The sequence below is a fragment of the Streptomyces sp. NPDC058683 genome (assembly GCF_042716195.1).
Taxonomy (GTDB): Bacteria; Actinomycetota; Actinomycetes; order Streptomycetales; family Streptomycetaceae; genus Streptomyces.
The window spans coordinates 1-47,616 of record NZ_JBHXSK010000075.1 but is presented as its reverse complement, the minus strand read 5'-3'; the positions used below and the strand labels follow the sequence as shown (position 1 = coordinate 47,616).

Sequence of the window (47,616 nt, the reverse complement as noted above, 5' to 3'; positions counted from 1 at the left end):
CGTCCGGCCCCGGTTCAGGCGGGGCCGGAAGTCCGGAGCAGATGGACAGGGCGCGAAGCGCCCAAGTCCAGGGGCGCGGGCCGTATCGATGTGCGGCTCCGCCGAGTGGGCGCGACCAGCCCCCACCCACCCGCAGCCGACGACGGCGTACTACGCCTTCGCCAACTCCTCCCGCTGCTCGGGAACCTCGGGCACGCCCGGCTCCCCGTCGTCCAGCAGCGTCTTCTCGTCGAACGGCAGCTCACCCGCGAGCACCTGCTGCACGCGACCCTTGTCGATCTCCTTGGTCCACGTGCCGATCAGCACCGTGGCGACCGCGTTGCCGGCGAAGTTCGTCAGCGCGCGGGCCTCGCTCATGAACCGGTCGATGCCGACGATCAGACCGACGCCGTCCACCAGCGCGGGCTTGTGCGACTGCAGACCACCGGCCAGCGTGGCCAGACCGGCGCCGCTGACGCCCGCCGCGCCCTTCGAGGCCAGCAGCAGGAAGAGCAGCAGCGGGATCTGCTCACCGATCGACATCGGCGTACCGAGGGCGTCGGCGATGTACAGCGACGCCATGGTCATGTAGATCATCGTGCCGTCGAGGTTGAAGGAGTACCCCGTCGGAACGGTGATACCGACGACCGGCTTGCTGATCCCCAGGTGCTCCATCTTCGCGATGAGCCGCGGCAGCGCGGACTCGGAGGAGGAGGTCGACAGGATCAGCAGGAACTCGCGGGCGAGGTACTTGAACAGGCTGAGGATGTTCAGCCCGGTGACGACCCGGAGCATCGTGCCCAGCACCACGAAGACGAACAGCACGCAGGTGATGTAGAAGCCGAGCATCAGCACGGCGAGGCTCTTGAGCGCGTCGAGCCCGGCGGACCCGACGACGGCCGCGATGGCACCGAACGCACCGATCGGCGCGGCCCACATGATCATGCCCAGGATGCGGAAGACGAGCCGCTGGATGTGCTCGATGCCGCGCAGCACCGGCTGCCCGGCCGACCCCATGGCCTGCAGGGCGAACCCGGCGAGCAGCGCGATGAGCAGCGTCTGCAGCACCTGGCCCTCGGTGAAGGCGGAGACGAACGTGGTCGGAATGACCGACAGCACGAAGTCGACGCCGCCGAGCGCCTCGGAGTCCACCTGAGCGTGTCCGGAGGCCTTGAGGGCGTTGGTGATGTGCAGCCCGTCACCGGGGTGCAGGATGTTGCCGACGACCAGGCCGATGGTGAGCGCGACCAGCGACATCACCAGGAAGTAGCCGAGCGCGATACCGCCCACGGCACCGACCTTGGCGGCTTTTCGTACGGACCCGATCCCGAGCACGATCGTGCAGAAGATGATCGGCGAGATCATCATCTTGATCAGGTTGACGAACCCGGTACCGAGGGGCTTGAGCTCGACGCCGGCGTCGGGCCAGATGAGCCCCACGGCGATACCGAGCCCGACCGCGACGATCACGGCGATGTACAGGTAATGGGTACGGTCCCGCTTCGCTGCGGGTGCGGCAGGTGCCGTACTGGGGGTGCTTGCGGCGGCCACGGCTGCCCTCCTTGACGTCTTCGTCGGTATCACCGGCGTGCGGCTCACGTCCGGGGGATATGGGGGTTGCCGTGACTATCTCCTGGTCTGTGAGCCCGGTCACCCTTCCGTTCATTTCGTTCACGCTTCACCCGAGAGGCACACTGCTGCCATGCGCCTCCCGTCCGTCCCCCGTCCCCGCAGCCTGGCCGGCCAGCTGTTCGCCATGCAGGCGGTGCTGATAGCGGTGCTGGTCGCCGGGTACGCGCTGTTCACCTACGTGAGCGACCGCCACCAGGCGGAGGAGGCGGCGACCCGGCAGGCGGCTGCGGTGGCACGGTCGGTGGCGGACGCGCCCTCGGTGCGTTCGGCGATCCACACGTCCGATCCGAGCGCCCTGCTGCAGCCGTACGCCCTCCAGGTCATGCGGGACACCGAGGTCGACTTCATCACGATCATGACCCCGGACGGCATCCGCTGGACCCACCCCGACAAGAACGAGATCGGCAGGCACTACCTGGGCCACATCGAGGCGGCCCAGCACGGCCACACCTACAGCGAGACGTACAAGGGCACCCTCGGCGCGTCGGTGCGCACGGTGACGCCGGTCATGGAGAACGGCCGCGTGATCGGCCTGGTGAGCGCCGGCATCAAGGTGGAGGCGATCAGCAAGCGGGTCCAGGAGCAGGTCACGGCCCTGCTGGGGACCGCGGCCGGCGCACTGCTGCTGGGCGCGCTCGGCACCTACGTCGTCAACGCGCGCCTGCGCCGGCACACGCACGGCATGAACGCGGCCGAGCTGAGCCGGATGCACGACTACCACCAGGCGGCGCTGCACGCGGTCCGCGAGGGCCTGCTGATGCTGGACGGCCAGTTCCGGGTGGCGCTGATCAACGACGGCGGCCGGGAGCTGCTGGGGGTGGGCCCGGAGGGGGAGGTCGTGGGCCGCTCGGTGGCGGACCTGGGCCTGCCGGCACCGCTGACCGGCGCACTGCTGGCCTCGGAGCCCCGGGTGGACGAGGTGCATCTGACGGCGGACCGGGTGCTGGTGGTGAACACCTCGCCGGTGTCGGGCGGTGAGCACCGCGGCACGGTGGTCACCCTCCGGGACGTCACCGAACTCCAGGCCCTGACGGGCGAGCTGGACTCGGAGCGGGGCTTCACGCAGGCGCTGCGCTCCCAGGCGCACGAGGCGGCGAACCGACTGCACACGGTCGTCTCCCTCATCGAGCTGGGGAGGGCTTCGGAGGCGGTGGACTTCGCGACGGCCGAGCTCGAACTGGCGCAGGCGCTGACCGACCAGGTGGTGGCGGCGGTCAGCGAGCCGGTCCTCGCCGCGCTGCTGCTGGGCAAGACGGCCCAGGCGAACGAGCGGGGCGTGGAGCTGGTGGTCTCGGACGAGAGCCGGCTGGATGACGGTTTGCTACCGGAGAGCTTGTCGGCACGCGATCTGGTCACCGTCCTCGGCAACCTGATCGACAACGCGGTGGACGCGGCCCAGGGGACGGTCCGGGCGCGCGTGACAGTGACCGCCTTCGCGGAGGATGCCGAGCTGGTGATGAGGGTGGCGGACACGGGTACGGGGGTGGACCCCGCGCATGCGGAGCTGGTCTTCCAGCGCGGCTTCTCGACGAAGCCGGCGGGACCGGGCGGCCGGGGGCTGGGGCTGGCCCTGGTCCGGCAGGCGGTGACACGGCTGGAGGGCACGCTGACCGTGACGGAGGCGCCGGAGGGCGGGGCGGTGTTCGAGGTGCGGTTGCCGTTGCGGGCGTCGCTGACGGAGGGCGGGGCCCGATGACCGGGGAGCCGATCAGAGTCCTGGTCGTCGAGGACGATCCGGTGGCCGCGGACGCGCATGTCATGTACGTGGGCCGGGTGCCGGGGTTCGTGGCGGTGGGGAAGGCGCACACCGGGGCGGAGGCGCGCCGGATCCTCGACCGCACACCGGTGGACCTGCTCCTCCTGGACCTGCACCTGCCCGACGTGCACGGCTTGCAGTTCGCGCGGTCGCTTCGCGCGGCCGGACATCAGGCGGACGTCATAGCGGTGACCTCGGCACGGGACCTGGCGGTGGTGCGGGAGGGGGTCTCACTGGGTGTCGTCCAGTACGTGCTGAAGCCGTTCACCTTCGCGACGCTGCGCGACCGGCTGACCCGGTACGCGGAGTTCCGGGCGGCGGTGGGCGAGGCGAGCGGCCAGGACGAGGTGGACCGGGCGCTGGGTGCGTTGCGGGCACCGTCGCCCGCGGCGCTGCCGAAGGGGCTGAGCGCGCCGACGCTGGAGCGGGTGACGGTCGCGTTGCGGGAGTCGGAGGAGGGGCTGACCGCGGCGGCACTGGCGGAGAGCGTGGGGATCTCCCGGATCACGGCACGGCGGTATCTGGAGCACCTGGTGGAGGCGGGGACGGCGGGGCGGAGTCCGCTGTACGGGCAGGTGGGGAGGCCGGAGCTGGTTTATCGGTGGGGGCGGCGGTGAGGTGAGGGCTCTCCAGGGCGGCGGCTTGAGTGCGGGATCGGGTGGCTTCGATGAGGGAGTTGGCGCGGGTGTAGGCGTCGGCGGCCTGGAGATAGAGAGCGCGGGCTTCGGAAGGGCGGTGGGCACGCTCGTGGGTGAAGGCCAGGTTTTGCAGGGTCTGTCCTCCCCGGAACCAGTCCTCGAACTCCAGGTAGGCATCCAGGGCCGTGCTGAATGCCTGGATCGCCTCCTCTGCCCGACCTGCCTGTCCCAGGGCGATGCCGAGGTTGTTCCACGCCGTGGCCTCGCGATGGCGGTCCCCGGCAGTCTGGAACAGAGCACGGGCACGGATGTGAGCATCCACCGCCTCCTCCGCCCGGCCCGCCTCACGCAGAGCGAGCCCAAGGTTGTTCCACGCCATGGCCTCGCGATGGGGGTCCCCGGCAGTGTGGCGGTCTCCGGGAGTCTGGAACAGAGCACGGGCACGGATGTGAGCATCCACCGCCTCATCCGCCCGGCCCGCCTCACGCAGAGCGAGTCCAAGATTGTTCCACGCCATGGCCTCGCGGCGGTGATCCGTGGCGGCCTGGTAGAGATCGCGGGCACGGGAATGGGCATCGACCGAATCTTCCGCCCGTCCCGCCTCTCCCAAGGCGTTACCAAGGTTTGTCCATGCGGCGGCCTCGTGGGGGCGATCCCCCGCGCGGTGAGCGGCGTCGCGCGCGGCACGGCACACAGTGATCCAGTCGTCGATATACCGCCGCCAGCTGAGATATTCCGCCAGGCGCTCGGCCAGCCCCGCTGCCAAACCCGCCAACCGCTCTTCCCACGCCCACAACACCGTTGCCACGAGCCCTGTCCGCTCCCCGTCCAGCCACGCCAAAGCCTGCCCCCGGTCCGAGAAGCGCTCGGGCATCTCTCTTCCCGGCAGCCACCGCAACCGCTGATCGGCCTCCTCCGCCACCTGGCAGTAGAACCGCAGCAGCCGCTCCCGCGCCGCCTCACTCTCCTCCCGAAGGCTTTCGCAGCCCGCCACCATGCCCACCCCGAACACCCGCACCAGGTCGTGCAATCGCCACCACCCACGCCCGTGCCCCCGCTCGACGAGGTGTGCACGGGCGAGCGCTCTCAAATCCCGCAGCGGAGGAGCACCGGCCCCCATCAGCGTGGCGGCAATCTCATCACTCACCTCAGCCCCCGGCGCAAGAGCAAGCAGGCGCAGCAGTCGGGCCTGCTCAGGCGGCAGACGCCGGTACGACAGCTCGAAGGCCGCACGCACGCTGCGCTCCCCGTCATCCAGGTGAACCAGCCGATCACGCGAAACCGCAAGCTCGCCGACGAGTTCCGCGACCGGCATACCCGGGTCCTCCGCCAGCAGCGCGGCCGCGATCTGGAGCGCCAGCGGCAGATGTCCGCACAGATCGGCGAGTTGTCCGGCGGCCTCGGCGTCGTCCGCCACCCGACTGTCCTCCGGATCGGCGATCCTCAGGGCCAGGTCGAGAACGCGCCGTGCCTCCTCAGGCGTGAGCTGATCCAACGGCACCAGCCGCGCCCCCAGTTGGGGCAACCGGTCGCGTGACGTCACCAGCACGCGATGCCGCCCCTCCCCCGGCAGCAACGGCCGTACCTGATCCGGCGACGAGGCATTGTCCGCCAGCACCAGCACCGCCCCTCGCTGGGCCAGCACCGACCGATAGAGAACCGCCCGGTCATCGGCCGTGGCCGGAATGTGCTCCGGCTCCACCCCGAGCGCCCGCAGCAACGACTGCAGGGCTTGATCGGCGCTGACCGGCTGCTCGTCGTACCCATGCAGGTCGAGGAAGAGCACCCCGCCCGGGAACCACCCCTTCCCACAGGCCAGATGCGCGGTCTCGACGGCGAGCGCCGTCTTGCCGATTCCCCCGAGCCCCGACACGGCGGTGACGAGGACCGCGGCGGAATCGTCGAGCGCGCGCAGCAGCTCGGCCGTCTCCTCCTCCCGCCCCGTGAACCCGCCGGGCCGCGGCGGCAGCGAGGCCAACGCCTCCGGCGCCGCCGCGCCCTGCTGGATCACGACCTGGACCCCGACCACCTCACGCAGAAAGACCCCACCACGGAAGTCGGAGTGATCACCCCCGTACCAGTCAGCAGCGCTGCCAGGCGCATACCGCTCCATGGCAGCCGCAACCGCACCCGCGACCATCGGATCGCCGCCGAGCAGCTCCGCGACCCGGTCACCCCAGTCCCGTAACGCCTCCGGCCGCCCCGAACCGTCCGCCGCCTCGGCCAGCGCCTGCCCGGCGCCCCCTCCCGCGCCCTCGGCCAGGGCCGCCAGCAAAGCCGATAAAGCCGCTCTCATGCGCCGTTCCGTCCCCCGATGCCCCCTGCGTGGGCATCAACGGTACGGCGTCAGCCCGCAGTCCGTACTGCTCTCGCCGGCCTCATGTAGAGCAGGACCTGTACCCCGAGCCCCACCACCGCGAGCGCCTCCACCACCGACAGCCCGACCAGCAACCCACCGCCGTCCCCGCCGGCCCAGAACACCACCAGCGCGGCCAGCGGCACCGCGCAGAACGCCGTCAGATCGATCACGGCCTGGATCGTCTTACGGGTCCGCCGCCGGACGTCGGTCCGGTGGTACGCCTCCCAGCCAAAGGTCGCGAACTCCCCCTCGGCCGGAGTCAGTTGGGCGAGCCGGGGCCCCAACTCGTCCCGCACGTAGTACCCGATCGCCGAGATCTTCTCGTCGTTGACCAGGTACGTCCACCCGAGCACCACACACACCGGCGGCAGCGCCAGCAGCATCGACGCCTGCTTGGCCTGCGCGGCCGCGGCGATGACGGCGGCCACGACCGCGAGCGTCACGTACAGCAGATTGTCCCGGAACCCGATCCGCGCCTTCTGCTCGTCTTTGATCGTCTGGTACTCGGCGAGCAGCAACTGCCCGACGGTGACACCTTGCTCCGGCATACGGCTCTCCCCACCCGACGCGCCGACTCACGCCGGACGACCATACCCGCGCCGATCTGGTCTGATTACGGCAGTCGCCAACAGGCCTGTAGGTCGGGCAGCTTGGCGCTACCGTTGACAAATGCCCGCGAAGCGACCGCGTCCCACCGCCGCAGCCGTCATCCTCACCGCTCTGCCGGAGGAGTACGACGCTGTGCGCGCCCATCTCGTCGATGCCGAGGAGATCGTCCACCCCAAGAACGGCACCCGGGCCGAACTCGGCCGGCTCGCGGACACCGCCTGGACCGTGGCGCTCGCCGAACTGGGCGTGGGTGCCCTGACCGCCGCCTCGCTCACCACACAGATCGTCGACTGGCTCGACCCCGAGGCGGTGCTCTTCGTCGGCGTCGCGGGCGGGCTGAAGGACGACATCGAGATCGGTGACGTGGTGGTCGGGACGAAGGTGTACGCCATCCACGGCGGCAAGCAGACCCCGGAGGGCTTCCAGGCGCGCCCCGAGATGTGGGTCGGCTCGCACCGGCTGGTGCAGGCGGCGCGCTCCGCGCTGCGGGACATGCCGGACGTACGAGGGCACCGCAAGCCGATCGCCGTCGGCGATGTCGTCCTGGCCGACGACAGATCGGCCTTCGCCGCCCACATCCGCCACCACTACAACGACGCCTGCGCGATCGAGATGGAGGGCTCCGGTGCCGCGCACGCGGCCCACCTGAACGGCCAGTTGGACACCCTGGTGATCCGGGGCATCAGCGACCTCGCCAACGCCGAGAAGCACACGGCCGACGCCTCGGGCTCGCAGACGCTCGCCGCCGAAAGGGCCGCGTCGGTGGCGGTGGGGGTCCTGCGCAAGCACCAGCCCCGGGAGTCCTCCGACTCCGAGGAGGATCCCCAAGAACGGTACGGGGGCGACCACATCGACTTCAGGGGCGGCACCTTCCACGGTCCCGTCATCGGCAAGCAGACCGGACGGTAGCGGCAAGGGCACGGCGCACGGCCCGGTTCCCCACGCGACGGCCACCCTGCCGCCACGCCCGCTGGGCTTCACCGGCAGGTCAGCGGAATTGGACCGACTGCTCCCTCACCTGGACCCGGACAAGGCCGACAGGAACGCCCTGCCACTCCTCATCTTCGCCGTCACCGGCATGGGAGGCATCGGCAAGACCGCGCTGGCCGTGGAGGCGGCACACCGAGCGCGCTCGGAGGGCTGGTTCCCGGGCGGGACCCTCTTCGTGGACCTGCGCGGCTACGACGACGACCCGGTGACAGCCGATCAGGCGGTGCTGGCCCTCCTCGACGCGCTCGGCGTTCGAGGCCAGGATCTGCCGCCGGCCACGGAACGCCAGTACGACGCGTACCGGGCTCTTCTCGCCGGGCGCAAGGACCGGGTGCTGCTGATCCTGGACAACGCCTCGGACCCGTCCCAGTACCTGCCGCTACTGCCGGGCACGGACCACCATCGCGTTCTGATCACATCCCGGGACCGCCCAGACGCCCTACCGGTACGCCTGATCGACCTGGAGGCCCTCGCCCCGGACGACTCCGTCGCCCTGGTCACTCGCGCCCTGCACGATACCGATGAACGCGACGAACGGCCCGGCCGCGAACCGGATGCGGTGCGCGAACTGGCCGACCTCTGCGGTCACTTGCCCCTGGCCCTTCAAATCGGGGCCGCGATGCTGCGCCGACGTCGGCACCGGAGCATCGCCTCGCTGGTCGCCGAGATCAAGGAGACCGGGGACCCGACCACAGTCCTCGACAACGGCAGTCGCGGTACGGATCAGTACGGCCGTTCACTGGCCCTCCGGCCTGTGCTGGAGACCTCGTATCGCCGACTGCCGCCTGATCAGGCTCGGTTGCTGCGGCTGCTCGCCCTCGCACCGGGTGCGGAGACCGGCACGGAGGCGGTGGCCGCACTGGCCCACCTCGATGAGGGGACCGTGCTGTCCTTGCTGGAGGACTTGACCGCCACACATCTCGTCACGCCGGTCCGAGATGGCGAGGGGGCGGCTTCGATGGTGCGGTGGCGGTTGCATGACTTGGTGCGGGCGTATGGGGTGGATGTGGTGGCGGGGGATGTGGGGTTGCGGCAGGAGGGGGAGGCAGCGCGGGAGCGAGTGCTGGAGTTTTACCGCCAGTGGGCGTATGCGGCGAATACTCGGTTGCGTTGGTTGCCGGGGTTGGTGGAGCCGGAGCGGTTCGGGGATCGGGGTGTGGCCTTGGCTTGGTTGGACGTTGAGCGGGCCGGGCTTGTGGCGGCGGTGGGGTGGGCGCGGGAGGAGCGGTACGCAAACGCGGCGGTGCGGCTGGCTCTGTGTCTGGGGGAGTATTTCAGCTGGCGGCGGTATTTCGACGACTGGATCACCGTGGCCGGTACGGCGCGGGAAGCCGCATGCCTCGCCGGCAACCGCCTCCGCGAAGCCATCTCATCGGACCATCTCGGCATCGCCCTGCGGGAGGCGGGCCGAGTAGAGGAGGCAATCAAAGCCCACACGCACGCTCGCGACCTCTATCAAGATGCCGACAACCGCCGCCACGAGGCCATCGCGTGGAACAACCTCGGCAACGCCCTGCAGGAGGCGGGCCGAGTAGAGGAGGCAATCAAAGCCCTCACCCACGCCCGCGACCTGTCCAGGGATACCGACGACCGCCATCACGAGGCCATGGCGTGGAGCAACCTCGGTGTCGCCCTGTGGGAGACGGGCCGAGTGGAGGAGGCGATCGAAGCCCTCACCCACGCCCGCGACCTGTATCAAGATGCCGACGACCGCTACCGCAAGGCCACCGTGTGGAACAACCTCGGCAACGCCCTGCGGAAGGCGGGCCGAGTGGAGGAGTCGGTCGAGGCGCATGCCGAGGCGTTGAGGGGTCATGAAGAGTTCGAGGACTGGTACCGGGCTGGCCAGGACCTCCACAACCTGGCCATCGCCCACGAGATCGCCCAGCGCCCGGCCGACGCCCGAGCTCACTACCTCCAGGCCGCCGAAGCCTTCACCCGAGCCAACGCCCCCGCCAAAGCAGCCCAAGCCCACGCCCGGGCCGCCCGACTCGCCTAGCCACCCTCACCACCCCCCAGCCCCGCACCCCGGCAGCACCGCCCACATCCGCGTCCCACCCCCCGGCTCCCGCCCCTCCCCGAACCCCCACTCCCCCTCGCACGCCCGCACCACGCACCCCAGTACCCGCAGCGCGGCCCGCCTCCGCACCTCGCAGGCCGCGGCGACCCGAGGGTGACGGTGCCGGGGATGTCCGTCGTAGAGGATCACCCGCAGCGCGTCCTCCCGGTACCGCAGCGACAGATACACCTCCTCCCCCGGCGCGAACCGACCAGCGCACGCGGCCAATTCGCTCACCACCTGCACCGCCGCGTCCGTCATGCCCTCCAGCCCGTGCACCTTCAGTACGACCCTGGTGGCCGCCCGCGCGACCCGGCAACTGGCTGCGCCCGCAGGCAGCGTGAAGCTGTAGGCGAGCGTGTCCGGAGAGGGTGCCGCCACCTCCGGGACGTCGTCCGTGACGATGGGACAGGGCGTGGCCATGAGTAACTCCTCTTCGACAGACGGGACTTGAGACACCCACACGACACCGCCGGTGGCCTGTCGCACGCACCCGGGCAGGCTCGCGCGATGCACTTCCGGCGACGTCGATCCGTAAGCGACCCATTACCGACTGTAGAGACATGAGGGGGCTCTTTGCCACCTACTCACCGGGATTGCCACTATCGAGGTGGACCAAGCCCGCGCTCGGGAGGCAGACTGGCGCCACAACCAACGGAGGAACTGACACATGCCACCGAGGTCAACGCCCACGGAGCGCCAGAAGCGGCTGGGCGCCGAGTTGCGCAAGATGCGGATCGCGGCGGACGTGACCACCGACTACGCGGCCGGACTGCTCGGGCTTGACCGCACCAAGGTGTCCAACATGGAAGCCGGGGCCCGCGCCATCTCCCCCGAGCGCGTGCGGGTCCTCGCCTGCAACTACGCCTGCCATGACGAGGCGTACGTCGACGCGCTGGCCGAGATGGCGAGCGATCGCAAGCGGACCTGGTGGGACGCGTACCGGGGTCAGCTCCCCGCAGGGCTCCTCGACATCGCCGAGCTGGAGTGGCACGCCAAGAGCGTCCGTGTCGGCCTGTCCCTGATCATGCCGGGACTGCTCCAGACCGACGGGTACGCCCGCACGATGTTCTCCGCCGCGCTGCCGCCTCTCTCGGCCGCAGAGATCGAGCTGCGCGTGGCCCTGCGCATGCAGCGGCAGCAGGTGCTCTACCGCGAAGACCCCATCACGTACACCGGGTACGTGCACGAGGCCGCCCTGCGCATGGAGTTCGGCGGTGCCAAGCTGACGCGAGGACAGCTGGACCACCTGTGCGACGCATCCGAGCGTGACAACATCAACGTGCGCGTGATCCCCTTCAAAGTCGGCGTGTTCCCCGGAGCCGGCCAGGCCGTGACCTACGCCGAGGGGCCGGTTCCCCAGCTCGACACCGTGGAACTGGACTCCGCCCACGGCCCCGAGTTCAGCCACGGCCAGTCACAACTCGACAAGTACCGAGCCCACTTGGACTGGATGGAAGCCGCGTCCCTTTCCCCCGAGGCCTCACACGACTTCATCCAGGTCATCGCCCACAACCTCTGAGGAGCAACCCGTGCCTGACATCACCTGGGAAGAGCCGTTCTGCACCGAGGGCGCCAACTGCTTCCGCCTCGGCACCGACCCCCAAGGCAACGCCTACATAGCCGTCGCCGGTCAGGAGGACACGTACCTCACCGACACCCGCGAAGCCCTCCGCACGCTCATCCGCGACATCAAGGCCGGCAGAGCCGACCACCTCCTCTAGCCGGTCTCCCCCTCCAGGACGCCCGGCCGGAACGGCTCCACCCCGACCACCCGCCGTACCTTCACCGGCTCGATCAGCAGCATCACCCGCCGCTCCCCGGGCAGCAGCCACGGATACCGGTCCTCCCCGATGTACTTGCGGGTCAGCCGGTCCATGGAACGCTCCGCCTCCTCCCCCTCCACGAACCGCACCACCCGCCCCCGGATCTCCACCCGGTCGTAGGGGTTGTCGGGGTCGTGGTGCGAGAGTGAGACGCCGGGGTTGCGCCGCAGGTTCTCCTCCTTCACGCGGCCGATCGCCGTGTTGACCATGACGTGGTCGCCCTCGATGTCCACCCACATGGGCGACACCTGCGGGGTACCGTCCGGTCCGACGGTCGCGAGATGCCAGAAGTTCGGCGCCAGCAGCCGCTCACGAACCTGCTCGTCCAGCTTGCCTGTGCGGTCCACGGAATACATGGGGGCATCCTCGCCGCCTCCCTCCCCGAGCAAACCCCCGCACACTCATTGACCTGACTAGACCACTCCACTTACCTTCACACGGCAAGAGACGAACCCCCAGGCCACAGCGCAGTGGCCGCCGAGGAGGTCGTGCCCGTGCGCCCCACCGCCGTCAGCATCCTTGCCCTCTCCCTCGTCACCGCCGCCGCTTCCCTCACCGCGTGCGGCAGCGGGTCCGGGAGCAGTCCCGACACCGTGAAGATCTCTTTCAAGCAGTCCATGGACAACTCCGTCAAGGTGACGGACACCTATCTCGCGGACATCAAGAAGCAGTTCGAGAAGGAGTACCCGGGGAAGAAGGTCGAACTCGTCCCCATCAAGGCCTCGGACGCGGATTACTACACCAAGCTCCAGCAGATGCTCCGGTCCCCGCGAACCGCTCCCGACCTCGTCTACGAGGACACCTTCCTCATCAACTCCGACATCACCAGCGGGTATCTGAAGCCCCTCGACTCCTACCTCGCCAAGTGGAAGGACTGGGGGCAGTTCATCGACACCGCGAAGTCGGCGGCCAGAGGTGAGGACGGGAAGACGTACGGCGTCCCGGACGGCACCGACACCCGCGGTCTCTGGTTCGACAAGCGGGTGTTCGAGAAGGCCGGGCTGCCCACCGACTGGCAGCCCAAGAACTGGGACGACGTGCTCGCCGCCGCCCGGACCATCAAGGCCAAGGTGCCCGGCGTCACGCCCCTCAACGTCTACACCGGCAAGGCCGCCGGTGAGACCGCCAGCATGCAGGGCTTCGAGATGCTGCTGTACGGCACCAACGACGGGACCACCGACCCCCTGTACGACAAGACCGGCAAGAAGTGGATCGCCGGGAGTCAGGGGTTCAAGGACGCGTTGTCCTTCGTCGAAACCGTGTACAAGGACAAGCTGGGCCCGGACGTCTCCGACGCGCTCGACCCCAACTACCGCAACACCGTCTGGGGTGAACTCCTGCCCCAGGGCAAGCTGGGCATCAACCTCGACGGGTCCTGGCTTCCCCAGAACTGGCTCAAGGGCAGCGGTCACGAGTGGCCCGACTGGTCCGAGCAACTCGGCCTCGCCTACATGCCGACCCAGCACGGTCAGGCACCCGGCAAGGTGAGCATGTCCGGCGGCTGGACCTGGTCCATCCCCGCCAAGGCCGGCAACCCCGACCTCGCCTTCGACTTCATCAAGACCATGCAGACCAAGGCGAACGCCCAGAAGTGGTACATCGCCAACTCGGGGATCGCGGTCCGGAAGGACGTCGCGAGCGATCCGTCGTACACGTCCGCCCAGCCGGGCATCAAGTTCTTCACCGATCTCGTCGCCAGCACGCACTACCGGCCCGCCTACACGGCCTACCCGAAGGTCTCCACCGCCATCCAGGAGGCCATGGAGAGCGTGACCACCGGTGACTCATCGGTCGACAAGGCGGCGAGTACCTACGATTCGACGCTCAAGGACGTGACCGACAACCAAGTGGTCACCCAGTGATCACCCGTCGCATCGCCCGCACTCTCCCGCTCACCCCCGCCCTGGTCCTGCTCCTCCTCTTCCTGGGCGGGCCGATCGTCTACTGCGCCTACATCGCCTTCACCGACCTCCAGCTCACCGGTCAGGCGCACTCCTCCTTCGTGGGTTTCGCCAACTTCCGTACGGCGTTCCACGACGACGCCTTCCTGAACGCCGTCTGGCTGACCCTCGTCTTCACCGTGGTGTCCGCGCTCGTCGGGCAGAACACGCTGGGGCTGGCGCTCGCCGCGCTGATGCGGCGGGCGTCCAAGCCGGTGCGGACGCTCACCGGCGGGATCGTGATCACGGCGTGGGTGCTGCCGGAGGTCGTCGCCGGGTTTCTGCTGTACGCCTTCTTCCGGCGGGAGGGGACGCTCAACGCGATCCTGGACTTCCTCCATCTCCCGTCCCAGAACTGGCTGTTCACGCTGCCGATCCTGGCCGTGTCGTTCGCCAACGTGTGGCGCGGCACCGCCTTCTCGATGCTCGTCTACTCCGCCGCCCTCGACGAGATACCGGACGAGATCGAGGAGTCGGCGGAGGTCGACGGCGCCGGGGGCTGGCGGCGGATGTGGCACATCACGCTGCCGATGATCCGCCGGTCCATCGGGACGAACCTGATGCTCAACACCCTCCAGACGCTCTCCGTCTTCGGGCTGATCTGGGTGATGACGCGGGGCGGGCCGGGCGACCGGAGCCAGACCCTGCCCCTCTTCATGTACGAACAGGCCTTCCAGAACAGCATGATCGGGTACGGGACGGCGGTCGCCCTGCTCCTTCTGCTGGTCGGCTCGCTCTTCTCCGTCGTCTACATGCGACTGCTGCGTACGGAGGTGTGAGCCGGACCATGCCTGGCAATCGCCGGCGCTCCCGCCGTCTCGCCGCCGACCTCGGGCTTCTCGTCGTGGCCGCCGCCTTCGTGCTGCCGCTGGCCTGGGTGCTGCTCTCCGCCGTCGACCCGCACGCCGATCTCCGGGTGCGGATCCCGGACGGGTTCACCTTCGCCAACTTCGACGCGATCCTCACCCCCGACATCACCTACACCCCGCTCCTCAACAGCCTGATCCTCTGCGGCGGCGCCACCGCGCTCACCGTGGCCTGCGCCGCCCTCGCCGCCTACCCGCTCTCCCGCTACCGCTCCCGCCTCAACCGGCCGTTCCTGCTCTCCATCCTCTTCGCGACGAGCCTGCCGATCACCGCGATCATGGTGCCGGTGTACGCGCTGTTCGTACGGATCAACCTCATCGACACCATGCAGGGCACCATCCTGTTCTTCGCCGCCTCCCAACTCCCCTTCGCCATCTGGCTGATGAAGAACTTCATGGACGGTGTGCCGAAGGAGCTGGAGGAGGCCGCCTGGACGGACGGCGCCAATCCCTTCCAGTCGCTGGTGCGGATCGTGCTGCCGCTGATGGGGCCGGGGCTCGCCGTCGTCACCGTCTTCGCCTTCGTGATGATGTGGGGCAACTTCTTCGTCCCGTTCATGCTGCTGCTCTCGCCGGACCAGATGCCCGCCTCGGTCAGCATCAACGACTTCTTCGGCAACCGTGGCATGGTCGCCTACGGCCAGCTCGCCGCGTTCTCCGTCATCTACTCGACGCCGGTGATCCTGCTGTACGTCCTGGTGGCACGGCGGCTGGGCGGCGGATTCGCGCTGGGCGGCGCCGTCAAGGGGTGAAGCGGCGCCGTCAAGGGATGAACAGGTCGACCGTACGGTCGAATCCGTACGTTCCCACAATCCGTGTTCCTGGCCGAACGGACCGTAGTCAGTGCCCTCGCAAGCCCTTACCTTGTGCGCTGTGCGCCGACCCCCAGCTCTGCCGAACCAGCCAGGTCCCCCCTTCAACGCCCCCGCCGCCCGCAGACTCCGTGCCGCTCTCGGCATGGGCCCCGAACATGTGGCCCACCATCTGCGGGCCTCGTACGGGATGCCGTACGCCACCCCCGATCTCGTCCTCGCCTGGGAACGCGGCGCGGTGATCCCGAGCAGTCCCGAACTCACCGCGCTCTCGGGCGTGTTGTGGTGCTCCCCGGGCGAACTGATCGACCGGCCGCGGACCCTGCGCGAGCATCGCGTCGCCCGCGGGCTGGCACCGGAGGACGTGGCGCTGGCCGTGGGCCTCGAACTCCTCGTCTACCTGGCCATGGAGGAGGACGGGCAGTGGCAGGGCACGGAACGCCAGTCCGCCGCCCTCGCCGACCTGCTCCAACTGTCCCTGCCCGACTACATCACCGTCACCGGCCGCGAGGAGAAACTGGCCGAACTGCTGCGCAGCGCGGTCACCACCCGCTGGCAGGCCTACGTCCGCCCGGTGAGCAAGGTGGTCCCCCTGGACAAACGACTGGTCGAGAACGTCCTGCGGGGGTTGCACGAGGACTACCAGGGCCACATGACAGCCACCCTGGCCTGGGGCAACACGACCACGACGGCGGAGGACGCCAAGGAAATGGGCGAGGACTTCCTGACCGGGATAGTGCCCCGCTTCTGGTACGGGTTACAGGGCGGTGCCACCACTTGATCGCGCCCTGATGGACGCGCCCCGAAAGGGGCGCGGGGCTGTGTCGATCTGCGGCTCCGCCGCGTGGGCGCGCTCAACCCTCACCGGCCCGCAGTTCACCTACAACCGGAACCGCCCCTTAAAAAACCGACTCCGCCTCGTCCATCCGGTCCTTCGGCACCGTCTTCAACTCGGTGACCGCCTCCGCGAGCGGCACCATCACGATGTCCGTCCCTCGCAGGGCCGTCATCCTCCCGAACTCGCCCTGGTGCGCCGCCTCCACGGCGTGCCAGCCGAACCGGGTCGCGAGGACACGGTCGTAGGCCGTCGGCGTGCCGCCCCGCTGCACGTGCCCGAGGATGACCGGCTTGGCCTCCTTGCCGAGCCGCCGCTCCAGCTCGTACGCCAGTGCCGTACCGATGCCCTGGAAGCGCTCGTGGCCGTACTTGTCGATCGCACCCTTGCCGTAGTCCATCGAGCCCTCGGCGGGATGCGCGCCCTCGGCCACGCACACCACGGCGAACTTCTTGCCGCGGGCGAACCGCTCCTCGACCATCTTGACCAGGTCGGCGGGGTCGAAGGGCCGCTCGGGCAGGCAGATGCCGTGCGCACCGGCCGCCATCCCGGACTCCAGGGCGATCCACCCGGCGTGCCGGCCCATCACCTCGACGACCATCACCCGCTGGTGGGACTCGGCGGTGGTCTTCAGCCGGTCCATCGCCTCCGTGGCGACGCCCACCGCCGTGTCGAAGCCGAAGGTGCGGTCGGTCGAGGAGATGTCGTTGTCGATGGTCTTCGGGACGCCCACGACCGGCAGGCCGGCGTCGGACAGCATGCGTGCCGCCGTCAGCGTGCCCTCGCCGCCGATCGGGATCAGCACGTCGATGCCGAACTCCTCCGCCATGTCGGTGGCCCGCTCGCAGGCTTCGCGCAGGCGGTCCCGCTCCAGCCGCGAGGATCCCAGGATCGTGCCGCCGCGGGCCAGGATGCCGCCGACGGCGTCCAGGTCGAGGGGGCGGTAGTGGCCCTCCAGCAGGCCCCGGAAGCCGTCCTCGAAACCGATGACCTCGTCGTCGTACTGTGCGACTGCGCGGTGTACCACCGATCGGATGACGGCGTTCAGGCCGGGGCAGTCGCCGCCTGCGGTGAGAACTCCGATGCGCATGGTGGTGTGTCTCCTGCTCGCTGTCGTTACCGGTGAGCCGATCCGATTGTTTCATGCCGCGCGAGTGGGTGAAATCCTGAGGGGCGCCTTATCCGGCGCCAAGGGTATTGTCAAGAGGGTTCCGCTCACCCCGGTGGGCGATTTTTGTGCGACTACGCAGGGATGGAGTGCACACGTGACGCGCAGCGTGTACGTGACCGGGATCGACCGCGGCGACGGCCGCCAGGTCGTGGAGCTGGGCATGATGGAGCTCCTGACCCGGCAGGTCGACCGGGTCGGTGTCTTCCGCCCTCTCGTCCACGACGGGCCCGACCGTCTGTTCGAGCTGCTGCGTGCGCGGTACCGGCTCTCCCAGGATCCGGCGACCGTCTACGGCATGGACTACCACGAGGCGTCCGCCCTCCAGGCGGAGCGGGGCGCCGACGAACTGGTCTCCACCCTCGTCGACCGCTTCCACCTGGTCGCCCGCGCCTACGACGTCGTCCTGGTCCTCGGCACCGACTTCGCCGACACCCAGTTCCCGGACGAGCTGTCCCTCAACGCCCGGCTCGCCAACGAGTTCGGCGCCTCCGTGATCCCGGTGGTCGGCGGCCGCGACCAGAGCGCCGAGTCGGTGCTCGCGGAGACCCGGAACGCGTTCCGGGCGTACGACGGTCTCGGCTGCGACGTGCTGGCGATGGTCGCCAACCGGGTCGCCCGCCAGGACCGCGACGAGATAGCCGAGCGGATCACCGACCGGCTGCCGGTGCCGACGTACGTGCTGCCGGACGAGCCGGCGCTGTCCGCGCCGACGGTCGCCCAGATCAGCCACGCGCTCGGTGCGAAGGTGCTGCTCGGCGACGACTCGGGCCTGGCCCGGGACACGCTGGACTTCGTCTTCGGCGGCGCGATGCTGCCGAACTTCCTGCCCGCGCTGACCCCGGGCTGCCTGGTGGTGACCCCCGGCGACCGCGCCGACCTGGTCGTCGGCTCGCTCGCCGCGCACAGCGCCGGCACCCCGCCGATAGCCGGCGTGCTGCTCACCCTGAACGAGCGGCCCACCGACGAGATCCTCACCCTCGCCGCCCGGCTCGCCCCGGGCACCCCGGTCCTCTCGGTGCCGGGCAACAGCTTCCCGACCGCCGCCCAGCTGTTCTCCCTGGAGGGCAAGCTGAACGCGGCCACCCCGCGCAAGGCGGAGACCGCACTCGGCCTGTTCGAGCGGTACGTGGACACCGCCGGCCTCAACAAGGAGGTCTCGGCACCGAGCAGCGGCCGGGTCACCCCGATGATGTTCGAGCACAAACTGCTCGAACAGGCGCGTACGGACAAGCGGCGGGTGGTGCTGCCGGAGGGCACCGAGACGCGGGTGCTGCACGCGGCCGAGGTGCTGCTGCGCCGGGGCGTCTGCGACCTGACCCTCCTCGGCCCCGTCGACCAGATCCGCAAGAAGGCCGCCGACCTCGGTATCGACCTCGCGGACGCCCAGCTGATCGACCCGGCCACCTCCGAACTGCGCGACACCTTCGCCGAGCAGTACGCCCTGCTCCGCGCCCACAAGGGCGTGACGGTGGAGCTGGCGTACGACGTGGTCACCGACGTCAACTACTTCGGCACCCTGATGGTCCAGGAGGGGCTGGCGGACGGCATGGTCTCCGGGTCGGTGCACTCCACGGCGGCGACCATCCGCCCGGCCTTCGAGATCATCAAGACGAAGCCGGGTTCGTCGATCGTCTCGTCCGTGTTCTTCATGTGCCTCGCCGACAAGGTGCTGGTCTACGGCGACTGTGCGGTCAACCCGGACCCGAACGCCGAGCAGCTCGCCGACATCGCCATTCAGTCGGCCGCCACCGCCGCCCAGTTCGGGGTGGAGCCGCGGATCGCGATGCTGTCGTACTCCACGGGGACGTCCGGTTCGGGGGCGGACGTGGACAAGGTGCGGGAGGCGACCGAGCTGGCGCGCTCACGCAGGCCCGATCTGAAGATCGAGGGTCCCATCCAGTACGACGCCGCCGTGGAGCCCAGCGTCGCGGCGACCAAGCTGCCGGGCTCGGAGGTCGCCGGACAGGCCAGCGTGCTGATCTTCCCGGACCTCAACACCGGCAACAACACCTACAAGGCCGTGCAGCGGTCGGCCGGCGCGATCGCCGTCGGACCGGTGCTCCAGGGGCTGCGCAAGCCCGTCAACGACCTGTCCCGGGGCGCCCTCGTCCAGGACATCGTCAACACCGTCGCCATCACGGCGATCCAGGCCCAGAACCCGAGCCCGTCCCCCAGCGAGAAGGCAACCGCCCAGTGAGTCCGACCCGTGTCCTCGTCCTCAACTCCGGCTCCTCGTCGGTGAAGTACCAGCTGCTGGACATGCGGGACAGCAGCCGGCTGGCGGTGGGCCTCGTCGAGCGCATCGGCGAGCAGACCTCGCGGCTGAAGCACACCTGTGTCTCCACCGGGGACGTCCGGGAGCACACCGGGCCGATCGCCGACCACGACGCCGCCCTGAAGGCCGTGGCGGAGGAGCTGGCGAAGGACGGGTTCGGGCTCGACTCGCCGGAACTCGTCGCGATCGGGCACCGGGTGGTGCACGGCGGGATGTTCTTCACCGAGCCGACCGTCATCGACGACGAGGTGCTCACCGAGATCGAGCGGCTGATCCCGATCGCCCCGCTGCACAACCCGGCGAACCTGACCGGCATCCGCGGCGCCCGGGCGCTGCGCCCGGACCTGCCGCAGGTCGCCGTCTTCGACACGGCGTTCCACACGACCCTGCCGGAGTCCGCGGCCCGCTACGCGATCGACCCGAAGATCGCCGACCGGCACCGGATCCGCCGCTACGGCTTCCACGGCACCTCGCACGCCTATGTCTCCCGGGCGACCGCGCGGCTGCTGGGAAAGACACCTGAAGAGGTGAATGTCATCGTGCTGCATCTCGGCAACGGGGCGTCCGCCTCGGCGGTCGAGGGCGGCCGGTGCGTGGACACCTCCATGGGGCTGACGCCTTTGGAGGGGCTGGTGATGGGTACGCGTTCCGGTGATCTGGATCCCGCCGTCATTTTCCATTTGGCGCGTGTTGGCGGAATGTCCATGGATGAGATCGACACTCTTCTCAACAAGGGGAGCGGTCTGTTCGGACTGTGCGGTGACAACGACATGCGGGAGATCCGGCGCCGGATCGACGAGGGCGACGAGCAGGCGAAGCTCGCCTTCGACATCTACATTCACCGTCTGAAGAAGTACATCGGCGCCTACTACGCCGTGCTCGGCCGGGTGGATGCCGTGGCGTTCACGGCGGGGGTCGGCGAGAACGCGGCACCCGTGCGGGAGGCCGCCGTGGCCGGGCTGGAGGGGCTGGGACTGGCCGTCGACCCGGAGCTGAACGCCGTACGGGCGGACGGGCCGCGGCTGATATCACCGGCGGACGCGCGTGTCGCCGTCGCCGTGGTGCCGACGGACGAGGAACTTGAGATCGCCACCCAGACGTACGCGCTGGTCGGTGCCGGCAGAAATAACAGCTGAGCATATCGGCGCCCATTTGTATCTTCCGCCAGACGGAATATTCCGCAGCGAAACAAACCGATAGGATCGCCCCATGCGCCGTTCGAAAATCGTCTGCACTCTCGGCCCCGCGGTCGACACCCACGAGATGCTCGTCGCCATGATCGAGGCCGGCATGAACGTGGCCCGCTTCAATTTCAGCCATGGCTCGCACGCCGAGCACCAGGGACGCTACGACCGCGTCCGGGCCGCCTCCAAGGAGACCGGCCGGGCCATCGGAGTCCTCGCCGACCTGCAGGGCCCGAAGATCCGTCTGGCGACCTTCGCCGAGGGCCCGGTCGAGCTGGAGCGCGGTGACGAGTTCGTCATCACGACCGAGGACGTCCCGGGCGACAAGCACATCTGCGGTACGACCTACAAGGGCCTGCCGGGCGATGTCTCGCGCGGCGACCAGATCCTCATCAACGACGGCAACGTCGAGCTGAAGGTCCTGGACGTCGAGGGCGCGCGGGTGAAGACGATCGTCATCGAGGGCGGTGTCGTCTCCGACCACAAGGGCATCAACCTGCCCGGCACGGCCGTCAACGTGCCCGCGCTGAGCGACAAGGACATCGAGGACCTGCGGTTCGCGCTGCGCATGGGCTGCGACCTGGTCGCCCTGTCCTTCGTCCGGGACGCCAAGGACGTCAACGACGTCCACCGGATCATGGACGAGGAGGGCCGCCGGGTCCCCGTCATCGCCAAGGTGGAGAAGCCGCAGGCGGTGCAGAACATGGAGGACGTCGTGATGGCGTTCGACGGTGTGATGGTCGCCCGTGGTGACCTCGCCGTCGAGTACCCGCTGGAGCGGGTCCCCATGGTGCAGAAGCGCCTGATCGAGCTGTGCCGGCGCAACGCCAAGCCGGTGATCGTGGCGACCCAGATGATGGAGTCGATGATCACCAACTCCCGGCCGACCCGCGCCGAGGCCTCCGACGTGGCCAACGCGATCCTGGACGGCGCGGACGCGGTCATGCTGTCCGCCGAGTCCAGCGTGGGCGCGTACCCGGTGGAGACCGTCAAGACGATGTCGAAGATCGTCTCGGCCGCCGAGCAGGAGCTGCTGAGCAAGGGCCTGCAGCCGCTCGTCCCGGGCAAGAAGCCGCGCACCCAGGGCGGTTCGGTCGCCCGTGCCGCGTGCGAGATCGCCGACTTCCTCGGCGGCCGCGGCCTGGTCGCCTTCACCCAGTCCGGCGACACGGCGCGCCGCCTCTCCCGCTACCGCGCCCAGCAGCCGATCATCGCCTTCACCACCGACGAGAACACCCGCAACCAGCTCACCCTCAGCTGGGGCGTGGAGTCGCACGTGGTGCCGTTCGTGAACACCACGGACGAGATGGTCGACATGGTCGACCAGGAGCTCGCCAAGATCAACCGCTTCAACCCGGGCGACACGGTCATCATCACGGCCGGTTCTCCCCCCGGCGTCTCCGGCACCACCAACATGCTCCGCGTCCACCACATCGGCGGCATCAACAAGTGACGCACCCGTAAAGGGCCTTGCACGACACTGAGGGCGCTCCCTGTGACAGGGGGGCGCCCTCAGTGGTCTGTCAGCAACGTCAGCCGACGGAACCCCACTGCGCGGGGAAGTCCGGCGGCCAGGGCTTGGAGGTGTCGTACAGGGCCTCACGGTCGCCCATGCCACCGCTGCCCGAAGGGTGCGGACAGCACTGTGGCCCGGTGCCCGCGTGAGGCGGACGACCGGGCCACAGCTCTGTGCGCGGCTCCCGGACGGGTCTGTGGTGGCGCTCAGCCGGTTCCGTCGGTGGTGTAGACGTGCATCCCGGGGATGTGCAGGGTGCCGCCGAACTGGGCAGCCTGGACGACCTTCACGTTGGTGAAGTAGATCAGCGGGATGTTCAGCGGCGGCGGGTTGTCCGGGTCGAACGTGATCGGGATCAGGCCGAACAGGTTGCCCGAGATCGACTCCGTGTACATCGTGGTGTCGCCGCCGGTGATGGTGGACTTCGAACCGGACGCGGCCTGCACGTGGTAGGTCTTGCCGATGTCCGTGTCCTTGACCGTCTGGTGCAGGTCGCCGATGTCGGTGCCGCCGGAGATGACGTACTTCAGCACCTTCTTCGTCTTTCCGCTGGCCGTCTTCACCTCCACGACACCCTGGTAGTCGGCGCTCTTCAGCAGCAGCGAGCTGGCACTCAGGTACCAGGGGTCGTCCGCCACCGCCACCTTGTTGTCGACACCGCTCACGTCGTCGGTGGCGACCTCGCAGTCGTCGGCCGACGTGCTGGAGCTCGCGGACGGGCTCGGCGAGGCGGTGGCGGACGCGGTGGCGTCGCCGGCCGCCTCGGTGGCTTCCTTGGTGACCTCGTCGGCCGCCTTGGTCGCCGTGTCGGTGGTGTCCTTCACGGTGTCCGTGACCTTCTTGACGGTCTCGGACACGGTGTCGGAGTCGCTGTCCTTGCCCGACGAGGACGCCGAGTCGGAGGACGACGAGTCGGCGGACGCGGAAGCCGACGGCGAGGGGGTGGTGCTCGCGGTGGAGTCCGACGAGGACGAACTCGTCGTGCTGCCGCCGCTGAGGATGCCGGTGATGGCGTCCCCGATGGAGTCCAGCAGGCCGCCGCCGCTGCTCGCGGAGGCCGACGGCGACGGGGTGGCCGTGGCGTCGGAGCCGGACGAACCCGAGGAGGAGCCCGAATCGTCCGACGACGAGGACGACTTGGACGCGGACGGCGTCGGCGTGGCCGTGTCGTCGGAACCTGAATCCGACGAGGACGACTTGCCCGAGTCCTTGCCCGAGTCCGACGACGAGTCCTTGGCGTCGTCCGACGCCGAGGGGGACGGCGTGGCCGAGTCCGTGGCCTTGTCGCTCGCGCTCGCCGAGGCGGAGGGCGAGGCGGAGTCCAGGGCGGTGACGCAGTCCTTGTAGTCCTCGGCAAGGCTCTTCGACGACGACGCCGTGTTGTTGGTGTCGGCGATCGCGAGCGTCGACGTGAACCCCATGCCCATGATCACGGCCGTCGGCATCGCCACGGAGGCTATCGCCTTGCCGGCCGGCATGTGGAACCTGGTGAACAGCGGCTTCTTGGGTGCCGCGTGGCGCGGCCCGGTTCTCACACGGGACTCGTCCACCTCAGTCCCGTGGGTCACCTCGTCAGCCGGCACTGTGCCTCCCGTTCGCCCCGTTCAGCGGGCTCGTTCCTGACAGGTCATTCGCCTCGCCCACGCCGTCCGAGCCCTTGAAGAGGCTGCCCTCGCCCGGGGTGTGGTCCCCGGCCGGGGGAACGTCGCCCTCCGGCTGCGGCGTACCCGGCGCCCAGGCGACCTCCGACTGCGGCGGGGCACCCGGTGCCCAGGCCACGGCCATCGCTCCGCCGATGAGGGCGAAGAGGAAGCCCATGACAAAGCCACCGAAGTTGGACACGGGAAGGGACACCAGCGCCAGCAGGATCGCGGCGACTCCCGCGAACGTGCGGATGTGCTTCTGGTACCAGACGCTGATGCCCAGGACGACGAGCAGCACGCCGATGATCAGGGACCCGGCACCCGCGGTGGTCGCCATCGCGATCGTGAGATGACCGACCTGGAGATGCGCGTACGGGAAGTACATGATCGGAAGGCCGGCAAGCAGTATGTACAGGCCGGCCCAGAACGGCCGCGTGCCCCGCCAGGAGCGGAACTGCAGCCTCCGGCGGCTGAACTGGCCGGGTGCGGCAGGAGTCTCGGCGCTCATGGAAAACAGCTCCCTGGTGCGGCGTTGCTGTGGTGGTGTTGCCGTGTTCGGGCGGTGATGTTGCGTTGCACCGCGTGTGAAGACCGTGGGCGGAAGGTGGACGGGCGGGGGTGCCTTCGGCTCCCCCGCCCCTCACGGAGTGCTTAGTAGCACTCCTCACCCTTCGTCGAGATCGCCATGTGCAGATTGCTCAGCTTGAAGGTTCCGGCAGTGGTGGCCCACGCCGTCTGCTCCACGCCGGTCAGCGAGGCGTGGTCCGCCTCCTGCGCGAACCCGTACGGGTTCGCCTGCTTGTTGGCGACCTCGCCCGACTTGATGCCCGGACCCTTGGTCGAGCTTCCCGCGGCGACACCGATGTTGATGTTGGTGAACGTCGCGTCGGCGCTCAGGTCATCGAGGTCGATGTAGAGCTTGGTGGCCTCGACCGGCTTCTTCGGGTCGGTGCCCGCCCGCAGGATGAGGCTGACGTTGCCGAAGATCGGGACGTTCGGGGTGACGACCGACTGGCACAGGTTGGTGATCTCCGCGCTGTTGAACGCCGAGACCGCCACCGGGTGGATCGTCTTTTCACCGGAGAGGGTGTACCCCGAGTCGATGGCACCGTACTGAACGAAGCCGTCGCCTTCCAGCGAGGCGGCCTTGACCTTGAACTGCTGGCCGGACACGCTGAACGACGCGGCGAGAGCGCCCTGCGCGAGGGCGACACCTATACACGCCGTGGCGGCCACGCTGGGCACCATGACCACAGCGAACCGCTTCCATCTGGTCCCGCCACGCACCTGGGACTCCATATTTCCTCCTTCTCGGACGTACATCTCCTGGCCCGGAATCGCCCCCAACGGCGGCTCGGCCGGGCAGGGATGGGAGAAGTGCTACGTCCTCGGAAGGGGAGCGCCCGCGCTCGGAGGCGCGAACCGCACCTCGATCACCGGCGATCACCCCCGAGCGACAACCACTGGTCGCGCCTGACACGCATCACGCACAACCCTGCTGGACAGGCTCCGCCTGGCGGCGAAGACCCCCCTGCCCAAGAGCCGGCGTCACTGCCGCCGACTCTGCTCGGTGGGGACCCAGATGAGCCCGTGGACCCGACTGGTTGTCGGGGTACGGCAATGGACCGAGCGTCGCCGATCGTGGTGCATTCTCGCCGCCCGCACAAGGGGCTTCGTTACTGGGTAGTAACGGCCGGATAACCGAAGGAAGACCCACCGGTCTCGGAGAGCAACGCAGGGTGGCATCCAGGGGCAGAACAAAACTGTTGATCCCTGGACGGAATCAGACAGATCAACGCCCCTGATTTACTGCGAGTAACAGCGGCCGCGATTACCAAGATTTGGTAAAGAGCGGCCGCTGTGACCCCGCGTCGGCAAATCTTTCACTCCGGCATCACAGGACGTGACGTTTAGCGACTGGTCAGAACTGTGTTCAGACCGTGATTCAGAACAGCGCCCGCGCCAGCGCCCGGCGCGCCCCCACAACCCTGGGGTCGTCGGTGCCGACGACCTCGAAGAGCTCAAGGAGCCGCCGCCGTACGGCGTCCCGGTCGTCCCCGGCCGTCCGCTGCACGGTCGCGATCAACCGTCCGAAGGCGTCCTCGACATGGCCGCCCACCAGATCCAGGTCGGCGGCCGCGATCTGCGCCTCGGCGTCGGCCGGCTTCCCGGCCGCCTCCTCGCGCACCCGCTGCGGGTCCATCCCCTGCACGCGCTTGAGCAACTCGGCCTGCGCGAGTCCCAGTTTGGCCTCGCTGTTGGCCGGGTCGTCGCTCAGCACGTTCTGGTACGCCTGGATCGCACCGCCCAGGTCACCCGCGTCCAGCGCCTGGACGGCGGCTTCGAGAAGCGCGTCGTGCGGACCGGCCGGCATCTCGGGCCCGGCCACCGGGGCGGCGCCCGGCTGCGCGTCGGGGTCGACGGCCAGGCCGGTCAGCCCGAAGCGCTCCTCGGCGACCTGGATCAACTGGTCGAGGGTGCCCCGGATCTGGTCCTCGCCGGCGGCGCCCTGGAAGAGCGGCAGCGCCTGACCGGCGACCACCGCGAACACCGCCGGGATCCCCTGGATCCCGAACTGCTGCATCAGCATCTGGTTGGCGTCGACGTCGATCTTGGCCAGCAGGAAGCGGCCGTTGTACTCGACGGCGAGCCGCTCCAGGACCGGGCTCAGCTGCTTGCAGGGCTGACACCACTCGGCCCAGAAGTCGATGACGACGGGGACTTCGGCGGACCGTTGCAGGACATCGCGCTCGAAGCCGGCTTCGTCGACGTCGATGACCAGATCGGCCGGGGCGACGGCGCCGGCACCACCCTGCCGGGCCGCTTCGGCGCGCGCCTGCTCGGCCTTGGTCTTGGCCTCCTGGGCCGCTTTGACCGCGGCGAGGTCGACGACGCCGCTCATGGACATGTTCCGTGGCTGCATGCGTCTATCCTCCCCCGTTCCCGCGCGTGTGTGAAAAGCGTTGTGAAAGCCGGCCGAACAAACGTCCGGCAAAGGCGCCGGGTCCCCACCCCACGCCGTGGTCGTCGCCCGTGCGGTCACCCACGAGCTTTCGCTACGACCCGTAGCGTAATACCTCGGGGACCCCGCGCGACACCCCACTCCGGTGATCTCCCTCACGACGTCACATGAACCGCCGGTTATGGTCGTGGGATGCAGAGCCGCACCCCCGCCAGCCGTACCGGGCGCCCGCGCAGCGCCGAAGCGGACGCCGCGATCCTGGAAGCGACGCGGCAGGCGCTGGTGGAACTGGGCTGGTCCAAGCTCACCCTGGGAGACGTCGCGACGCGGGCCGGGGTTGCAAAGACGACCCTCTACCGTCGCTGGGCCGGCAAGAACGAACTCGTCGTCGACGCGGTCGCGGAACTGTTCGACGAACTCGAACTCCCCGACCGGGGCAGCCTCGCCGACGACATCGAGGGCGTGGTGCTCCAGTTCGCGGCGATCCTGGACCGCCCGGAGGCGAAGAGCGGGCTGATGGCGGCGGTGGCCGAGTCGACCCGGGACGAGGCGCTGCGGGAACGTATCCGCGCCTCCATCGTGGACCGCCAGAAGCGGCTGGTCCTGGAGGGCCGGGAGCGTGCGCAGCAGCGCGGCGAACTCCCCGCTCAGCCCGACCCGTGCGAGGCGGACCGCACCGCGGAGCTGATCTTCGACCTCGTGGCTGGTTCGGTGGTGCACCGCGCCCTGGTGAGCGGCAAACCGGCGGACGAGGAGTGGGTGCACGGCCTGACCCGGATCCTGCTGCTGGGCCTGGCCGGCGCGGCGGACGACGCCAGGACGTGACCACGGCCCCCCACCGCGAAGTCGGCGTCGAGCGCTTTCAGCGGACGACGACGGTGCCGTCGCCCCTTTCCACGACATGCCCTTGGAGGACACGGTCCTGGTCACGGGCCCAGTCCAGGTAGACGCGCTCCGTCGGCGTGCCCGCGGTGACCGTGGCACCGGCCTTGTCGGCCAGCATGACCATCACGGGCAGCAGGCCGTCCATCAGCTCGATCATCTCCGGGTGCCCCGTCCTGCCCCGCCTGCGCAGAGCGGCGGTGACGAACTCGCCGTAGAGCCGGGTGTCCATCTGGACCCAGTCGCCGGTGACGTCGTGGAGTCCGCTGGGTACCTTGAGGATCCGCGAGCTGAGCGCGTCGACACCGCCCATGAAGAGCTGGCCGACGGCGAGCGCCGGTTCCCAGACGTCGTCGTCGGTCTCGGTGACCGTGAATATGTAGCTCATCACGGTCACCGTACGCGGACGCCGATGTTCCCTCCGGAACCCCGCCGCCCGCGACCGGTCAGAACCCCGCCGGCTCCGTGTACACCCCCCACTCGTCCCGCAGCACCCCGCAGATCTCGCCCAGGGTCGCCTCGGCGCGTACCGCGTCGAGCATCGGCCCGATCATGTTGGTCCCGGAGCGGGCGGCGGCGAGCATCGCGTCCAGGGCGGTGCGCACCGCGCCCTCGTCGCGTGCGGCCCGCCGTTCTCCCAGCACCCGCACCTGCTCCCGCTCCACCTCGTGCGAGACCCGCAGGATCTCCAGGTCCCCGGTGACGGAACCCGTGTGCACGTTGACGCCGACGACCCGCTTGTCGCCCTTCTCCAGCGACCGCTGGTACTGGAAGGCGGACTCGGCGATCTCCCCGGTGAACCAGCCGTCCTCGATGCCCCGCAGGATCCCGGAGGTGACCGGGCCGATCGGGTGCCGTCCGTCCGGACGGGCGCGCAGCCCGCGCTCCTTGATCTGGTCGAAGATCTTCTCGGCGTCGGCCTCGATCCGGTCGGTCAGCTGCTCGACGTACCAGGAACCGCCCAGCGGGTCCGCGACGTTCGCGACCCCGGTCTCCTCCATGAGCACCTGCTGGGTGCGCAGCGCGATCTCGGCGGCCTGCTCGCTGGGCAGCGCGAGGGTCTCGTCGAGCGCGTTGGTGTGCAGCGAGTTGGTCCCGCCGAGTACGGCCGCGAGCGCCTCCACGGCCGTCCGCACCACGTTGTTGTACGGCTGCTGGGCGGTCAGCGAGACGCCCGCGGTCTGGGTGTGGAAGCGCAGCCACTGCGACTTCTCCGACCGGGACCCGTACACGTCCCGCATCCACCGCGCCCAGATCCGGCGCGCGGCACGGAACTTGGCGATCTCCTCGAAGAAGTCGACGTGCGCGTCGAAGAAGAACGAGAGTCCGGGCGCGAAGACGTCGACGTCCAGGCCGCGGCTGAGCCCCAGCTCCACGTATCCGAAGCCGTCCGCGAGGGTGTACGCCAGCTCCTGGGCGGCCGTCGCGCCGGCCTCGCGGATGTGGTACCCGGAGACGGACAGCGGCTTGTACGCGGGGATGCCCGCCGCGCAGTACTCCATCAGGTCGCCGATGAGCCGCAGATGGGGCTCGGGCTGGAAGAGCCACTCCTTCTGGGCGATGTACTCCTTGAAGATGTCGGTCTGGAGCGTGCCGTTGAGGACCGACGGGTCGACGCCCTGCCGTTCGGCGGCGACGAGGTACATGCAGAAGACCGGGACCGCCGGACCGCTGATCGTCATCGACGTCGTGACGTCGCCCAGCGGGATGTCCTTGAAGAGGACCTCCATGTCGGCGGCGGAGTCGATGGCCACCCCGCAGTGCCCGACCTCGCCGAGCGAGCGCCGGTCGTCGGAGTCGCGGCCCATGAGGGTCGGCATGTCGAAGGCCACGGACAGACCCCCGCCGCCGTTGGCGAGGATCATCTTGTACCGCTCGTTGGTCTGCTCGGCGTTGCCGAACCCGGCGAACTGGCGGATGGTCCAGGTCCGCCCCCGGTAGCCGGTCGGGTACAGCCCGCGCGTGAAGGGGTACTCCCCCGGCCAGCCGATCCGCTCGAATCCCTCGTAGGTGTCCCCTGGGCGGGGCCCGTACACCGGCTCCACGGGATCCCCGGAGAGCGTGGTGAAGTCCGCGTCCCGCTTGCGGGCCGCGTCGTAGCGGGCCTGCCAGCGTAGGCGGCCCTCCGTGATGGCGTCAGCGTCCATACCCTCGAATTTACTAGGACGTCCTAGTAAATGTCGATGGGGAACCGCCGTACGGGTGTCCGTACGGCGGTGGGATCAGACCTTCGCCGGCACCGGGGTGCCCTCGGTGATCCGGTCGTCGAGCTCGCGGGTGACCTTGCGCTCCACGAAGAACGCGGCGGTCGGGATGGTTCCGGCGAGCAGCACCCACAGCTGCTTGCCGACCGGCCACTTCGCCTTGGAGCCCAGGTCGAAGGCGAAGACCAGGTAGACGACGTAGAGCCAGCCGTGCGCGATGGCGACGACCCGCGTGACGTCGGCCGCACCGTCGATGTCCAGCCCGTACTTGGCGATCATGCTCAGGCACAGCAGCACCAGCAGCACACCGGTGACATAGGCCAGGACGCGGTAGCGGGTCAGCACGCTCTTTTTCATGGGGACGAGCGTAACCACCCGTTCCGGGAGATCTTGTCCCGGGTCGGCCCTCGCGGCGGGGCGGGTCAGTCCTCGTCGAAGTCGTGCGCCGAGACCCGCAGCGGACGCAGCATCGCGAAGATCTCCGCGCACTCCTCGGAGTCGTACACCCCGAGCCCGAAGTCCATCGCCATCAGGTCCCGGGTGGCCGCCTCGACGACCTCGCGGCCCTTCTCGGTGATCGTGGCGAGCGTGCCGCGCCCGTCGTTGGGGTTGGGCCGCTTGTCCACCAGACCGGACCTCACCAGCCGGTCGACGGTGTTCGTCACGGACGTCGGGTGCACCATCAGACGCTCACCGATCTTCGACATCGGCAGCTCACCGGCCTTGGAGAAGGTGAGCAGCACCAGCGCCTCGTAGCGCGCGAACGTCAGCCCGTACGGCTTGACCACCGCGTCGACCTCGGCCAGCAGGATCTGCTGGGCCCGCATGATCGACGTGATCGCGGCCATCGACGGGACGTTTCCCCAGCGCTGCTGCCAGAGGTCGTCGGCACGGGCGATGGGGTCGAAGGGGAGACTGAGAGGCTTCGGCACGCCACCGACCCTACCGGCCGGTCATATACCGGTCAGCCGTGTCTCGGCTTTCGGTCACCTCCGCCACGCCGACGACGGCACGTCCGGCAGGGCGCGCCCAGGTGGCCGCACACACCGGCGGCACACCGGCCCCTACGACACCGGCCGCGACGTCCGCCGGGCCGCCGCCGCGAGACCGCAGCAGCAGACCACCCCCGCCGCCCCGGCGCCCGCCACGGCCGCCCGCACCCCCACGGCCTCCGCCGCCAGCCCCGCCAGCGTCATGCCGACGCCCTGCAGGGTCATGAGCCCGGCACTGAGCACGGTCATGGCCCGGCCGCGCAGCTCCTCGGGCACCGCCCGCACGAACCACTGGTCCAGGCCCAGCGTGTACGCCGATCCTGCCCCCGCCGTCAGCAGGAGCAGCAGCGAGAGGGCCAGGGACGGGTGCAGGAGGTAGCCCAGGTACGGCAGCAGGGTGAGGCAGACCAGCGGGAGGGCGATCCGCTCCCGGGCGGCCGGGCCGAGCCGGGCGCCGGCGTACAGCTCCCCGGCGACCGTGCCGACCGGCAGCGCGCACATCAGCAGGCCGAGCCCCGGGGATCCGGTGCCGAGCGCGTCGGCGTAGGGGGCGGCGAGCGCCTCGGGGACGACGCCGAACATCGCCGGGATCCAGAAGAGGAGGAGCAGGAGGCGGATGCGGCGGTCGGCGAGCAGCTGTCGGGTGCCGCCGCGCTCCCGGACCCGGGTGCGGGCGGGGCGGCGCCGGGTGCCGAGGCGCAGCAGCGCGGCCGAGGCGAGGAAGGTGCCGACGGTGATCAGCAGGGCGTGCCGCGGGGCGAGGACGGCGAGGAGCAGCCCGCCGAGGCCGTAGCCGACCAGCAGGGCGCTCTGCGCGACGATCCGCAGCAAGGAGCGGCCGAGCACGAACAGGTCGCCGCCGCCGAGGATGTCGGAGAGGGTCGCCATCCGGGTGCCGGCGAAGACCGGCGAGACGACGGCGAGCGCGCAGCGCAGCCCGAGCAGTACCCCGATGCCGGTTCCGGGGACCGCCATCACGGCGACGCACCCCGCACACACCAGGTCGCACACCACCAGCACCCGACGGGCCGGGAACCGGTCGCCGACCGGGGCCAGCAGGGTGCCGCCGACCAGGTAGGGCAGGAAGCCCAGCGCGAAGGTCAGCGCGCTGAGCAGCGGCGATCCCGTGAGGTCGTACACCAGCACGGACAGCGCGATCTCGCTGACGATCACGCCGAGCATGGACAGGACGTGGGCGGCGAAGACGGCACGGAACTCGGGCACGGCGAGGACCCGGCCGTAGCCGACGGGTCGCTCCAGGGCAGGCGCGGACATGGACGGCAGCGTGCCCGAGCCGCGGCTCGCCGCTTAGAGTTTCGGCACCAGCCGAATCTTCCGCTCCTTCGCCCGGGACCCCGCCATGCCCTCCCACCTCCACTTCGACGAGGACGACTTCCTCCGGTGCCGGTTCGCCGTGTCGCCGCTGTGGGAGACCCAGGAGGCGGTGCGCACCCTGCGGCGGCCGGACCGGCACGGCTATCACGCGCCCTGGCTGCGGCGGATCAGGGCGGCGGCCGCCGCCCTCGACCTGGCCCCGCTGTGGCTGCTGATGCCCCGGCGCGGTCACTCGCCCGACTGGCTGGTGCCGCCGCCGACCGGTCCGGCCGCCTCCTTCGAGGAGGAACTCGCGGCCCTGCGGGCGGTGGACCCGGAGACCGCCCGGGCGGACACCGCGCGCTCGCTCGCGGACACGCCGGGCGCGCTGGAGTCGGCGACCGGCCGGGCCTGGCTGGCCGATCCGACGCGCATGGTCCGGGAGCTGACGGACGCGCTGGAGGCGGCCTGGCAGGTCCTGGTGGCCCCGGACTGGCCCCGGCTGCGCGCCCTGCTGGAGGCGGACATCGCCTTCCACTCCCGGCGGCTCGCGGAGGTCGGCCTGGGCGGGCTGCTGCCGGAGATCCACCGGCGGTGCGGCTGGCGGTCCGGGACGCTGACCGTGGCCTCGCCCGGCGCGTACGAGCGGCGCCTCGGCGGGCAGGGCCTGGTGCTGATGCCGAGCGTGTTCACCTGGCCGGACGTGGTCAGCACCTTCGACCCGCCGGCCCGGCCCACGCTGGTCTACCCGGCCCGGGGCATCGGCGGCCTGTGGACCGACCCGGCCGAGGCCACGCCCGGCGCCCTGGTACGGCTGCTGGGCCGGGGCCGCGCCACGGTCCTGACCGCCCTGACCGAACCGGCCGCCACCACCGCCCTCGCCCACCGGCTGCGCCTGGCCCCGTCCTCGGTCTCCGCACACCTGTCGGCGCTGCGCGACGCGGGCCTGCTGACCTCACGCCGCTACGGCCACCAGGTGCTGTACGAGCGGACCCCGCTGGGCATCGCACTGGCGTCGGGGGCGCCGGGCGGCTGACTCCTGCCGCTGCTCGTCCGGCGCCGAACCGGGCGAGGCAGCGACGGCCGGGGAGGCCGTCGCGTTGCTGGTCCGGCATCTGCCGCCCGAGTTGCGGCGGGTCTAGCGACGGCCGACACGGCGCAGGTGGTGCCGGACCGCGCGCTGGGCCACCGGACCGAGGTCGTCCAGCGCGGCCACCAGTGCGCCGAGTTGTTCGAGCGCGTCCAGGGCCGCGTGGGCGCCGGACGCGTCGACGCCCTCGTAGAGCTCGATGCCCACGAAGGACACGGCGACCGCGCGGGCGAGCCCGGCCGGGTCGGCGAACTCGCCGAACGGCGTCGCCGCGAGGACCCGGACCAGCACCTTCTCGATCTCGGCGATCCACAGCTCAAGGCCGGCCGCGGTGGCGGGGCGGAGCGCCTCCTGGGTCTGGGCGCCGGCCAGCAGCTGTCCGAGCAGGGCGACATGGCCGCCCGCGCGCTCCTCCTCGTGGATCTGCCGCCCCACGGCGAGAAGTTCGGAGAGCGAGCCGACCGCGGCCAGGCGGGGACGGAACCGGTCGACGGCCTGCCCCGCGCCGTACCGGCAGGCGGCCGCGAGGAGCTCGTCCACAGAGCCGAAGTGGTAGAAGACAAGCGCCTGGTTGACCCCGGCGGCCGCGGCCACCGTACGGGCCGAGGTCTTGGCGATCCCCTGCTCGGTGAGCGTCCGCAGCGCGCCCTCCAGCAGCTTGTTCTTCGTCTCCAGCGACTTGGCGGTCTCCGGGCTCACGCGCGTGGCTCCTCACGGACCGGCCGCAGCCCCGGCCGGACCCCGCAGCGGCGGACATCGGTGTACGACGCCTCGAAGGAGCCCTGGTAGCCAAAGAGCGGACCGAAGTACCGGTTCACGACCCGCACCCGGATACGGAAGCGGCCGGTCCGGTCGTCGAAGGACTCGCGCACCTCGGCGGTGGCACCCGCGAGCTCGGGGACGCGGACGTCCACCGGGCCCTCCCTGAACCGGTGTTCACCCGAGCGGATGAGCAGGGAGCCGTCGGGCTCGGCACGGAGGTGCAGCTCGCTGGCGAGGTGCTGGTGGGTGCCGAGGTAGTCGAGGATGCGGTCGCCCTTGGGGCTGAGCACCATCTGGGCGTCGAAGCGGCGGGCACGGCCGGGCAGGTCGAAGGTGCGCACGAAGGTCACCGTCTCACGGCCGTAGGTGTCGGCGTAGGGCACGTTCTCGATCACGAACGGAACGTTCCGGCCCGCCTTCGGGACCAGGATGTGACGGGTGGCGCCCAGCGCCAGGAACGGCCTCACGAACGCCGGCCCGTGCCAGATCCGTTCCATCACACCCCGGCCGGTGCAGGCCTCACCGCTCGCCAGGCCGACCGAGAAGCGCCGCTGGAGCTGCGGGTGCAGCCGGTCGAAGCCGGCCCCCAGCACGGTACGGAACATGGAGGTCACGACTGCCTCCCCAGGGTGCCCAGGACCCGGGGTGCGGTCACCCGGGTCGGCGGGGTGCGCAGGCAGCGGCGGGCGGCCGGGGTGGTGGCGAGCGGAGGCGCGAAGAGGGCCAGCGAGAGGGCGACCACAAGGAGGAGCGGGACCAGGAAGGCGACGGCGGGCGAGAGGGCGTCGAGGACCGGCCCCTGGCTCAGGCCGGCGGCACAGCCGACGGCCGTCAGCGCGCGGGCCGTCATCTCGGCCAGCCAGTTCCACCGCGCCCGCTCCGGAGTGATCCCGCGCTCCAGCCACAGCCGCAGCCGGTCGAAGGACCAGGCGGTCGCCCACCCCATCAGCGGGCGGAGGACGAACCGGTCGGCGAGCGCGCCGAGGCCGCCCCAGCGGGGCCGGTAGTCGTAGCCGGTGAGGAAACGGACGCCGTCGGAGACCGGGACGTAGCGCCAGTAGCCGCTGCCCTCGGCGAGCAGCGACAGCGGGTGCGGGGAGGCGAAGCGCAGGGCGGAGGTGCGGGTGCCGTCGGGGCGCTCCTTCTCCCCCGCCGAGATCCCGGTGCCGGCGACCGTGAGGAACGGCAGCACCCGGGTGGCGTAACGGAAGTGCTGCGGCTCGCCCGGCACGCGCGGGAGGTAGTCGATCTCGGTGAACCTGAGGTCCCAGCGCTGGTGCTGGGCCGGGTCCTGGGTCCGTGCCCACAGTTCGTCGAGGTCGGCGCGGATGTGCGCCTCTATGTAGAGCCCCATTGGTGTCGTACCCCCGTCACCTGGTTCTTCGAGTGCTTTTTGAGCAACCGCTCAAACCCTTCGGCGACGACGGTACCCGCTTTTGAGCGATCGCTCAATCACAGGGCGGAAGAAAACCCCGGCCCTGAAGGACCGGGGTTGTGACGTTCGACTGCGGCTGTCGACTACTCGGCGAGGTACCGCTCGACCGTCTCCACCTTGCTGGTGAGGCCGTCGGTGACACTGGGGCGGATGTCCGCCTTGAGGACCAGGGAGACGCGCGGGGCGCGCTCCTCGACGGCGGCGACGGCACGCCTGACGACGTCCATGACCTCGTCCCACTCGCCCTCGATCGAGGTGAACATGGCGTCGGTGCGGTTGGGCAGCCCGGACTCGCGGACCACCCGGACGGCGTCGGCGACGTACTCCCCGACGTCCTCGCCGACACCCAGCGGCGTCACGGAAAAGGCGACGATCATGCCTTCACGGCCCCTTCCTGGCGGGCGCGGGCCGCGATGACCGCGTCCTCGGCCTCGCGGCGCAGCTTGCGCTCGGCGAAGAAGCCGCCGGTCGGCAGGACGGAGAGGACGAAGTAGAAGGCGGCGGTCCCCAGCGGCCACTTGGCGCGGTTCCAGGCGTCGGCCCAGAAGATCACGTACAGGATGAACAGGACACCGTGGATCGCGCCCATCACGGGCACCGCGTTGAAGTCCGTGGTCCGCTTCAGCACCGAGCAGACGAGGAGGATCAGGAAGGAGACGGCCTCCGGGGCGGAGACCAGGCGGAGGCGGCGGAGGGCGGTGGCGGTCTTGATGTCCACAAGTCACCTTCGGTGGGAGAGACGTCCACTCTTTGTGAACGCAAGCACAAACGTTCACCCATTGTGGCAAAGGAGCCTCGCGGTCCCCGCGCGGGGGTGGGAGCCGTGGTCGCGGTCGTGGGCCCCCTAAGGGTCGGATCCGGGACGAGGTCCACCCCTGGGACCTGTTGGTGGCGTCGGCCTGCGGCTACCTTCGCAGCGTGGCGATGTTCCGACTCCAGGGCAGCAAGGTGCTCGCCGTCGAAATGACCGGGGACGCCGTGAAGGCGAAGAACGGCTCGATGGTCGCGTACGACGGGCAGATGGCGTTCAAGAAACTGAGCGGCGGCGGTGAGGGGATACGGGGGATGGTGACCCGGCGGCTCACCGGCGAGCAGATGACGGTGATGGAGGTGAAGGGGCACGGGACGTGCTGGTTCGCGGACCGGGCGTCCGAGATCAACCTGGTCGGCCTCCAGGGCGACAAGCTGTACGTCGAGTCGAGCAACCTGCTCGCGACCGACGCCGGCCTGCGCACCGGCACGACCTTCACGGGCCTGCGCGGCGCATCCCAGGGCAACGGTCTGTTCACGACCACGGTCGAGGGCCACGGCCAGGCGGCGATCACGTCGGACGGGCCGGCGGTGGTGCTCCGGGTGAGCGCGCAGTATCCGCTGACCGTCGACCCGGGCGCGTACATCGCCCACCAGGGCAACCTCCGCCAGTCCTTCCAGTCAGGTGTGACATTCCGCACGCTCCTCGGAGAGGGCGGCGGCGAGGCCTTCCAGATCCGGTTCGAGGGGGACGGCTTGGTGTACGTACAGCCGAGCGAGCGGAACACGATCGCGGGGGATGCGTGAGATGGCCCTGCGCGAGGTGAACTCCAAGATGGTCGAGGCGACCGTCATGCCCGGTCAGCGGCTCTACAGCCAGCGCGGGGCGATGCTCGCCTACAAGGGCGAGGTGTCCTTCACACCCAACATCCAGGGCGGCCAGGGCGGGCTGATGTCGATGCTCGGCCGCCGGGTCGCGGGCGAGGCCACCCCGCTGATGACCGTCGAGGGCAGCGGCACGGTGTTCTTCGGGCACGGCGGCCATCACGTCCAGGTCATCACCCTCACCGGCGACACCCTCTACGTCGAGGCGGACCGGCTGCTCGCCTTCGAGGGCACGCTCCAGCAGGGCACGATGTTCATGGGCTCCCAGGGCGGCGTGATGGGCATGGTGCGCGGCCAGGTCACCGGCCAGGGCCTGTTCACGACCACCCTCAAGGGCCAGGGCGCGGTCGCCGTGATGGCCCACGGCGGGGTGTTCGAGATCCCGATCACCCCGCAGCGCCCGGTCCATGTCGACCCGCAGGCCTATGTCGCCCACCACGGCGACGTCCGCAACAAGCTGTCGACCGCGCTCGGCTGGCGGGACATGGTGGGCCGCGGCTCCGGTGAGGCGTTCCAGCTGGAGCTCAGCGGAAACGGCACGGTGTACGTCCAGGCGTCGGAGGAGAAGCTGTGAGCTCATACGGTGCCGCCGGACCGGTCGTCCACGACCCCATGACCCTCCCCGTCGACGACAACGTCAACAAGTACACCTTCTGCGTGGAGCTCAAGGGCGGCCAGTGGTTCCTGCAGAAGGGGAAGATGATCGCCTACTACGGCTCGATCGACTTCAACGGCGTCGGACACGGGCGTCTGGACCGCCTCGTCCGCACTTCCTTCCATTCGCCTCTGCACGCGAGCGACTGGGTGGTGGCGGAGGGCTCGGGCAAGATGCTCCTCGCCGACCGGGCCTTCGACGTCAATTCGTACGACCTGGAGGATGGCAACCTGACCATTCGCTCCGGCAACCTGCTCGCTTTTCAGCCAAGTCTCGCGCTCAAACAGTCGATCGTGCCGGGTTTTCTGACCCTTATCGGAACCGGAAAGTTTGTGGCCGCATCCAACGGTCCGGTGGTGTTCATGGAACCCCCGATCCGGGTGGACCCGCAGGCGCTCGTGGGATGGGCCGACTGCCCCTCCCCGTGCCACCACTACGACCACGGTTACATGACAGGCGTCATGGGCGGTCTACGTGCGATGACGGGCCTGGGCGGGGCCTCCGGAGAGGAGCACCAGTTCGAGTTCGTGGGGGCCGGTACGGTGCTCCTCCAGTCCACCGAGACGCTCATGGCGGAGCAGGCCACGGGAGCGGTTCCACAGGAGCCCGGAGTACCCGGCGGGAGCGGGCCTTTCACAGGTCATTCACAGCAATCGGGCACACCGCGCCTTCCCGGACAGCTGGGGGACCTGCAACGTCGCTTCGGGCTGTGAGCGGTAGTCTGCGGAGTGTGACATCGAACGCGTGCGCGCAGTCACACCACCCTCACTAGTTCGCCTTTCAACTTTTTAGGTAGACTTCATACATGGAGACCGAGACGGCCACGCGCTGGCTGACCGATGCGGAGCAGTGCGCCTGGCGCACCCACCTGGAGGTCAACAGGCTGTTGACGTACCAGCTCGAAAAGGATCTGCAACCGTTCGGCCTGACAATGAACGACTACGAGATCCTGGTGAATCTGTCCGAGTCCGAGGACTACCGGCTGCGGATGAGCGACCTCGCGGCCGCGACGCTCCAGTCCAAGAGCCGGCTCTCGCACCAGATCACCCGTATGGAGAACGCGAACCTGGTCCGGCGCGAGAACTGCGAGTCCGACCGCCGCGGGCTGTTCGCCGTCCTCACCGAGCACGGTATGGAGACGATGAAGAAGGTGGCGCCACATCATGTCGCCTCCGTGCGACGGCACTTCATCGACCTGCTGTCGCCGGAGGCACTCATAGAGCTGGACAAGGGCCTCAAGCCGATCGCCGAACACCTGCGGGGGCAGCGCGGGCGCCCGTGACGACGAACGGCAGCTGAAGGCGGCGGACGGGGGTTCAGGTCCCGTCCGCCGCTTGCTGTGTGTGGGGCGGGGGGATCACTTACCGGCGCCGGCAGCGCCCCGTCAGGGGCGCTGGGGGCACCCCCGGCCGAAGGCTGGGGGAGGAACTGCGCGACCAGCCCCCACCGGCCCGCAGCCGGGGGACGGCCCGCGCGTCTACGGCGGCTAGCCTTCCGTCAGGCCCGCCACCAGCTCGTCCGCCGCGCGGTACGGGTCCAGCTCGCCGGCCACGATGCGGTCCGCGAGTGCGTCGACGTGCCGGTCTCCGTGGAGGTCGCCGATGCGTGCGCGCAGCGCCGTCACCGCGATGGTCTCGACCTCGCGGGCGGCGCGGGCCAGTCGGCGTTCCGCCAGGACGCCCCGCTCCTCCATCCACGCTCGGTGCTTCTCCAGGGCCTCGACCAGCTCGTCGATGCCCTCCGCGCGCGCGGCGACCGTCTTGACGATCGGGGGGCGCCAGTCGCCGGGGCCCCGGGACTCGCCCAGGCCCAGCATGTGGTTCAGCTCGCGGGCGGTGGCGTCCGCACCGTCCCGGTCGGCCTTGTTGACCACGTACACATCGCCGATCTCCAGGATTCCGGCCTTCGCCGCCTGGATGCCGTCGCCCATCCCCGGGGCCAGCAGGACGACGGACGTGTCCGCCTGGGAGGCGATCTCCACCTCCGACTGGCCCACGCCGACCGTCTCGACGATGATCACGTCGCAGCCCGCCGCGTCCAGGACGCGGATGGCCTGCGGGGCCGCCCAGGCGAGGCCGCCGAGGTGGCCCCGGGTGGCCATCGAGCGGATGTAGACGCCCGGGTCCGAGGCGTGGTCGGACATGCGGACGCGGTCGCCCAGCAGCGCGCCTCCGGAGAAGGGCGAGGACGGGTCGACGGCCAGCACCCCGACACGTTTGCCCTGTTTGCGATACGCGGTCACCAGGGCCGAGGTGGAGGTCGACTTGCCGACCCCCGGGGAGCCCGTCAGGCCGACCACATACGCATTGCCGGTCAACGGCGCGAGCGCCGCCATGACCTCCCTGAGCTGTGGGGACGCCCCCTCCACCAGGGAGATCAGCCGGGCCACCGCACGCGGTCGGCCCTCCCTGGCCTGGGCCACCAGTGAGGAGACGTCCTGCATCACAGCTCCGTTCGCTTCCGTTCGCTCAGAGAAACCGAGAAACGCACTCAGGCCTTCGGTACCCGCACGATCAGCGCGTCACCCTGGCCGCCGCCACCGCACAGCGCCGCCGCGCCGACCCCGCCGCCGCGCCGCTTGAGCTCCAGGGCCAAGTGCAGGACGAGACGGGCGCCGGACATGCCGATGGGGTGGCCCAGGGCGATGGCACCGCCGTTGACGTTCACCGTTTCGGTGGACACCCCGAGGTCCTTCATTGACTGCACGGCGACCGCGGCGAAGGCCTCGTTGATCTCGATGAGGTCCAGGTCGCCGACCTCCAGGCCCTCCTTCTTCAGGGCGTGCTGGATGGCGTTGGACGGCTGGGACTGGAGGGAGTTGTCCGGTCCCGCCACATTGCCGTGCGCGCCGATCTCCGCCAGCCACTCCAGGCCCAGCTCCTCGGCCTTGGCCTTGCTCATCACGACCACGGCCGCCGCACCGTCCGAGATCTGCGAGGAGGAGCCGGCCGTGATCGTGCCGTCCCGGGTGAAGGCGGGCCGCAGCCTGCCCAGCGACTCGGCCGTGGTGTCGCCGCGGATACCCTCGTCCTTGCTGAAGACGACCGGCTCGCCCTTGCGCTGCGGGATCTCGACCGGGGTGATCTCGGCCTCGAAGACGCCGTTCTTCTGCGCGGCGGCGGCCCGCTGGTGGGACAGGGCGGCCACCGCGTCCTGCTCCTCGCGCCCGAGGCCGAGGCGGGTGTTGTGCTTCTCGGTCGACTCGCCCATGGGGATGTTCTCCCAGGCGTCGGTCAGGCCGTCGTACGCCATCGCGTCGAGCATCTCGATCGCGCCGTACTTGAAGCCCTCGCGGGACTTCGGGAGCAGGTGCGGGGCGTTGGTCATGGACTCCTGACCGCCCGCGACCACGATGTCGAACTCGCCGGCGCGGATCAGCTGGTCGGCCAGGGCGATGGCGTCGAGGCCGGAGAGGCAGACCTTGTTGATGGTGAGCGCCGGGACGCTCATCGGGATGCCGGCCTTCACGGCGGCCTGGCGGGCCGGGATCTGGCCCGCGCCGGCCTGGAGCACCTGCCCCATGATCACGTACTGCACCTGGTCGCCCCCGATCCCCGCACGGTCGAGGGCGGCCTTGATCGCGAAGCCGCCGAGGTCGGCCCCGGAGAAGGACTTCAGCGAGCCCAGCAGTCGTCCCATGGGCGTACGCGCGCCCGCGACGATCACTGAGGTGGTTCCAGCGGTTCCAGAAGTCATGAGCTGCGAATCCCCTTACCGGCTGCACTGCCGAGGAGTGAACGAGGGTTTACTTCGAATGTATTGCGTGGCACTCCGTGCCGTCATCGGGCCGTCAGTGTGATCGCTGGCACGTTGCGTAACCATCGTTGTGGCGCTGCACTGAATCCATGCTGACGCGAATCGACCACATCGGGATCGCCTGCCACGACCTCGACGCGACCGTCGAGTTCTACCGGGCCACGTACGGCTTCGAGGTGTTCCACACCGAGGTCAACGAGGAACAGGGCGTCCGGGAGGCCATGCTCAAGATCAACGAGACGTCCGACGGAGGTGCCTCCTACCTGCAGCTTCTGGAGCCGACCAGGGAGGACTCGGCGGTCGGCAAGTGGCTCGCGAAGAACGGCGAGGGGGTGCATCACATCGCCTTCGGTACGGCGGATGTGGACGGTGACGCCGCGGACATCCGTTCCAAGGGCGTACGCGTTCTGTACGAGGAGCCACGGATCGGCTCCATGGGGTCGCGGATCACCTTCCTGCACCCGAAGGATTGCCACGGAGTACTGACAGAACTGGTCACTTCGGCGGCTGTTGAGTCACCTGAGCACTGACCCTCGTACATATGGGCCGGTAGGGTTGGGGGCGGTCGTCCCTTCGCACGTTCGCAGGGCCGGGGCGGCCGCATGCCGGGGTCCGGGTTTCGGGGGACGAGCGTCGGGGCAGCAGCCCGTGCTCCGCCGTTGATCTGACACCATTCCCCGGGGGCCCCGTTCGGCGGATGGACGGAGCTCGTTCGGAGAAGGTTGCGACCAGGGGACGGATGGGACCGCGCAGTGCGGGGCTACGAGAGCCAGGAGCGAGAGCCGGCGGCTGACGTCGACCACCTCTCTCGGTTCGAGGCCGAGATGAAACGGCTGAAGACCGAGCGGGAAAAGGCGATCCAGCATGCCGAGGACCTCGGCTACCAGGTCGAGGTGCTGCGCGCCAAGCTGCACGAGGCGCGGCGCACCATCATGTCCCGGCCCGCGTTCGACGGCGGTGACATCGGCTATCACGCCGAGCAGCTGCTGCGGAACGCACAGGTGCAGGCCGACCAGATCCGCCAGGAGGCGGAGCGGGTGGCCGCGGAGGCCCGGGCGCAGACCCAGCGCATCCTCCAGGAGCATGCCGAGCAAGCGGGGCGGCTCCAGGCCGAGCTGCACCAGGAGGCGGTGACCCGCCGCCAGCAGCTGGACCAGGAGCTGGCAGAGCGCCGGCAGACCGTCGAGTCGCACGTCAACGAAAACGTGGCGTGGGCCGAGCAGCTGCGGGCCCGGACCGAGTCCCAGGCCCGGCGGCTCCTCGACGAGTCGCGGGCGGAGGCCGAGCAGGCCATGGCCGCCGCCCGTGCGGAGGCCGAGCGGCTGACCGGCGAGGCCCGGCAGCGGCTGACCAGCGACACCGAGTCGGCCCGCGGCGAGGCCGAGCAGATCCTGCTGCGCGCCCGCCGGGACGCCGAGCGGCTGCTGAACGCCGCGTCCACGCAGGCCCAGGAGGCCACCGACCACGCCGAGCAGCTGCGCAGCTCCACAGCGACGGAGTCGGACACGGCCCGCCGGCAGGCCGGTGAGCTGAGCCGGGCCGCCGAGCAGCGCATCGCGGAGGCCGAGGATGCGCTGCGCAAGGCGCAGTCCGAGGCCGAGAAGCTGGTCGCCGAGGCCGAGGCCAACGCGGCGAAGGCGCTCTCCAGCGCCGAGGCCACCAACCAGCAGCGCACCCAGACGGCCAAGGAGCAGGTCGCCCGGCTGGTCAGCGAGGCCACCAAGGAGGCGGAGGCCACCAAGGCGAGCGCCGAGCAGGTCGTCGCGGACGCCAAGGCCGAGGCCGAGAAGATCACCGCCGAGGCTTCCGAGAAGGCCCGCAGCCTCACCGCGGAGGAGAGCGCCTCCCAGCTGGCGAAGGCGGCCAAGACCGCCGAGGACGTCCTGAACAGGGCGTCCGAGGAGGCCAGGCAGACCACCAAGGCCGCCGCCGAGGAGGCCGAGCGGATCCGCACCGAGGCGGAGACCGAGGCGGACCGGCTGCGCGCCGAGGCGCACGACATCGCCGAGCAGCTCAAGGGCACGGCGAAGGACGACACCAAGGAGTACCGCGCCAAGACGGTCGAGCTGCAGGAGGAGGCCCGCCGGCTGCGCGGCGAGGCCGAGCATCTGCGTTCCGACGCGGTCGCCGAGGGCGAGTCGATCCGCGCCGAGGCCCGGCGCGAGGCCGTGCAGCAGATCGAGGAGGGGGCCAGGTCCGCCGAGGAGCTGCTCGCCAAGGCCAAGGCCGACGCGGACGAGCTGCGGCAGACGGCCACCACGGACAGCGAGAAGGTCCGCACCGAAGCCATCGAGCGCGCCACCACGCTGCGCCGGCAGGCCGAGGAGACCCTGGAGCGCACCCGCCAGGAGGCCGACCGGCACCGCACCGAGGTCCTGGAGCAGTCCGAGGGGCTCAAGGCGGACGCCGAGCGGGCCGCGGCCGAGCTGCGCGAGGAGACCGAGCGGGGCGTGGAGGCCCGGCGCGCGGAGGCCGCCGAGGAGCTGACCCGGCTGCACACCGAGGCCGAGGAGCGGTTCGCCAACGCCGAGCAGTCGCTCACCGAGGCCCGTGAGGAGGCCGGCCGGATCCGCCGGGAGGCCGGCGAGGAGACCGACCGGCTGCGCTCCGAGGCCGCCGAACGCATCCGCACGCTCCAGCAGCAGGCCGAGAACGAGGCCGAGCGGCTGCGCGACGAGGCCGCCGGCGACGCGTCCGCGTCCCGCGCGGAGGGCGAGTCCATCGCCGTACGGCTGCGGTCCGAGGCCGCGGCCGAGGCCGAGCGGCTCAAGCAGGAGGCCCAGGACACCGCCGACCGGGTCCGCGCCGAGGCGCAGGCGGCGGCCGAGCGGCTGTCCACCGAGGCGTCCGAGACGCTGGCCGCCGCCCAGGAGGAGGCCACCCGGCGGCGCCGGGAGGCCGAGGACCTGCTCGGCTCCGCCCGCCAGGAGGCCGACCAGGAGCGCGAGCGGGCCCGCGAGCAGAGCGAGGACCTGCTGGCTCAGGCGCGCAACCGCGTCGAGGAGGCACAGGCCGAGGCCGTACGGCTGGTCGAGGAGGCCGACCGGCGGGCCACCGAGATGGTGTCCGCCGCCGAGCAGCATGCCCAGCAGGTGCGTGACTCGGTCTCGGGGCTGCACGAGCAGGCGCAGGAGGAGATCGCCGGGCTGCGTTCGGCCGCCGAGCATGTGGCGGACCGCACCCGCCGGGAGGCCGAGGAGGAGTCGGACCGGGTCCGCGCGGACGCGTATTCCGAGCGGGAGCGGGCCAGCGAGGACGCGACCCGGATCCGCCGCGAGGCCGCGGAGGCGTCCGAGGCGGCGAAGGCGCTGGCCGAGCGGACCGTGACCGACGCCATGGCGGAGTCGGAGCGGCTGCGTTCGGAGGCGTCCGCGCACGCCCAGCGGGTGCGCACCGAGTCCTCCGACACCGTCGCGCAGGCCGAGCAGGACGCCTCGCGCGCGCGTGCCGAGGCCCGGGAGGACGCCAACCGCATGCGCTCGGACGCGGCGACTCAGGCGGACACCCTCATCACCGAGGCCCGCAACGAGGCCGAGCGGCTGCAGAACGAGACCATCGCCGAGGCCGACCGCGTCCGCGCGGACGCCATCACCAAGGCGGAGAAGCTGATCGCGGACGCCTCCGGGGACGCGGAGCGGCTGCGGGCCGAGGCCGCGGAGACGGTCGGCTCCGCCCAGCTGCACGCCGAGCGGACCCGCAGCGACGCCGAGCGGCTCAAGGCGGACGCGGAGGCGGAGGCCGAGCGCATGGTCAACGCCGCCCGCGAGGAGGCCGACCGCACCCTCGACGACGCCCGCAGTGACGCCAACAAACGGCGTCAGGACGTGGCCGAGCAGGTCGACACCCTCATCAACGAGACGACCGCCGAGGCCGACAAGCTGCTCACCGAGGCCCAGCAGCAGGCCCACAAGACCACCGCGGACGCCGAGGCGCAGGCCGACAGCATGGTCGGCGCGTCCCGCAAGGAGGCCGACCGGCTGGTGTCCGAGGCCACGGTCGAGGGCAACACGCTGGTGGAGAGGGCCCGTACGGACGCGGACGAGCTGCTCGTCGGCGCCCGCCGGGACGCCACCGCCATAAGGGAGCGGGCGGAGGAGCTGCGCGACCGCATCACCAGCGAGATCGAGGGGCTGCACGAGCGGGCCCGCCGCGAGGCCGCCGAGACCATGAAGTCCACCGGCGACCGCTGTGACGCGCTCATCAGGGCCGCCGAGGAGCAGCTCGCCAAGGCCCAGGCCAAGGCCAAGGACCTGGTCTCGGAGGCCAACTCCGAGGCCGGCAAGGTCCGCATCGCCGCCGTCAAGAAGGCCGAGGGGCTGCTCAAGGAGGCCGAGCAGAAGAAGGCCACGCTCGTCCGGGAGGCCGAGGAGCTCAAGGCCGAGGCGATCCGCGAGGCCCGGGCCACGGTCGACGCCGGCAAGCGCGAACTGGAGATCCTGGAGCGCCGCCGCGAGAACATCAACGGCGAGATCTCCCGTGTCCAGGACGTCCTGGAGGCGTTGGAATCCTTCGAGACCCCGTCGTCCAACAAGGACGGCGGAGTCAAGGCAGGCAGTACGGTGGGTGCCCCTCGATCGGGTGGCAAGTCGTCAGAAGGCTAGAGGCCAGTGCCCGTTCTGTAGTGTTCTAGGGCTTTTGACCAAACCTTTGACAGAGGCTTTGGCAAGCGTTCTCACAGCTAGCCACCCAAAAGGGGTGTCATTCTCCAGATCAAACACGTATCCGCTCGATGACACACCGCTTCGGCCCCTAGGATTCCACCTATCACCTCACCGGTCTCACTCGACAGGAACCCCATGAGCGACACTTCCCCCTACGGCTTCGAGCTTGTGCGGCGTGGGTACGACCGCGCTCAGGTGGACGAACGCATCTCCAAGCTCGTCTCCGACCGTGACAGCGCTCTCGCCCGCATCACCGCTCTGGAAAAGCGCATCGAGGAGCTCCACCTCGAGACGCAGAACGCCCAGGCTCAGGTCACCGACGCAGAGCCGTCGTACGCCGGTCTCGGCGCGCGTGTCGAGAAGATCCTCCGCCTCGCCGAGGAGGAGGCGAAGGACCTGCGCGAGGAGGCCCGCCGGGCGGCCGAGCAGCACCGCGAGCTCGCCGAGTCGGCGGCCCAGCAGGTACGCAACGACGCAGAATCGTTCGCTGCGGAGCGCAAGTCCAAGGCCGAGGACGAGGGCGTCCGGATCGTCGAGAAGGCCAAGAGCGACGCCTCGCAGCTGCGTTCCGAGGCCCAGAAGGACGCGCAGTCCAAGCGTGAGGAAGCGGACGCGCTCTTCGAGGAGACCCGCGCGAAGGCCGCGCAGGCCGCCGCCGACTTCGAGACGAACCTCGCCAAGCGGCGTGAGCAGTCCGAGCGTGACCTGGCCTCGCGGCAGCAGAAGGCCGAGAAGCGCCTCGCCGAGATCGAGCACCGCGCGGAGCAGCTGCGCCTCGAGGCGGAGAAGCTGCGCACCGACGCGGAGCGCCGGGCGCGTCAGACCGTCGAGACGGCCCAGCGCCAGGCCGAGGACATCGTCGCCGACGCGAACGCCAAGGCCGACCGGATCCGCTCGGAATCCGAGCGGGAGCTGGCCGCGCTGACCAACCGCCGCGACAGCATCAACGCCCAGCTGACCAACGTCCGCGAGATGCTGGCCACGCTGACCGGTGCGGCGGTCGCCGCCGCGAGCTCTCCGGCGGAGGACGAGCCGATCTCCCGCGGGGTTCCGGCTCAGCAGTCCCGGTAAGCGCGGACTGGTAACAAGCGACGTCAAAGGCCCGCATCCCCTTCAGGGGGTGCGGACCTTTGTCGTGCGAGTACGGGTGAGATGTGGTTGGTCGCGCAGTTCCCCGC

At 70.1% G+C, this 47,616-nt stretch carries 44 protein-coding genes; 22 read left to right on the top strand and 22 right to left on the bottom strand.

The genetic code is table 11. From position 1 onward, the window contains the following. Nucleotides 1-150: 150 nt before the first annotated feature. Nucleotides 151-1,530, bottom strand: coding sequence for a cation:dicarboxylate symporter family transporter (locus ACFWXC_RS48445; RefSeq protein ID WP_384489881.1), 1,380 nt, complete (start codon nucleotides 1,528-1,530; stop codon nucleotides 151-153). A 151-nt stretch (nucleotides 1,531-1,681) separates the two neighbouring features. Here ACFWXC_RS48445 and ACFWXC_RS48440 point away from each other — a divergent pair, with 151 nt between their 5' ends. Both ACFWXC_RS48440 and ACFWXC_RS48435 read left to right on the top strand, forming a co-directional pair. Next, nucleotides 1,682-3,307, top strand: a complete 1,626-nt coding sequence (locus ACFWXC_RS48440; RefSeq protein ID WP_384489879.1) for an ATP-binding protein — start codon at nucleotides 1,682-1,684, stop codon at nucleotides 3,305-3,307. After that, nucleotides 3,304-3,984 (top strand): response regulator, encoded by a 681-nt coding sequence (locus ACFWXC_RS48435; protein WP_384489877.1) that lies wholly within the window; start codon nucleotides 3,304-3,306, stop codon nucleotides 3,982-3,984. Before ACFWXC_RS48440 ends, ACFWXC_RS48435 begins: the two co-directional genes overlap by 4 nt. Here the strand turns inward: ACFWXC_RS48435 and ACFWXC_RS48430 are convergent. Both ACFWXC_RS48430 and ACFWXC_RS48425 read right to left on the bottom strand, forming a co-directional pair. Further along, on the bottom strand, nucleotides 3,872-6,301 hold the full coding sequence (locus tag ACFWXC_RS48430; RefSeq protein ID WP_384489875.1) for a tetratricopeptide repeat protein: 2,430 nt from the start codon (nucleotides 6,299-6,301) through the stop codon (nucleotides 3,872-3,874). The genes ACFWXC_RS48435 and ACFWXC_RS48430 overlap by 113 nt on opposite strands. Before the next feature lie 50 nt (nucleotides 6,302-6,351). After that, nucleotides 6,352-6,912 (bottom strand): hypothetical protein, encoded by a 561-nt coding sequence (locus tag ACFWXC_RS48425; RefSeq protein WP_384489873.1) that lies wholly within the window; start codon nucleotides 6,910-6,912, stop codon nucleotides 6,352-6,354. A 121-nt stretch (nucleotides 6,913-7,033) separates the two neighbouring features. On the opposite strand from ACFWXC_RS48425, the gene ACFWXC_RS48420 reads away from it, so the two are divergent. Beyond that, nucleotides 7,034-7,882: a 5'-methylthioadenosine/S-adenosylhomocysteine nucleosidase gene (locus tag ACFWXC_RS48420; RefSeq protein ID WP_384489871.1), complete on the top strand. Its 849-nt coding sequence runs from the start codon at nucleotides 7,034-7,036 to the stop codon at nucleotides 7,880-7,882. Nucleotides 7,883-7,970: 88 nt separating this feature from the next. Next, on the top strand, nucleotides 7,971-9,962 hold the full coding sequence (locus ACFWXC_RS48415) for a tetratricopeptide repeat protein (RefSeq protein ID WP_384489869.1): 1,992 nt from the start codon (nucleotides 7,971-7,973) through the stop codon (nucleotides 9,960-9,962). Nucleotides 9,963-9,968: 6 nt separating this feature from the next. On the opposite strand, the gene ACFWXC_RS48410 is transcribed toward ACFWXC_RS48415, so the two are convergent. After that, complete coding sequence (locus ACFWXC_RS48410) at nucleotides 9,969-10,445, bottom strand: ATP-binding protein (RefSeq protein ID WP_384489867.1); 477 nt, start codon at nucleotides 10,443-10,445, stop codon at nucleotides 9,969-9,971. Nucleotides 10,446-10,692: 247 nt separating this feature from the next. On the opposite strand from ACFWXC_RS48410, the gene ACFWXC_RS48405 reads away from it, so the two are divergent. Both ACFWXC_RS48405 and ACFWXC_RS48400 read left to right on the top strand, forming a co-directional pair. After that, entirely contained in the window at nucleotides 10,693-11,544 is an 852-nt protein-coding gene (locus ACFWXC_RS48405; protein ID WP_384489865.1) for a helix-turn-helix domain-containing protein, read from the top strand. A 10-nt stretch (nucleotides 11,545-11,554) separates the two neighbouring features. Beyond that, nucleotides 11,555-11,746 carry a hypothetical protein gene (locus ACFWXC_RS48400; protein WP_181802713.1) on the top strand — a complete coding sequence of 64 codons (192 nt, stop codon included), beginning with the start codon at nucleotides 11,555-11,557 and terminating at the stop codon, nucleotides 11,744-11,746. Here ACFWXC_RS48400 and ACFWXC_RS48395 read toward each other — a convergent pair. Continuing rightward, nucleotides 11,743-12,204 carry a PPOX class F420-dependent oxidoreductase gene (locus ACFWXC_RS48395; RefSeq protein WP_384489863.1) on the bottom strand — a complete coding sequence of 154 codons (462 nt, stop codon included), beginning with the start codon at nucleotides 12,202-12,204 and terminating at the stop codon, nucleotides 11,743-11,745. The genes ACFWXC_RS48400 and ACFWXC_RS48395 overlap by 4 nt on opposite strands. Nucleotides 12,205-12,336: 132 nt before the next feature. Here ACFWXC_RS48395 and ACFWXC_RS48390 point away from each other — a divergent pair, with 132 nt between their 5' ends. The 4 genes from ACFWXC_RS48390 to ACFWXC_RS48375 all read left to right on the top strand — a co-directional run bounded on the left by ACFWXC_RS48390 (nucleotide 12,337) and on the right by ACFWXC_RS48375 (nucleotide 16,247). After that, nucleotides 12,337-13,710, top strand: a complete 1,374-nt coding sequence (locus ACFWXC_RS48390; protein WP_384489861.1) for an extracellular solute-binding protein — start codon at nucleotides 12,337-12,339, stop codon at nucleotides 13,708-13,710. Next, nucleotides 13,707-14,567 carry a carbohydrate ABC transporter permease gene (locus ACFWXC_RS48385; protein WP_384489859.1) on the top strand — a complete coding sequence of 287 codons (861 nt, stop codon included), beginning with the start codon at nucleotides 13,707-13,709 and terminating at the stop codon, nucleotides 14,565-14,567. Before ACFWXC_RS48390 ends, ACFWXC_RS48385 begins: the two co-directional genes overlap by 4 nt. 8 nt (nucleotides 14,568-14,575) lie before the next feature. Beyond that, nucleotides 14,576-15,406 (top strand): carbohydrate ABC transporter permease, encoded by an 831-nt coding sequence (locus ACFWXC_RS48380; protein ID WP_384489857.1) that lies wholly within the window; start codon nucleotides 14,576-14,578, stop codon nucleotides 15,404-15,406. 121 nt (nucleotides 15,407-15,527) lie between these two features. After that, nucleotides 15,528-16,247 carry an XRE family transcriptional regulator gene (locus ACFWXC_RS48375; RefSeq protein ID WP_384489855.1) on the top strand — a complete coding sequence of 240 codons (720 nt, stop codon included), beginning with the start codon at nucleotides 15,528-15,530 and terminating at the stop codon, nucleotides 16,245-16,247. Between the two features lie 118 nt (nucleotides 16,248-16,365). Here ACFWXC_RS48375 and ACFWXC_RS48370 read toward each other — a convergent pair whose 3' ends face one another. After that, nucleotides 16,366-17,391: an ATP-dependent 6-phosphofructokinase gene (locus ACFWXC_RS48370; RefSeq protein WP_384489853.1), complete on the bottom strand. Its 1,026-nt coding sequence runs from the start codon at nucleotides 17,389-17,391 to the stop codon at nucleotides 16,366-16,368. A gap of 175 nt (nucleotides 17,392-17,566) precedes the next feature. On the opposite strand from ACFWXC_RS48370, the gene pta reads away from it, so the two are divergent. The 3 genes from pta to pyk all read left to right on the top strand — a co-directional run bounded on the left by pta (nucleotide 17,567) and on the right by pyk (nucleotide 22,384). Continuing rightward, the gene (pta, locus tag ACFWXC_RS48365) at nucleotides 17,567-19,669 is read left to right on the top strand and encodes a phosphate acetyltransferase (protein WP_384489851.1); all 2,103 of its coding nucleotides are present in this window, start codon (nucleotides 17,567-17,569) and stop codon (nucleotides 19,667-19,669) included. Continuing rightward, a complete protein-coding gene (locus ACFWXC_RS48360; RefSeq protein ID WP_384489849.1) occupies nucleotides 19,666-20,883 on the top strand; it encodes an acetate kinase in 1,218 nt (405 codons plus the stop codon). Before pta ends, ACFWXC_RS48360 begins: the two co-directional genes overlap by 4 nt. A 73-nt stretch (nucleotides 20,884-20,956) precedes the next feature. Continuing rightward, nucleotides 20,957-22,384 (top strand): pyruvate kinase, encoded by a 1,428-nt coding sequence (gene pyk / locus ACFWXC_RS48355; protein WP_384489847.1) that lies wholly within the window; start codon nucleotides 20,957-20,959, stop codon nucleotides 22,382-22,384. Nucleotides 22,385-22,653: 269 nt separating this feature from the next. On the opposite strand, the gene ACFWXC_RS48350 is transcribed toward pyk, so the two are convergent. The 4 genes from ACFWXC_RS48350 to ACFWXC_RS48335 form a co-directional block, all read right to left on the bottom strand. After that, nucleotides 22,654-24,030 carry a hypothetical protein gene (locus ACFWXC_RS48350; RefSeq protein ID WP_384489845.1) on the bottom strand — a complete coding sequence of 459 codons (1,377 nt, stop codon included), beginning with the start codon at nucleotides 24,028-24,030 and terminating at the stop codon, nucleotides 22,654-22,656. Then, nucleotides 24,020-24,598: a DUF6114 domain-containing protein gene (locus tag ACFWXC_RS48345; RefSeq protein ID WP_384489843.1), complete on the bottom strand. Its 579-nt coding sequence runs from the start codon at nucleotides 24,596-24,598 to the stop codon at nucleotides 24,020-24,022. Before ACFWXC_RS48345 ends, ACFWXC_RS48350 begins: the two co-directional genes overlap by 11 nt. Before the next feature lie 143 nt (nucleotides 24,599-24,741). Then, nucleotides 24,742-25,389, bottom strand: a complete 648-nt coding sequence (locus ACFWXC_RS48340) for a DUF6230 family protein (protein ID WP_384489841.1) — start codon at nucleotides 25,387-25,389, stop codon at nucleotides 24,742-24,744. A 646-nt stretch (nucleotides 25,390-26,035) separates the two neighbouring features. Next, nucleotides 26,036-27,013, bottom strand: coding sequence for a tetratricopeptide repeat protein (locus tag ACFWXC_RS48335; protein ID WP_384489839.1), 978 nt, complete (start codon nucleotides 27,011-27,013; stop codon nucleotides 26,036-26,038). A gap of 231 nt (nucleotides 27,014-27,244) precedes the next feature. On the opposite strand from ACFWXC_RS48335, the gene ACFWXC_RS48330 reads away from it, so the two are divergent. Beyond that, nucleotides 27,245-27,877, top strand: a complete 633-nt coding sequence (locus ACFWXC_RS48330) for a TetR/AcrR family transcriptional regulator (RefSeq protein ID WP_384489837.1) — start codon at nucleotides 27,245-27,247, stop codon at nucleotides 27,875-27,877. Nucleotides 27,878-27,914: 37 nt separating this feature from the next. On the opposite strand, the gene ACFWXC_RS48325 is transcribed toward ACFWXC_RS48330, so the two are convergent. The 5 genes from ACFWXC_RS48325 to ACFWXC_RS48305 all read right to left on the bottom strand — a co-directional run bounded on the left by ACFWXC_RS48325 (nucleotide 27,915) and on the right by ACFWXC_RS48305 (nucleotide 32,405). Then, the gene (locus tag ACFWXC_RS48325) at nucleotides 27,915-28,322 is read right to left on the bottom strand and encodes a DUF6086 family protein (protein ID WP_384489835.1); all 408 of its coding nucleotides are present in this window, start codon (nucleotides 28,320-28,322) and stop codon (nucleotides 27,915-27,917) included. A gap of 58 nt (nucleotides 28,323-28,380) precedes the next feature. Next, nucleotides 28,381-30,081 carry a methylmalonyl-CoA mutase gene (locus ACFWXC_RS48320; protein WP_384489833.1) on the bottom strand — a complete coding sequence of 567 codons (1,701 nt, stop codon included), beginning with the start codon at nucleotides 30,079-30,081 and terminating at the stop codon, nucleotides 28,381-28,383. Nucleotides 30,082-30,156: 75 nt separating this feature from the next. Beyond that, on the bottom strand, nucleotides 30,157-30,495 hold the full coding sequence (locus ACFWXC_RS48315; protein ID WP_384489831.1) for a DUF3817 domain-containing protein: 339 nt from the start codon (nucleotides 30,493-30,495) through the stop codon (nucleotides 30,157-30,159). 65 nt (nucleotides 30,496-30,560) lie between these two features. Further along, nucleotides 30,561-31,070, bottom strand: a complete 510-nt coding sequence (locus tag ACFWXC_RS48310; protein WP_384489829.1) for a MarR family winged helix-turn-helix transcriptional regulator — start codon at nucleotides 31,068-31,070, stop codon at nucleotides 30,561-30,563. A 132-nt stretch (nucleotides 31,071-31,202) separates the two neighbouring features. Continuing rightward, nucleotides 31,203-32,405, bottom strand: coding sequence for an MFS transporter (locus tag ACFWXC_RS48305; RefSeq protein ID WP_384489827.1), 1,203 nt, complete (start codon nucleotides 32,403-32,405; stop codon nucleotides 31,203-31,205). Between the two features lie 85 nt (nucleotides 32,406-32,490). Here ACFWXC_RS48305 and ACFWXC_RS48300 point away from each other — a divergent pair, with 85 nt between their 5' ends. Continuing rightward, nucleotides 32,491-33,480 (top strand): DUF5937 family protein, encoded by a 990-nt coding sequence (locus tag ACFWXC_RS48300; protein ID WP_384489825.1) that lies wholly within the window; start codon nucleotides 32,491-32,493, stop codon nucleotides 33,478-33,480. 102 nt (nucleotides 33,481-33,582) lie between these two features. Here the strand turns inward: ACFWXC_RS48300 and ACFWXC_RS48295 are convergent, their stop codons facing one another. The 5 genes from ACFWXC_RS48295 to ACFWXC_RS48275 all read right to left on the bottom strand — a co-directional run bounded on the left by ACFWXC_RS48295 (nucleotide 33,583) and on the right by ACFWXC_RS48275 (nucleotide 36,449). Continuing rightward, complete coding sequence (locus ACFWXC_RS48295) at nucleotides 33,583-34,233, bottom strand: TetR/AcrR family transcriptional regulator (protein ID WP_384489823.1); 651 nt, start codon at nucleotides 34,231-34,233, stop codon at nucleotides 33,583-33,585. Then, nucleotides 34,230-34,910, bottom strand: coding sequence for a DUF4166 domain-containing protein (locus tag ACFWXC_RS48290; protein WP_384489821.1), 681 nt, complete (start codon nucleotides 34,908-34,910; stop codon nucleotides 34,230-34,232). The genes ACFWXC_RS48295 and ACFWXC_RS48290 overlap by 4 nt, the downstream gene beginning before the upstream one ends. Continuing rightward, a complete protein-coding gene (locus ACFWXC_RS48285; protein WP_384489819.1) occupies nucleotides 34,907-35,650 on the bottom strand; it encodes a hypothetical protein in 744 nt (247 codons plus the stop codon). The genes ACFWXC_RS48290 and ACFWXC_RS48285 overlap by 4 nt, the downstream gene beginning before the upstream one ends. Nucleotides 35,651-35,814: 164 nt before the next feature. Next, nucleotides 35,815-36,108 carry an MTH1187 family thiamine-binding protein gene (locus ACFWXC_RS48280; protein ID WP_384489817.1) on the bottom strand — a complete coding sequence of 98 codons (294 nt, stop codon included), beginning with the start codon at nucleotides 36,106-36,108 and terminating at the stop codon, nucleotides 35,815-35,817. Next, on the bottom strand, nucleotides 36,105-36,449 hold the full coding sequence (locus ACFWXC_RS48275) for a DUF3817 domain-containing protein (RefSeq protein ID WP_384489815.1): 345 nt from the start codon (nucleotides 36,447-36,449) through the stop codon (nucleotides 36,105-36,107). The genes ACFWXC_RS48280 and ACFWXC_RS48275 overlap by 4 nt, the downstream gene beginning before the upstream one ends. Nucleotides 36,450-36,655: 206 nt before the next feature. On the opposite strand from ACFWXC_RS48275, the gene ACFWXC_RS48270 reads away from it, so the two are divergent. From ACFWXC_RS48270 to ACFWXC_RS48255, 4 genes are all read left to right on the top strand, one after another. Beyond that, nucleotides 36,656-37,288: an AIM24 family protein gene (locus ACFWXC_RS48270; protein WP_384489883.1), complete on the top strand. Its 633-nt coding sequence runs from the start codon at nucleotides 36,656-36,658 to the stop codon at nucleotides 37,286-37,288. A 1-nt stretch (nucleotide 37,289) separates the two neighbouring features. Further along, nucleotides 37,290-37,940 carry an AIM24 family protein gene (locus ACFWXC_RS48265; protein WP_362575621.1) on the top strand — a complete coding sequence of 217 codons (651 nt, stop codon included), beginning with the start codon at nucleotides 37,290-37,292 and terminating at the stop codon, nucleotides 37,938-37,940. Next, complete coding sequence (locus tag ACFWXC_RS48260; RefSeq protein WP_384489813.1) at nucleotides 37,937-38,734, top strand: AIM24 family protein; 798 nt, start codon at nucleotides 37,937-37,939, stop codon at nucleotides 38,732-38,734. Before ACFWXC_RS48265 ends, ACFWXC_RS48260 begins: the two co-directional genes overlap by 4 nt. Nucleotides 38,735-38,826: 92 nt before the next feature. After that, entirely contained in the window at nucleotides 38,827-39,303 is a 477-nt protein-coding gene (locus ACFWXC_RS48255) for a MarR family transcriptional regulator (protein ID WP_351710553.1), read from the top strand. A gap of 204 nt (nucleotides 39,304-39,507) precedes the next feature. On the opposite strand, the gene meaB is transcribed toward ACFWXC_RS48255, so the two are convergent. Beyond that, on the bottom strand, nucleotides 39,508-40,464 hold the full coding sequence (meaB, locus tag ACFWXC_RS48250) for a methylmalonyl Co-A mutase-associated GTPase MeaB (RefSeq protein ID WP_351748493.1): 957 nt from the start codon (nucleotides 40,462-40,464) through the stop codon (nucleotides 39,508-39,510). A 47-nt stretch (nucleotides 40,465-40,511) separates the two neighbouring features. Then, the gene (locus ACFWXC_RS48245) at nucleotides 40,512-41,717 is read right to left on the bottom strand and encodes an acetyl-CoA C-acetyltransferase (protein WP_360477462.1); all 1,206 of its coding nucleotides are present in this window, start codon (nucleotides 41,715-41,717) and stop codon (nucleotides 40,512-40,514) included. Between the two features lie 149 nt (nucleotides 41,718-41,866). Between ACFWXC_RS48245 and mce the strand changes: the two genes are divergently transcribed. The 3 genes from mce (at nucleotide 41,867) to ACFWXC_RS48230 (ending at nucleotide 47,509) form a co-directional block, all read left to right on the top strand. After that, nucleotides 41,867-42,307, top strand: a complete 441-nt coding sequence (gene mce, locus ACFWXC_RS48240) for a methylmalonyl-CoA epimerase (RefSeq protein WP_093499037.1) — start codon at nucleotides 41,867-41,869, stop codon at nucleotides 42,305-42,307. Nucleotides 42,308-42,529: 222 nt separating this feature from the next. Next, on the top strand, nucleotides 42,530-46,378 hold the full coding sequence (scy, locus tag ACFWXC_RS48235) for a polarized growth protein Scy (RefSeq protein WP_384489809.1): 3,849 nt from the start codon (nucleotides 42,530-42,532) through the stop codon (nucleotides 46,376-46,378). Nucleotides 46,379-46,573: 195 nt separating this feature from the next. Then, a complete protein-coding gene (locus ACFWXC_RS48230) occupies nucleotides 46,574-47,509 on the top strand; it encodes a cellulose-binding protein (RefSeq protein ID WP_365693128.1) in 936 nt (311 codons plus the stop codon). The last annotated feature ends 107 nt before the right edge of the window (nucleotides 47,510-47,616 follow it).

Bases quoted from the DNA above. Each gene is read 5' to 3' on its own strand.
- ACFWXC_RS48440 (WP_384489879.1), top strand. From the start codon at position 1,682: ATGCGCCTCCCGTCCGTCCCCCGTCCCCGCAGCCTGGCCGGCCAGCTG.
- ACFWXC_RS48435 (WP_384489877.1), top strand. From the start codon at position 3,304: ATGACCGGGGAGCCGATCAGAGTCCTGGTCGTCGAGGACGATCCGGTG.
- ACFWXC_RS48430 (WP_384489875.1), bottom strand. From the start codon at position 6,301: ATGAGAGCGGCTTTATCGGCTTTGCTGGCGGCCCTGGCCGAGGGCGCG.
- ACFWXC_RS48425 (WP_384489873.1), bottom strand. From the start codon at position 6,912: ATGCCGGAGCAAGGTGTCACCGTCGGGCAGTTGCTGCTCGCCGAGTAC.
- ACFWXC_RS48420 (WP_384489871.1), top strand. From the start codon at position 7,034: ATGCCCGCGAAGCGACCGCGTCCCACCGCCGCAGCCGTCATCCTCACC.
- ACFWXC_RS48410 (WP_384489867.1), bottom strand. From the start codon at position 10,445: ATGGCCACGCCCTGTCCCATCGTCACGGACGACGTCCCGGAGGTGGCG.
- ACFWXC_RS48405 (WP_384489865.1), top strand. From the start codon at position 10,693: ATGCCACCGAGGTCAACGCCCACGGAGCGCCAGAAGCGGCTGGGCGCC.
- ACFWXC_RS48395 (WP_384489863.1), bottom strand. From the start codon at position 12,204: ATGTATTCCGTGGACCGCACAGGCAAGCTGGACGAGCAGGTTCGTGAG.
- ACFWXC_RS48380 (WP_384489857.1), top strand. From the start codon at position 14,576: ATGCCTGGCAATCGCCGGCGCTCCCGCCGTCTCGCCGCCGACCTCGGG.
- ACFWXC_RS48370 (WP_384489853.1), bottom strand. From the start codon at position 17,391: ATGCGCATCGGAGTTCTCACCGCAGGCGGCGACTGCCCCGGCCTGAAC.
- pyk (WP_384489847.1), top strand. From the start codon at position 20,957: ATGCGCCGTTCGAAAATCGTCTGCACTCTCGGCCCCGCGGTCGACACC.
- ACFWXC_RS48345 (WP_384489843.1), bottom strand. From the start codon at position 24,598: ATGAGCGCCGAGACTCCTGCCGCACCCGGCCAGTTCAGCCGCCGGAGG.
- ACFWXC_RS48340 (WP_384489841.1), bottom strand. From the start codon at position 25,389: ATGGAGTCCCAGGTGCGTGGCGGGACCAGATGGAAGCGGTTCGCTGTG.
- ACFWXC_RS48335 (WP_384489839.1), bottom strand. From the start codon at position 27,013: ATGCAGCCACGGAACATGTCCATGAGCGGCGTCGTCGACCTCGCCGCG.
- ACFWXC_RS48330 (WP_384489837.1), top strand. From the start codon at position 27,245: ATGCAGAGCCGCACCCCCGCCAGCCGTACCGGGCGCCCGCGCAGCGCC.
- ACFWXC_RS48325 (WP_384489835.1), bottom strand. From the start codon at position 28,322: ATGAGCTACATATTCACGGTCACCGAGACCGACGACGACGTCTGGGAA.
- ACFWXC_RS48320 (WP_384489833.1), bottom strand. From the start codon at position 30,081: ATGGACGCTGACGCCATCACGGAGGGCCGCCTACGCTGGCAGGCCCGC.
- ACFWXC_RS48315 (WP_384489831.1), bottom strand. From the start codon at position 30,495: ATGAAAAAGAGCGTGCTGACCCGCTACCGCGTCCTGGCCTATGTCACC.
- ACFWXC_RS48305 (WP_384489827.1), bottom strand. From the start codon at position 32,405: ATGTCCGCGCCTGCCCTGGAGCGACCCGTCGGCTACGGCCGGGTCCTC.
- ACFWXC_RS48300 (WP_384489825.1), top strand. From the start codon at position 32,491: ATGCCCTCCCACCTCCACTTCGACGAGGACGACTTCCTCCGGTGCCGG.
- ACFWXC_RS48285 (WP_384489819.1), bottom strand. From the start codon at position 35,650: ATGGGGCTCTACATAGAGGCGCACATCCGCGCCGACCTCGACGAACTG.
- ACFWXC_RS48280 (WP_384489817.1), bottom strand. From the start codon at position 36,108: ATGATCGTCGCCTTTTCCGTGACGCCGCTGGGTGTCGGCGAGGACGTC.
- ACFWXC_RS48270 (WP_384489883.1), top strand. From the start codon at position 36,656: ATGTTCCGACTCCAGGGCAGCAAGGTGCTCGCCGTCGAAATGACCGGG.
- ACFWXC_RS48265 (WP_362575621.1), top strand. From the start codon at position 37,290: ATGGCCCTGCGCGAGGTGAACTCCAAGATGGTCGAGGCGACCGTCATG.
- ACFWXC_RS48255 (WP_351710553.1), top strand. From the start codon at position 38,827: ATGGAGACCGAGACGGCCACGCGCTGGCTGACCGATGCGGAGCAGTGC.
- meaB (WP_351748493.1), bottom strand. From the start codon at position 40,464: ATGCAGGACGTCTCCTCACTGGTGGCCCAGGCCAGGGAGGGCCGACCG.
- ACFWXC_RS48245 (WP_360477462.1), bottom strand. From the start codon at position 41,717: ATGACTTCTGGAACCGCTGGAACCACCTCAGTGATCGTCGCGGGCGCG.
- mce (WP_093499037.1), top strand. From the start codon at position 41,867: ATGCTGACGCGAATCGACCACATCGGGATCGCCTGCCACGACCTCGAC.
- ACFWXC_RS48230 (WP_365693128.1), top strand. From the start codon at position 46,574: ATGAGCGACACTTCCCCCTACGGCTTCGAGCTTGTGCGGCGTGGGTAC.